At 55.9% G+C, this 48904-nt stretch carries 49 protein-coding genes and 1 pseudogene; 36 read left to right on the top strand and 14 right to left on the bottom strand.

Translation table 11 applies throughout. From position 1 onward, the window contains the following. The 9 genes from ACZAHD_RS05995 to yjiA all read left to right on the top strand — a co-directional run. Positions 1-552 (top strand): fumarylacetoacetate hydrolase family protein (locus ACZAHD_RS05995; protein WP_462455962.1); only part of this gene is annotated, 552 nt, incomplete at its 5' end. Positions 553-562: 10 nt separating this feature from the next. Continuing rightward, positions 563-1360 (top strand): 4-hydroxy-2-oxoheptanedioate aldolase, encoded by a 798-nt coding sequence (hpaI, locus tag ACZAHD_RS05990; RefSeq protein ID WP_462455963.1) that lies wholly within the window; start codon positions 563-565, stop codon positions 1358-1360. Positions 1361-1381: 21 nt separating this feature from the next. Then, complete coding sequence (hpaX, locus tag ACZAHD_RS05985; protein WP_462455961.1) at positions 1382-2740, top strand: 4-hydroxyphenylacetate permease; 1359 nt, start codon at positions 1382-1384, stop codon at positions 2738-2740. Positions 2741-2749: 9 nt separating this feature from the next. Then, positions 2750-3640 (top strand): 4-hydroxyphenylacetate catabolism regulatory protein HpaA, encoded by an 891-nt coding sequence (gene hpaA / locus ACZAHD_RS05980; RefSeq protein ID WP_462455960.1) that lies wholly within the window; start codon positions 2750-2752, stop codon positions 3638-3640. A gap of 386 nt (positions 3641-4026) precedes the next feature. After that, complete coding sequence (gene hpaB / locus ACZAHD_RS05975; RefSeq protein WP_462455959.1) at positions 4027-5589, top strand: 4-hydroxyphenylacetate 3-monooxygenase, oxygenase component; 1563 nt, start codon at positions 4027-4029, stop codon at positions 5587-5589. 19 nt (positions 5590-5608) lie between these two features. Beyond that, a complete protein-coding gene (locus ACZAHD_RS05970; RefSeq protein ID WP_462455958.1) occupies positions 5609-6121 on the top strand; it encodes a 4-hydroxyphenylacetate 3-monooxygenase reductase subunit in 513 nt (170 codons plus the stop codon). Between the two features lie 334 nt (positions 6122-6455). Further along, positions 6456-8606, top strand: coding sequence for a carbon starvation CstA family protein (locus tag ACZAHD_RS05965; RefSeq protein WP_462455957.1), 2151 nt, complete (start codon positions 6456-6458; stop codon positions 8604-8606). 98 nt (positions 8607-8704) lie between these two features. After that, complete coding sequence (locus tag ACZAHD_RS05960) at positions 8705-8908, top strand: YbdD/YjiX family protein (protein ID WP_462455956.1); 204 nt, start codon at positions 8705-8707, stop codon at positions 8906-8908. A gap of 11 nt (positions 8909-8919) precedes the next feature. Next, positions 8920-9876 (top strand): GTPase, encoded by a 957-nt coding sequence (gene yjiA, locus ACZAHD_RS05955; protein ID WP_462455955.1) that lies wholly within the window; start codon positions 8920-8922, stop codon positions 9874-9876. A gap of 49 nt (positions 9877-9925) precedes the next feature. Here the strand turns inward: yjiA and ACZAHD_RS05950 are convergent, their stop codons facing one another. Next, positions 9926-10408: an Hcp family type VI secretion system effector gene (locus ACZAHD_RS05950; protein ID WP_462455954.1), complete on the bottom strand. Its 483-nt coding sequence runs from the start codon at positions 10406-10408 to the stop codon at positions 9926-9928. Between the two features lie 239 nt (positions 10409-10647). Then, entirely contained in the window at positions 10648-11340 is a 693-nt protein-coding gene (locus tag ACZAHD_RS05945; protein ID WP_462455953.1) for a hypothetical protein, read from the bottom strand. A 569-nt stretch (positions 11341-11909) separates the two neighbouring features. On the opposite strand from ACZAHD_RS05945, the gene ACZAHD_RS05940 reads away from it, so the two are divergent. After that, a complete protein-coding gene (locus ACZAHD_RS05940; protein WP_462455952.1) occupies positions 11910-12455 on the top strand; it encodes a YfaZ family outer membrane protein in 546 nt (181 codons plus the stop codon). 65 nt (positions 12456-12520) lie between these two features. Here the strand turns inward: ACZAHD_RS05940 and ACZAHD_RS05935 are convergent, their stop codons facing one another. Continuing rightward, on the bottom strand, positions 12521-13891 hold the full coding sequence (locus ACZAHD_RS05935; protein WP_462455951.1) for an NAD-dependent succinate-semialdehyde dehydrogenase: 1371 nt from the start codon (positions 13889-13891) through the stop codon (positions 12521-12523). Positions 13892-14093: 202 nt separating this feature from the next. Between ACZAHD_RS05935 and ACZAHD_RS05930 the strand changes: the two genes are divergently transcribed. From ACZAHD_RS05930 to ACZAHD_RS05895, 8 genes are all read left to right on the top strand, one after another. Continuing rightward, positions 14094-14909, top strand: coding sequence for an AraC family transcriptional regulator (locus ACZAHD_RS05930; RefSeq protein WP_462455950.1), 816 nt, complete (start codon positions 14094-14096; stop codon positions 14907-14909). A gap of 46 nt (positions 14910-14955) precedes the next feature. Beyond that, on the top strand, positions 14956-15618 hold the full coding sequence (locus ACZAHD_RS05925) for a LysE family translocator (protein WP_462455949.1): 663 nt from the start codon (positions 14956-14958) through the stop codon (positions 15616-15618). Next, positions 15611-16903 (top strand): DUF445 domain-containing protein, encoded by a 1293-nt coding sequence (locus tag ACZAHD_RS05920; RefSeq protein ID WP_462455948.1) that lies wholly within the window; start codon positions 15611-15613, stop codon positions 16901-16903. Before ACZAHD_RS05925 ends, ACZAHD_RS05920 begins: the two co-directional genes overlap by 8 nt. A gap of 56 nt (positions 16904-16959) precedes the next feature. Then, on the top strand, positions 16960-18204 hold the full coding sequence (mdtM, locus tag ACZAHD_RS05915) for a multidrug efflux MFS transporter MdtM (RefSeq protein WP_462455947.1): 1245 nt from the start codon (positions 16960-16962) through the stop codon (positions 18202-18204). A gap of 37 nt (positions 18205-18241) precedes the next feature. Beyond that, positions 18242-18481, top strand: coding sequence for a DUF2164 domain-containing protein (locus ACZAHD_RS05910; RefSeq protein WP_462455946.1), 240 nt, complete (start codon positions 18242-18244; stop codon positions 18479-18481). Positions 18482-18575: 94 nt separating this feature from the next. Beyond that, positions 18576-19727, top strand: a complete 1152-nt coding sequence (locus tag ACZAHD_RS05905; RefSeq protein WP_462455945.1) for a double-cubane-cluster-containing anaerobic reductase — start codon at positions 18576-18578, stop codon at positions 19725-19727. Between the two features lie 9 nt (positions 19728-19736). Continuing rightward, entirely contained in the window at positions 19737-20504 is a 768-nt protein-coding gene (gene yjiL, locus ACZAHD_RS05900) for a putative 2-hydroxyacyl-CoA dehydratase activator YjiL (protein WP_462455944.1), read from the top strand. Further along, positions 20501-20755, top strand: coding sequence for a DUF3343 domain-containing protein (locus tag ACZAHD_RS05895; protein WP_462455943.1), 255 nt, complete (start codon positions 20501-20503; stop codon positions 20753-20755). Before yjiL ends, ACZAHD_RS05895 begins: the two co-directional genes overlap by 4 nt. 59 nt (positions 20756-20814) lie before the next feature. Here ACZAHD_RS05895 and ACZAHD_RS05890 read toward each other — a convergent pair whose 3' ends face one another. From ACZAHD_RS05890 to ACZAHD_RS05880, 3 genes are read right to left on the bottom strand one after another with little or no spacing between them, the layout of a single operon-like run. Beyond that, positions 20815-21918 (bottom strand): M20 peptidase aminoacylase family protein, encoded by a 1104-nt coding sequence (locus tag ACZAHD_RS05890; RefSeq protein ID WP_462455942.1) that lies wholly within the window; start codon positions 21916-21918, stop codon positions 20815-20817. 20 nt (positions 21919-21938) lie between these two features. Further along, positions 21939-22406, bottom strand: coding sequence for a YjiG family protein (locus ACZAHD_RS05885; protein ID WP_004128539.1), 468 nt, complete (start codon positions 22404-22406; stop codon positions 21939-21941). After that, entirely contained in the window at positions 22399-23082 is a 684-nt protein-coding gene (locus ACZAHD_RS05880; RefSeq protein WP_462455941.1) for a nucleoside recognition domain-containing protein, read from the bottom strand. The genes ACZAHD_RS05885 and ACZAHD_RS05880 overlap by 8 nt, the downstream gene beginning before the upstream one ends. Before the next feature lie 312 nt (positions 23083-23394). On the opposite strand from ACZAHD_RS05880, the gene ACZAHD_RS05875 reads away from it, so the two are divergent. Beyond that, complete coding sequence (locus tag ACZAHD_RS05875) at positions 23395-24309, top strand: LysR family transcriptional regulator (RefSeq protein WP_462455940.1); 915 nt, start codon at positions 23395-23397, stop codon at positions 24307-24309. Positions 24310-24311: 2 nt separating this feature from the next. On the opposite strand, the gene ACZAHD_RS05870 is transcribed toward ACZAHD_RS05875, so the two are convergent. The 4 genes from ACZAHD_RS05870 to ACZAHD_RS05855 form a co-directional block, all read right to left on the bottom strand. After that, positions 24312-25376, bottom strand: coding sequence for a DUF2955 domain-containing protein (locus tag ACZAHD_RS05870; RefSeq protein ID WP_462455939.1), 1065 nt, complete (start codon positions 25374-25376; stop codon positions 24312-24314). After that, entirely contained in the window at positions 25366-26433 is a 1068-nt protein-coding gene (locus tag ACZAHD_RS05865; protein WP_462455938.1) for an HlyD family secretion protein, read from the bottom strand. The genes ACZAHD_RS05870 and ACZAHD_RS05865 overlap by 11 nt, the downstream gene beginning before the upstream one ends. Before the next feature lie 4 nt (positions 26434-26437). Beyond that, positions 26438-26902, bottom strand: a complete 465-nt coding sequence (locus tag ACZAHD_RS05860) for a MarR family transcriptional regulator (protein ID WP_462455937.1) — start codon at positions 26900-26902, stop codon at positions 26438-26440. Positions 26903-27325: 423 nt separating this feature from the next. Next, positions 27326-27490, bottom strand: coding sequence for a DUF1127 domain-containing protein (locus ACZAHD_RS05855; protein ID WP_462455936.1), 165 nt, complete (start codon positions 27488-27490; stop codon positions 27326-27328). A gap of 177 nt (positions 27491-27667) precedes the next feature. On the opposite strand from ACZAHD_RS05855, the gene ACZAHD_RS05850 reads away from it, so the two are divergent. The 5 genes and pseudogenes from ACZAHD_RS05850 to symE all read left to right on the top strand — a co-directional run bounded on the left by ACZAHD_RS05850 (position 27668) and on the right by symE (position 35078). Continuing rightward, on the top strand, positions 27668-29080 hold the full coding sequence (locus ACZAHD_RS05850; RefSeq protein ID WP_462455935.1) for an aminotransferase-like domain-containing protein: 1413 nt from the start codon (positions 27668-27670) through the stop codon (positions 29078-29080). An 862-nt stretch (positions 29081-29942) separates the two neighbouring features. Beyond that, positions 29943-32372 carry an EcoAI/FtnUII family type I restriction enzme subunit R gene (gene hsdR, locus ACZAHD_RS05845; RefSeq protein WP_462455934.1) on the top strand — a complete coding sequence of 810 codons (2430 nt, stop codon included), beginning with the start codon at positions 29943-29945 and terminating at the stop codon, positions 32370-32372. Positions 32373-32446: 74 nt separating this feature from the next. Beyond that, positions 32447-32788, top strand: a pseudogene (locus ACZAHD_RS05840) (type I restriction-modification system subunit M N-terminal domain-containing protein); the annotation flags it as partial. 38 nt (positions 32789-32826) lie between these two features. Then, on the top strand, positions 32827-34527 hold the full coding sequence (locus tag ACZAHD_RS05835) for a restriction endonuclease subunit S (protein ID WP_462455933.1): 1701 nt from the start codon (positions 32827-32829) through the stop codon (positions 34525-34527). 215 nt (positions 34528-34742) lie between these two features. Then, positions 34743-35078: an endoribonuclease SymE gene (gene symE / locus ACZAHD_RS05830; RefSeq protein WP_046878037.1), complete on the top strand. Its 336-nt coding sequence runs from the start codon at positions 34743-34745 to the stop codon at positions 35076-35078. 115 nt (positions 35079-35193) lie between these two features. On the opposite strand, the gene ACZAHD_RS05825 is transcribed toward symE, so the two are convergent. The 4 genes from ACZAHD_RS05825 to ACZAHD_RS05810 form a co-directional block, all read right to left on the bottom strand. Continuing rightward, positions 35194-35496 carry a BrnA antitoxin family protein gene (locus ACZAHD_RS05825; RefSeq protein WP_014227757.1) on the bottom strand — a complete coding sequence of 101 codons (303 nt, stop codon included), beginning with the start codon at positions 35494-35496 and terminating at the stop codon, positions 35194-35196. Further along, positions 35483-35770 (bottom strand): BrnT family toxin, encoded by a 288-nt coding sequence (locus tag ACZAHD_RS05820; RefSeq protein WP_046878034.1) that lies wholly within the window; start codon positions 35768-35770, stop codon positions 35483-35485. Before ACZAHD_RS05820 ends, ACZAHD_RS05825 begins: the two co-directional genes overlap by 14 nt. Positions 35771-36030: 260 nt before the next feature. Next, complete coding sequence (locus tag ACZAHD_RS05815) at positions 36031-36474, bottom strand: FosA family fosfomycin resistance glutathione transferase (protein ID WP_462455932.1); 444 nt, start codon at positions 36472-36474, stop codon at positions 36031-36033. Beyond that, entirely contained in the window at positions 36468-37376 is a 909-nt protein-coding gene (locus tag ACZAHD_RS05810; RefSeq protein WP_462455931.1) for a LysR family transcriptional regulator, read from the bottom strand. The genes ACZAHD_RS05815 and ACZAHD_RS05810 overlap by 7 nt, the downstream gene beginning before the upstream one ends. 87 nt (positions 37377-37463) lie before the next feature. Here ACZAHD_RS05810 and ACZAHD_RS05805 point away from each other — a divergent pair, with 87 nt between their 5' ends. The 12 genes from ACZAHD_RS05805 to ACZAHD_RS05750 all read left to right on the top strand — a co-directional run. Beyond that, positions 37464-38246 (top strand): NAD(P)H-dependent oxidoreductase, encoded by a 783-nt coding sequence (locus tag ACZAHD_RS05805; protein WP_462455930.1) that lies wholly within the window; start codon positions 37464-37466, stop codon positions 38244-38246. Positions 38247-38393: 147 nt separating this feature from the next. Next, positions 38394-38972 carry a TetR/AcrR family transcriptional regulator gene (locus ACZAHD_RS05800; RefSeq protein ID WP_462455929.1) on the top strand — a complete coding sequence of 193 codons (579 nt, stop codon included), beginning with the start codon at positions 38394-38396 and terminating at the stop codon, positions 38970-38972. A gap of 133 nt (positions 38973-39105) precedes the next feature. Further along, complete coding sequence (locus ACZAHD_RS05795; RefSeq protein WP_462455928.1) at positions 39106-39918, top strand: winged helix-turn-helix domain-containing protein; 813 nt, start codon at positions 39106-39108, stop codon at positions 39916-39918. After that, the gene (locus ACZAHD_RS05790) at positions 39915-40433 is read left to right on the top strand and encodes a FidL-like protein (protein ID WP_462455927.1); all 519 of its coding nucleotides are present in this window, start codon (positions 39915-39917) and stop codon (positions 40431-40433) included. The genes ACZAHD_RS05795 and ACZAHD_RS05790 overlap by 4 nt, the downstream gene beginning before the upstream one ends. A 406-nt stretch (positions 40434-40839) precedes the next feature. Beyond that, on the top strand, positions 40840-41118 hold the full coding sequence (locus ACZAHD_RS05785) for a BMC domain-containing protein (RefSeq protein ID WP_010634659.1): 279 nt from the start codon (positions 40840-40842) through the stop codon (positions 41116-41118). Between the two features lie 16 nt (positions 41119-41134). Next, positions 41135-41419 carry a BMC domain-containing protein gene (locus ACZAHD_RS05780; protein WP_004857488.1) on the top strand — a complete coding sequence of 95 codons (285 nt, stop codon included), beginning with the start codon at positions 41135-41137 and terminating at the stop codon, positions 41417-41419. Positions 41420-41433: 14 nt separating this feature from the next. Next, the gene (locus ACZAHD_RS05775) at positions 41434-41712 is read left to right on the top strand and encodes a BMC domain-containing protein (protein WP_015585230.1); all 279 of its coding nucleotides are present in this window, start codon (positions 41434-41436) and stop codon (positions 41710-41712) included. Positions 41713-41765: 53 nt separating this feature from the next. Beyond that, positions 41766-43370 (top strand): acetaldehyde dehydrogenase (acetylating), encoded by a 1605-nt coding sequence (locus tag ACZAHD_RS05770; RefSeq protein WP_462455926.1) that lies wholly within the window; start codon positions 41766-41768, stop codon positions 43368-43370. 26 nt (positions 43371-43396) lie between these two features. Then, positions 43397-43654 (top strand): EutN/CcmL family microcompartment protein, encoded by a 258-nt coding sequence (locus tag ACZAHD_RS05765; RefSeq protein ID WP_462455925.1) that lies wholly within the window; start codon positions 43397-43399, stop codon positions 43652-43654. A gap of 15 nt (positions 43655-43669) precedes the next feature. Continuing rightward, positions 43670-44812: a 1-propanol dehydrogenase PduQ gene (locus ACZAHD_RS05760; RefSeq protein WP_462455924.1), complete on the top strand. Its 1143-nt coding sequence runs from the start codon at positions 43670-43672 to the stop codon at positions 44810-44812. Between the two features lie 134 nt (positions 44813-44946). Further along, complete coding sequence (gene cutC, locus ACZAHD_RS05755) at positions 44947-48333, top strand: choline trimethylamine-lyase (RefSeq protein ID WP_462455923.1); 3387 nt, start codon at positions 44947-44949, stop codon at positions 48331-48333. Between the two features lie 56 nt (positions 48334-48389). Continuing rightward, positions 48390-48904 (top strand): glycyl-radical enzyme activating protein (locus tag ACZAHD_RS05750; protein WP_462455922.1); only part of this gene is annotated, 515 nt, incomplete at its 3' end.

Here is a 48904-nt window from a genome sequence, read left to right as displayed (position 1 = left end):
GATGATATGTTTTTTCACGATGGTAGCGACATTCCGACCGACCGTTTTATCGTGCCGCGGATTGAAGTCGAGCTGGCTTTCGTGCTGGCAAAACCGCTGCGTGGCCCAAACAGCACCCTGTTCGACGTCTATAACGCCACCGACTATGTGATCCCGGCGCTGGAGTTGATCGACGCCCGTTGCCACAACGTCGATCCGCAAACCCAGCTTCCGCGCAAAGTCTTCGACACCATCTCCGATAATGCCGCCAACGCCGGGGTGATCCTCGGTGGGCGCCCGATTAAGCCCGACAATCTGGATCTGCGCTGGATCTCCGCCCTGCTGTACCGCAACGGAGTGATCGAAGAGACCGGTGTTGCCGCTGGGGTACTGAACCACCCGGCGAACGGCGTCGCCTGGCTGGCGAATAAACTGGCGCCTTACGACGTCCAGCTGGAAGCTGGGCAGATCATCCTCGGCGGCTCATTTACCCGCCCGGTCCCGGCGCGCAAGGGCGACACCTTCCACGTCGATTACGACAACATGGGCGCGATCAGTTGCCGGTTTGTCTAGGAGGAACATGATGAATAACACCTTTAAAGACGCCTTAAAAGCGGGCCGCCCGCAGATCGGCCTGTGGCTGGGGCTTACCAGCAGCTACAGCGCCGAACTGCTGGCCGGTGCCGGGTTTGACTGGCTGCTGATCGACGGCGAACACGCGCCGAATAATGTACAAACGGTGCTGACCCAACTGCAGGCGATCGCCCCCTACCCCAGTCAACCGGTGGTTCGCCCGTCGTGGAACGACCCGGTGCAGATTAAGCAATTGCTGGATATCGGCGCACAGACGTTGCTGGTGCCGATGGTGCAAAACGCCGATGAAGCACGGCTGGCGGTGAAAGCCACCCGCTATCCTCCGGCCGGTATTCGCGGCGTCGGCAGCGCCCTCGCCCGCGCCTCGCGCTGGAATCGCGTCACGGATTATCTCCATCAGGCTAACGATGCCATGTGCGTGCTGGTACAGATTGAAACCCGCGAGGCGTTGCAAAACCTGCCGCAGATTCTCGCGGTAGAAGGCGTCAACGGTGTGTTTATCGGCCCGGCGGATCTGAGCGCGGATATGGGCTTCGGCGGTAATCCGCAGCATCCAGAGGTGCAGGCGGCCATTGAAAGCGCCATCATCCTGATTCGCGAGGCGGGTAAAGCCCCGGGTATTCTGATGGCCAATGAACAACTGGCGAAACGCTACCTTGAAATGGGGGCGCTGTTCGTCGCCGTCGGCGTTGACACCACTCTGCTGGCCCGCAGCGCAGAAGCGCTGGCAACACGTTTTACCGACGCAATCATCACCACAACTGATAACAATAAAACCGTCTACTGAACGGATAATGTGGAGCGCATCATGACAACCTCTACCCTGCAACCTAATGAAAACAAAGTCGTTGAAGTAGAAAACCGGGTGATCAAAAAGCTGTTCCGCCGACTCATCACCTTCCTGTTCGTGCTGTTTGTTTTCTCGTTTCTGGACCGCATTAATATCGGCTTCGCCGGGCTGACGATGGGCAAAGATCTCGGTCTGACCTCCACCATGTTTGGTCTGGCGGCGACGCTGTTTTACGTCACCTACGTGCTGTGCGGGATCCCCAGCAATATCATGCTGGCGAAGATCGGCGCCCGCCGCTGGATCGCCGGGATCATGGTGGTGTGGGGGATCGCGTCAACCTGTACGATGTTTGCCACCAATCCGCATACGCTGTATCTCCTGCGCATGCTGGTCGGTATCGCTGAAGCCGGCTTCCTGCCAGGGATCCTGGTCTACCTGACCTGGTGGTTCCCGGCCTATCACCGCGCCCGTGCCAACGCCCTGTTTATGATAGCGATGCCGGTGACCATGATGCTCGGGTCCATTCTCTCCGGTTATATTCTGGCGCTTGACGGCCTGTGGAACCTGAAGGGCTGGCAGTGGCTGTTCCTGCTGGAAGGCCTGCCGTCAGTGGCGCTCGGCGTGGTGACCTGGTTCTTCCTCAACGATACCCCGGATCAGGCCAGTTGGCTGGATAAAGAAGAGAAGCTGGCGCTGAAATCAATGATTGACCGCGAGCGCGAAAACGCCACCGTCCTCCCGACCTCCGGACGTTCTACTCTGCGGGAAGTGCTGACGCCGGCGGTGCTGATGTATACGCTCGCCTACTTCTGTCTGACCAATACCCTGAGCGCGATTAATATCTGGACTCCGCAGATCCTGCAAAGCTTCAACACCGGCAGTAGCAACATTGTGATTGGAATGCTGGCGGCGATTCCGCAGTTCTGTACGATTTTCGGGATGATCTGGTGGAGCCGGCGATCCGACCGGCGTAAAGAGCGCAAGATGCATACCATCCTGCCCTATCTGTTCGCTGCTGGCGGATGGCTGCTGGCCTCCGCCACCCACCACGGCCTGATCCAGCTGATCGGTATCATCATGGCCTCCGTGGGCTCCTTTACCGCAATGGCGATTTTCTGGACCACCCCGGATCGGGTGATCAGCCTGCAATCGCGGGCGGTCGCACTGGCGGTTATCAACGCTATCGGCAACGTCGGATCCGCCGTCAGCCCCCTGCTGATCGGAATTCTGCGCGATACCACCGGCAGTTTTAGCTCCGGACTGTGGTTTGTCGCCGCACTGCTGATCGTCGGCGCGCTGGTACTGAGCAGAATTCCGATGAGTCCGCGGGAAGACGCCGCTGCAGAGGCAGGACTCGCCGTACAGAAAAGTCATTAAGGAGTGCCCATGTGTCAGCCCTCAATCGTCAATATCGATATCAACAAAGATTACGATGAGAGTCTGGGGACCGAGGATGTGCACTATCAGTCGTTTGCCCGCATGGCGGCCTTTTTTGGCCGCGACATGCAGGCGCATCGACACGACCAGTATTTTCAGATGCACTTTCTCGATACCGGGCAGATTGAACTGCAGCTCGACGATCACCGCTACTCGGTGCAAGCGCCGCTGTTTGTCCTGACGCCACCGTCGGTACCGCACGCGTTTATTACCGAATCCGACAGCGACGGGCACGTGCTGACGGTGCGCGAAGATCTGATTTGGCCGCTGCTGGAGGTTCTCTATCCCGGGACACGAGAAGCGTTCGGGCTGCCGGGAATGTGTTTGTCGCTGGCGGATAAACCCGATGAACTGGCGGCGCTGGCGCATTACTGGCAGCTGATTGAACGCGAATCAACCGCCCGGCGGCCAGGGCGAGAACATACCCTGACGCTGCTGGCGCAGGCGGTGTTCACTCTGCTGTTACGTAACGCCAGGCTCGACGATCATGCTGCCAACGGGATGCGCGGCGAGTTGAAGCTGTTTCAGCGCTTTAACCAGATGATCGACAGCCACTACCACCAGCACTGGGCGGTACCAGACTATGCCAGCGAGCTGCACATTACCGAATCACGGTTGACCGACATCTGCCGGCGCTTTGCCAACCGGCCGCCAAAGCGGCTGATCTTCGACCGACAGCTACGCGAGGCTAAACGGCTGCTGCTGTTTTCCGACAGCGCGGTCAATGAGATAGCCTGGCAATTGGGGTTTAAAGATCCCGCCTATTTTGCACGATTTTTTAATCGGTTAGTCGGCTGCTCGCCGAGCACATTCAGAACGCAAAAAGTGCCGGTATCGTAATTTCCCGGCATTTGCCTACAACACCGAACTTCCCCCGGTCGCGCTGCGCTTACCGGGGCTACGGCCTGCTCCGGTAGCCCGGGTCAGGCGTCAGCCGCCACCCGCCGAAAAACCGACAGTAACGTCGCCCGCCCAGCGTCGCACCGCCGGGAAAAGGCTGGCTCCTGCAGCGAAAACACCACCTCGATCGCAGAACCACACGCCACCTGAAAAGTACCTACCGTTGTCGCAAACGTCCCTTCACCAATAGCGCAATAACCGCTTCAATCAAACAACAAAAACAAAACATAAATTTAACATCAATACCCGAAATCATTCGCAGGCAGCCACCAGACAGGCAGCCGGAAGCAGGACGGGATATTTCGATAAATACTGAAGAGGCCCCTATGAAACCTGAAAATTTCCGCGCAGACGCGAAACGTCCGTTAACCGGTGAAGAGTACCTGAAAAGCCTGCAGGATGGCCGCGAAATTTACATCTACGGCGAGCGTGTCAAAGACGTCACCACACATCCGGCCTTCCGCAACGCCGCCGCCTCCGTCGCTCAGTTGTACGATGCGCTGCACAAACCGGAAATGCAGGACACCCTGTGCTGGAACACCGATACCGGCAGCGGCGGCTATACCCATAAATTCTTCCGCGTGGCAAAAAGCGCCGACGACCTGCGCCAGCAGCGCGACGCGATTGCCGAGTGGTCACGCCTGAGCTACGGCTGGATGGGCCGCACCCCGGATTACAAAGCCGCCTTTGGCTGCGCGCTGGGCGCCAACCCGGCCTTCTACGGCCAGTTCGAACAGAACGCCCGCAGCTGGTACACCCGCATTCAGGAAACCGGCCTGTACTTTAACCACGCTATCGTCAACCCGCCGATTGACCGTCATAAACCGGCCGACGAAGTGAAAGACGTCTACATCAAGCTGGAAAAAGAGACCGACGCCGGGATCATCGTCAGCGGCGCGAAAGTGGTCGCCACCAACTCGGCGCTGACCCACTACAACATGATCGGTTTTGGTTCTGCGCAGGTGATGGGGGAAAACCCGGACTTCGCCCTGATGTTCATCGCCCCTATGGATGCCGAAGGCGTCAAACTGATCTCCCGCGCCTCCTATGAGATGGTTGCCGGGGTCACCGGCTCGCCGTACGACTATCCGCTCTCCAGCCGCTTTGACGAAAACGATGCGATCCTGGTGATGGATAATGTGCTGATTCCGTGGGAAAACGTGCTGATCTATCGCGATTTCGACCGCTGCCGTCGCTGGACGATGGAAGGCGGCTTTGCGCGCATGTATCCGCTGCAGGCCTGTGTACGCCTGGCGGTCAAACTCGACTTTATCACCGCCCTGCTCAAGCGCTCGCTGGAATGTACCGGTACCATGGAGTTCCGCGGCGTGCAGGCCGATCTCGGCGAAGTGGTCGCCTGGCGCAATATGTTCTGGGCGCTGAGCGACTCCATGTGTTCCGAAGCAACACCGTGGGTGAATGGCGCCTGGCTGCCGGATCACGCCGCGCTGCAAACCTACCGCGTCATGGCGCCGATGGCCTACGCCAGGATCAAAAATATTATCGAACGTAACGTGACCAGTGGCCTGATCTACCTGCCTTCCAGCGCACGCGATTTGAACAATCCGCAGATCGACCACTATCTGGCCAAATACGTTCGCGGCTCCAACGGCATGGACCACGTCGAGCGAATCAAGATCCTCAAGCTGATGTGGGACGCCATCGGCAGCGAATTCGGCGGCCGCCACGAGCTGTATGAAATCAACTATTCCGGGAGCCAGGACGAAATCCGCCTGCAGTGTCTGCGTCAGGCACAAAGCTCCGGCAACATGGACAAAATGATGGCGATGGTCGACCGCTGCCTGTCCGAGTACGACCAGAACGGCTGGACGGTACCACACCTGCACAACAACTCTGATATCAATATGTTGGATAAGCTGCTGAAGTAATTCGCAGCGGGAGGTCACAATGCAATTAGATGAACAACGTCTGCGTTTTCGCGATGCCATGTCCAGCCTGTCGGCTGCGGTCAACGTCATTACCACCGAGGGCGACGCTGGCTGCTGCGGCATTACCGCCACCGCCGTGTGCTCAGTAACCGATACGCCGCCGTCGGTCATGGTGTGCATCAATGCCAACAGCGCAATGAACCCGGTATTCCAGGGCAACGGCAAACTGTGCGTTAACGTGCTGAATCATGAACAGGAAGTGATGGCCCGCCATTTCGCTGGCATGACCGGGATGGCCATGGAAGAGCGCTTTAGCCTCTCCTGCTGGCAAAAGGGGGGGCTGGGACAACCGGTTCTGCAAGGGGCGCTGGCCAGCCTCGAAGGACAAATAAGCCAGGTGCAGACCATCGGTAGCCACCTGGTTTATCTGGTCGAGATCAAGAACATCACTTTGAGCCAGGAAGGCCATGGGCTGATTTATTTTAAGCGCCGTTTCCATCCGGTGATGATGGAAATGGAGATCGCGGTATAGCGTTCTGCCACCTTCGCTTCTGACATTCTCTTTTCTCTGTCTTTTTCTCTCTCCTCACCTCTTTTTCCTCCTCCCATTGGGGAGGGAAAAGAGGTGAAAAAAAATCTTGTGATCTCAATCACATGTTTACCCACTGCTCATTTCCTGCCCAACCGCTTATCCTGCCTGGTAACCGCTTAACCCTGCATATAACCACTCGCAGATTTACCCAACTTTACGCGCGCGGAGTTCTGGCAAGATCGTCTCCAGCATAGCTAACCAATACCTCACCAACCCTAACTCAAAACCAAACGGCTTCGGCCCATTATTCATCTTATTAACGCCAGGTTTTACTATGGATACTAAAAAGTTATTCAAGCACATACCCTGGGTGATTCTTGGAATCATCGGGGCATTTTGCCTCTCAGTCGTCGCTCTGCGCCGCGGTGAGCACGTCAGTGCACTGTGGATCGTGGTGGCGTCGGTTTCCGTCTACCTTGTCGCCTACCGCTATTACAGCCTGTATATCGCGCAAAAGGTGATGAAGCTCGACCCTACACGTTCTACACCTGCGGTCATTAACAACGATGGTCTGAACTACGTCCCGACCAACCGCTACGTGCTGTTCGGCCACCACTTTGCCGCGATCGCTGGCGCCGGTCCGCTGGTAGGCCCGGTGCTCGCCGCGCAAATGGGCTACCTGCCGGGTACTCTGTGGCTGCTGGCGGGGGTGGTGCTGGCCGGGGCAGTACAGGACTTTATGGTGCTGTTTATCTCCTCGCGCCGTAACGGTGCTTCGCTGGGTGAGATGATCAAGCAAGAGATGGGGCCAGTTCCGGGTTCGATTGCGCTGTTCGGCTGCTTCCTGATTATGATCATCATCCTCGCGGTACTGGCGCTGATCGTGGTGAAAGCGCTGGCAGAAAGCCCGTGGGGCGTCTTCACCGTCTGCTCGACCGTACCGATTGCCCTGTTTATGGGGATCTATATGCGCTTCCTGCGCCCGGGTCGCGTGGGTGAAGTGTCGGTGATTGGTATCGTCCTGCTGGTTGCGTCCATTTACTTCGGCGGCCTCATTGCCCACGACCCGTACTGGGGTCCGGCACTGACCTTTAAAGACACCACCATTACCTTTACCCTGATCGGCTACGCGTTTATCTCCGCGCTGCTGCCGGTGTGGCTGATTCTGGCGCCGCGTGATTACCTCGCAACCTTCCTGAAAATCGGCGTTATCGTCGGCCTGGCGCTGGGCATCATGATCCTCAACCCGGATCTGAAAATGCCGGCAGTGACCCAGTACATCGATGGCACCGGCCCGCTGTGGAAAGGTGCGCTGTTCCCGTTCCTGTTTATCACTATCGCCTGTGGCGCGGTGTCTGGCTTCCACGCGCTGATCGCCTCCGGCACTACGCCGAAGCTGCTGGCTAACGAAACCGACGCCCGCTTTATCGGCTACGGCGCGATGCTGATGGAGTCCTTTGTGGCGGTAATGGCGCTGGTTGCGGCGTCGATCATTGAGCCGGGCCTCTACTTCGCGATGAACACCCCGCCAGCGGGCCTCGGCATCACCATGCCGAACCTGCACGAAATGGGCGGTGAAAACGCCGCGTTGATTGCCGCACAGTTGAAGGATGTGACCGCGCACGCAGCGGCGACCGTCAGTTCCTGGGGCTTTGTGATTTCGCCTGAGCAAATCCTGCAGACGGCGAAAGATATCGGCGAACCATCGGTACTGAACCGTGCGGGCGGCGCGCCGACCCTGGCCGTCGGTATCGCTCACGTGTTCCACAAAATTATGCCGATGGCGGATATGGGCTTCTGGTACCACTTCGGTATTCTGTTTGAAGCGCTGTTCATCCTTACCGCGCTGGATGCCGGTACTCGCGCAGGCCGCTTTATGCTGCAGGATCTGCTGGGCAACTTCGTCCCATTCCTGAAGAAAACCGACTCGCTGGTCGCGGGTGTGATTGGTACCGCGGGCTGCGTCGGGCTGTGGGGCTATCTGCTGTATCAGGGCGTGGTCGACCCGCTGGGCGGCGTGAAGAGCCTGTGGCCGCTGTTCGGTATCTCGAACCAAATGCTGGCCGCCGTTGCACTGGTGCTTGGCACCGTGGTACTGGTCAAAATGCAGCGTACCAAATACATCTGGGTTACCGTGATCCCGGCCGCATGGCTGCTGCTGTGCACCACCTGGGCACTGGGTCTGAAATTGTTCAGCACCAACCCGCAGATGGAAGGCTTCTTCTTCATGGCGCAGCAGTATAAAGAGAAGATTGCTTCCGGCGGCGAGCTGACCGCACAGCAGATTGCTAACATGAACCATATCGTGGTGAACAACTACACTAACGCCGGTCTGAGTATTCTGTTCCTGGTGGTGGTTTACAGCATCATCTTCTACGGCATCAAAACGTGGCTCAATGTACGTAACAATACAGTGCGTACCGACAAAGAGACCCCGTACGTACCTGTTCCGGAAGGTGGCGTGAAAACCTCTTCCCATCACTAAGCCTTAATGCCGGATAGCGCTACGTTTATCCGGTCTACAAAGGTCCTGTAGGCCCGGTCAGCGTAGCGCCACCGGGCTTTTTCTATCTGGAACTCACGATGTTTGGTAACTTAGACGAAGCAAAAAAATACCTCGGTCAGGCAGCCAAAATGCTGATTGGCATTCCGGATTACGGCAATTACGTCGAGCATATGCAGGCCAACCATCCGGATAAGCCTTACATGACCTATAACGAATTCTTTCGCGAACGCCAGCAGGCCCGCTACGGCGGCGACGGCAAAGGCGGCGTACGCTGCTGTTAATGGAGGCAAACATGGCACCGATTGCAGTCACCCTGTTGACCGGTTTTCTTGGCGCGGGTAAAACCACCCTGCTACGCCATATTCTTAACGAACAACACGGCTTTAAAATCGCTGTTATCGAAAACGAATTTGGCGAAGTCGCCGTTGACGATCAGCTGATTGGCGACCGCGCCACCCAGATCAAAACCCTGACCAACGGCTGCATCTGCTGCACCCGTTCCAACGAGCTGGAAGACGCGCTGCTCGACCTGCTCGACAGCCGCGATCGCGGCGACATTGCTTTTGACCGGCTGGTGATTGAGTGCACCGGCATGGCCGACCCCGGCCCGATTATTCAGACCTTCTTCTCCCATGAGCTTCTCTGCGAACGCTATCTGCTTGACGGCGTAATTGCGCTGGTGGATGCGGCCCATGCCGACCAGCAGATGAACCAGTTCACCATCGCCCAGTCGCAGGTGGGCTACGCCGATCGTATCCTGCTGACGAAAACGGACGTGGCGGGCGACAGCGACAAGCTGCGCGAACGGCTGGCGCGGATCAACGCCCGGGCGCCGGTTTATACCGTAGTCCACGGTGATATCGACCTGAGCCAGCTGTTTAATACCAGCGGCTTTATGCTGGAAGAGAATGTCGTGAGCAGCGTGCCGCGCTTCCACTTTATCGCCGATAAGCAAAACGACGTCGCGTCTATCGTGGTCGAGCTGGATTACCCGGTCGATATCAGCGAAGTGTCGCGGGTGATGGAAAACCTGCTGCTCTCTTTCGCCGAACAGTTGATGCGTTACAAAGGGATGCTGTGGATTGACGGCGAGCCAAATCGCCTGCTGTTCCAGGGCGTCCAGCGCTTATACAGCGCCGACTGGGATCGCCCGTGGGGCGATGAAGCGCCTCACAGCACGCTGGTGTTTATCGGCATTAATTTGCCGGAAGAGGAGATTCGCGCGGCGTTTGCCGGCTTGCGCAAATAACGGTTCGGACTTCTCCCTCTCCCGGAGGGAGGAGGTCAGCATGAAGGCATCAGGCGGTACAGAATTCATTCCAGGTATCACGATAAATAATGTTCCCTTCGGTGTACTTCCAGACGATGGCCTCATAACGCAATTCGAGTGTTTCAAGGTGCGTGCTGCTCAGACCGGTGGGTGACAGGTACGGTGCAATCGTGGTGATTTTGACGTTGTCGAGGACGATATTGAAATACTCGGCTTCAAGGCCTGATGCCATAATACGGTACATCTTGATCGTCGCTTTTTTCAGGGTACGACCTCGCACACCGCGCGATACAGAACGGGTGTCGTCTGGTCGAACTCTTTCTTTCACTATGGCGATCGGACGATGAACGCGCGTACCGGTAAGTTTGCCCCAGTGCGGATCAACGGGAATGGTGATGCCGTGCGAGAATGATTTTAATTCGATAGAACCTGCACGCAGGGGCATTAAACAGCCGCCAACAATCGGCGAACCGTTTTCATCCTCAAGCCACAGGTGTGCGGGAGTAGACATATATAACTTCCTTATAAATAAATGTAACAAACCGTTTTTTTCTGGCGTTTACCATTTCACATAACGTGCAAATATATATATTATGAATATAGCGAACACCCCCACAGGCCAGAGGGGACCAGAGGGGAAAAAATAAATAAATGCCATTGCGAATAACAAAGTCAGCAATCCAGGCCCATGGAGCGAAACCAAGGACCTAAATATCCTACAGAAAATCCTTTTAATAATATTCATGACAATTATCGAATCATCCTGGTAATAATTTCTGCAATATCACTATCCGATGCCCATTGTGCCTTAAGCGCCCCCGCTCTCTCAAACAGTGGTTCTATCAGGAAATACATCATTTCCAGTCCTTGAGCATAGAGTGCGGAGTAAAAAGTCGGCCAGGTAAACTGAAGTCGACAGGCGCTATCTGCTGCCTTCTGGACGATCCCATATATGCCAGAGAGCGTTACCGCCATACCCGCCGCGCGCGCCGTTAAGATCCTCATATCAAGGCTTAGATTCATACCAACTGTAACCGAGGTGGTGACTGCTAATATGAAACCGTGACCACTAAGGGAACTCGCCGCAATGTGTATATTAACCGCCATGAGCATTTTCTTGATGTACTCTATTTGAGCGGATGTTTTGTATTTAAATATTTCCTCAAAATATACTTTGAGCATTTCATAAACAACATCGCCATGTTGAAAAAGGCGAATGACCGCGAGAGTAAATCGTACATCCTCAGTTTTTTGCCGCTGACAAACATCCTGATATTCATCAGTAAAGCAGGAGGCGTAATACAACGCGCGTTTTGCGCCAGCACCGGTCAATGCAATCTGATCTGCCACCGCGTTTTCAACGCCCGCCAACGCATGATCAAGTTTCAATGCGAGAATGTTATTGGATTGCAAATAACTAATGATTTCATTTCTGTAGTACATCGCCGCTCCTGGCCATTATGGATTCCGTGAAAGGACGTCGGAAGGCTATATTGACAAGAAATGCACACCAGAAGATATATTCAATCTCAAGATTTTATTTTAATTCAAAAAAAATCAGTTAAATTCATTAAACATTAGAGAACTGTCACCTCACTTCTCGGCATATCACACCGTCATGCGCTGATAGAAGTCGGGGGCATAATCTTTCACCTGACTCAGCGATACCGCGTTGAACATGAACGGCCTTACGCTCAATTCATCAGCAAAAATGTAAATTAAAATTTTTATCAGTTACGATTGAAATATTTTCAAAATAATAACGGAGGTAGACTATTTTATCTGCAACTCATTTTCCCCGTGTGTTCAATTCAGGTTTAGCCAAACAGCTAAACTGACTCTAAACGGCAAAACATTAATGATTGACGCCGCGAAAAAGCAACTAATACACAACACCGATAGTGCATTTAAATAACAAAAATAGCATAAAAAATTGAAAATGGTCATATTTGCAGTTGTAAAAATTGTTTGATAGGGTGTCCGCAGATTAGTTTTACGACGAGGCCTCTACCATGAAAACGCTCAATATCCTTATTCTTTCCGCGCTGACTGCAGTTTCCGGCTCCGCCATGGCGATGGGCTTTACCGTTGAGCAGGGTAAAAACTTTACCAACCTTAATATGGAACTGGGTAAATCCTCCTCCGGTCTCTATGCTGAAAGCAACTGGCTGAAAAATACCGATGACGGTACCCAGACCGGCGGTGTTGGCGCAGGTTACAACCTCGAACTTGGCCCGGTGATGCTAAATGCCGGCGCCAAAGCCATCTATATGGGCCCGAAAAAAGGCGATAACGGCGTGGCGTTCCCCATAGGGGGCGGTGTTAACGTTGCGCTGACCGACAGCATCCACCTCTTCGGCGAAGGTTATGCCGCGCCGGAAGGGCTGAATAACAGCGCGAAAAACTACGTTGAAGCCAACGGCGGCGTAAGCTGGACCCCCATTACCCCGGTGACGCTGAAAGCAGGTTACCGCCATGTGAGCGTTGACGGGAAAGACGGTCGTCCGAACCACACCCTGATTGATGGTGCCTATGTTGGCGGCGGCATCACCTTCTGACCCGCCGATAACAGCAAAAAACCTGCCGTCCGGCAGGTTTTTTATTCACAGCTCCTCACGCCTGATTATCGGCGTACCACCACCAGTTTCTGGTTCACAAACTCTTTAATGCCCAGATCAGACAGCTCGCGGCCAAAGCCAGAGCGTTTCACGCCGCCGAACGGCAGCTCCGGCGCAGTATCGGTTAGCCAGTTGATATAGACCATCCCGGTTTCGATCCGCGACGCCATCCGTTTCGCCCGTTCGATATCCTGGCTGAATACGGCACCACCCAGACCATAGTGTGAATCGTTCGCCAGCTTCACCGCTTCGTCGTCGTCCTTCACCACGTAGATTTGCGCCACCGGGCCGAAAAACTCTTCGAAGTACGCCGGATTATCACGGGTAATGCCGGTCAGAATGGTGGGTTCGAAAAAGTTGCCTTCCCGCGCCACCGGTTTGCCGCCCAGATGCAGTCTGGCGCCGTTTTTCACCGCCTCATCCACCTGCCTGGTCAGCGTTTCCAGCGCCTCTTTCGAGGAGAGCGGACCCAGTGTCGTACTCTCGTCCAGCGGATCGCCGATCTTCACCTGGCGGAAGGCTTCAGTAAATTGACTCAAGAACTGGTTAGCAATTTTTTCGTGCAGGATAAAACGTTTCGCCGCGGTGCACACCTGGCCGGCGTTGTTGAGTCGTGCCTGTACGCCAGTCTTCACCGCCTTCTCCAGACTGGCGTCGTCCAGTACCACAAACACATCGTTGCCGCCCAACTCAAGGGTCGCCTTTTTGATGTATTTTGCCGCCTGGGATGCCACCACGCTGCCGGCCTTTTCCGAACCGGTCAGCGCCGCCCCCTGAACGCGATCGTCGGCGATGATTTTCGCCACCTGATCCTGGGAGATAAAGAGGTTGGTCCACGCGCCATCCGGCGCTCCCGCCTCGCGCACCAGATGGGCGAAAGTCTCCGCACAATGCGGAACGATGCTGGCATGTTTGGCGATAACCGGGTTCCCCGCCGCCAGATTTGGCGCCAGTACCCGCATCAACTGGTAATACGGGAAGTTCCAGGGTTCTACGGCCATCAGCACGCCGATGGGATGGTGTTCAACCCAGGCCTCGCCAGTGTCGGAGGGATATTTCACCGGAGCCAGAAACGATTTCGCATTATCGGCATAGTAGCGGGCGATTTGCGCGCAGAGCGCCACCTCCCCACGGCTTTGCGCAATCAGTTTCCCCATCTCCTGGCTGGCAATTTTCGCCAGCTCTTCAACCCGACTGTCGATCAGATCCGCCAGCCTGTGCAAAACGGGTAAACGCTGGTCAATATCCCCCTTCGACCACGCGGAATGGTAGAGCGCATCCGCCTTTTGCAGCGCCGCTTCGACATCCGCATCGCTGTGTGCAGCGTACTGTTTAATCAGCTGATTATTTGCAGGATTCGCCGTCTGATAAGCCATATCGTATGTCTCCTTGTTTCGCGATTTACGTAGCCATAAAAACTACCCAAGGTATTAAGGGTAGTAGAGATAGCTAACCGCGCGGGTAAAGTTAGGTATATCCGGAAGATTCTGCACCGCCAATGACGCGAGCGTCACGCCCGCAGACAGCCCCGGACGAACGTGCTATAACCCCCCTGTCCCCTCAGCTAAGGAGCCTCCCGTGAGCCATACGCGCGATATCCAGCAAACCTTCTGGCGCGACGAACACCTGCCCTGGCTGGAACTGCGCAGCACCCGGGACAGCCGCCAGGCTTATAAACGGCACCGCCATTCGCAGCTCTCTATAGGGGCGATTATCGAAGGGGAAACGTGCTGTCTGTGCAACGGGCGGGAATATCTGCTGCGTCCTGGCGATCTGATCATTATCCCCGCCCAAGCGCCGCACAGCTGTAACCCGCGCGACGGCCGGCCGCGCAGTTACCATATGCTGTACCTCGACATAACGTGGTGTCGGCAACAGCTGTCGCTTCTCCCGAGCCAGGCGCAGGTGCACGCGCCGCATCCCGTGATCCGTGATCCTCTGTTTTTTGCACGATATCAGCAGATCGTGACGCTGATAGATCGGCAGCAAACGGCCACGCTACCCGAACAGGTCGCGCAACTGCTCCGGGCGCTCCCGTTGTGCGCCACCCCGCCACGACCGCTGCGCGCTATCAGTGTGCAGCTCTTCCGTCGCCTGGCGGCCGATCTACAGGCACCGCCCTCTCTTGATGCTCTGGCCCACGAGTTCGCCCTGCGCAAAGAAACGCTGATTCGAACCTTTAAGCAGGACACTGGCCTGACGCCCGTCAGCTTTATGAATATGGCACGCATCGAATTCGCCAAAACGCGCCTGCGCGCCGGGGATGAGATCGCCGACGTCAGCTACCAGGTCGGGTTTGCCGACCAGAGCCATTTCCACAAAACTTTTGTCAGCTATACCGCTGCCACGCCGCGCCAGTACGCGCTTGGCCGATCAATATCGGACAATAATTAGCGCCCCGCTTGCCATAAGCTGATCTCAGGTTCTTTCTGAGGTCGCTATGGACATGTTTACATCATTTTTCCCGCCCGCGTTTCCCGCGCTGGCGCTCTCCCACTTCGTAGCTCTGCTTAGCCCGGGGCCAGATTTCTTTTTACTGATGGGCTACGCCATCCGCCATCGTCTTCACGGCAGCGTCGGCCTGTGCGTCGGTATCGCTGCCGGAAACGGGCTGTACATTGTACTGGCGATTATCGGCTGGGGCGTGCTGCGTCAGGTGCCGCTGCTGTTTACCGTCGTCGAGTTGCTGGGCGCCGCCTGGCTGCTGTGGATTGGCAGCCTGCTATTGAGAAGCCGCCCGACGGCGCTGGCTCCCGACAGCGCCTCAGCTTCACGCCCGTCACTGGCAAAACAGCTTCTTCTGGGACTGGGTTCTTCGTTGCTCAATCCCAAAAACGCCCTGTTTTATCTTGCATTGATGACCTCGCTGCTGGGTCCGAACGTCACCCTGGTGCAACAGGCCGTCAGCGGAGTCTGGATGACCAGTATCGTGCTGCTGTGGGATCTGTCGCTGGTGACGCTGATTGCCCTACCAACGGTGCAACGTCGCCTTTCCGCCGTAGTCTGGCGCGTTGAGCGAATGGCCGGCGGCATACTGATGGCTTTTGGCAGCTGGATTATGTGGCAGTTTTTGCACGAGTACGCCGTCAGGCTATATGCTTAAGCCTATGGAAAAAATAGCTGAACTGAAACGCGCCAAACTGCTGGCGCTGTCGCTACTGCTGATTGCGGTCGCCATTTTTATCACTACGTTGCTGCTGCCGCCCACACCGTGGGTCAGCGCGCTAAAGGCCATCTCCGAAGCGGCGATGGTCGGGGCGCTGGCCGACTGGTTCGCGGTGGTGGCTCTGTTTCGCCGTATCCCGCTGCCCTTTATCTCCCGACATACGGCGATTATTCCCCGCAATAAGGACAGAATCGCCGATAATCTTGGCTATTTCGTACAGGAAAAATTTCTCGATACCCCCTCGCTGGTCGCGCTCATCCGTCGCTATGAACCTGCCCTGATGCTCGGCAACTGGTTCAGTCAGCCGGAAAACGCCCGGCGAGTGGGCCATCATCTGCTGAAGGTGATGAGCGGTTTTCTGGAACTGACCGACGATGCCCGTATCCAGCGCCTGCTGCGCCGGGCGGTACATAAGGCGATTGATAAGGTTGATCTGACGCAAACCAGCGCCATGATGCTGGAGGGATTAACCCGCAACCATCGCCATCAGAAGCTGCTGGACTCGCTCATTACCCAGCTCATTGCGTTGCTACAGCGCGACAGCTCGCGCGCGTTTATTGCCCGTGGCATTGTTCACTGGCTGGAGACCGAGCATCCGCTGAAGGCCAAAATTCTGCCCACCGAATGGCTGGGTGAGCACAGCGCCGACATGGTGACCGACGCGGTCAATACCCTGCTCGACGAAGTCACCCAGGATCGCAGTCATCAGATCCGCCAGGCATTCGATCGCGCCACCTTAAAACTGATCGATAACCTGAAAACCGATCCGCTGCTGGCGGAAAAAGCGGAGGGCATAAAGGCGTACCTGAAAAATGATGAGACCTTTAACCGCTACCTCAGCGAGGTATGGGCCGATCTGCGGGCGTGGATCAAAAACGATGTCACCCGCGAAGACTCGCGGATGCAACAGCGGATTGCTGATGCCGGGCAGTGGTTTGGTGAAACGCTGCTCCACGACGACGCGCTGCGCGAGTCGCTAAACGAACACCTGGAGCAGGCGGCCCATCGGGTGGCGCCAGAGTTTGCCGCCTTCCTGACCCGTCACATAAGCGATACGGTCAAAAGCTGGGATGCGCGGGATATGTCGCGGCAAATTGAACTGAATATCGGCAAAGATCTGCAGTTTATCCGCATCAACGGTACTCTGGTCGGCGGCGCTATCGGCCTGCTGCTGTGGCTGTTTTCGCAGATCCCGACGCTGCTGCATCTTAATATTGGCTGAAAATGGTAGCATCACCCCGCTTCCGACGATAACCACCCGATAAGGAGGGGCAGGCTATGTTATGGATATCGCGACTATTTGCGGGTCATTCCGCTACGCTTGTCTTTCCTATGGCGTTAATTCTCTATGATTTTTCCGCCTATCTGACCACCGACCTTATCCAGCCCGGGATCATCCATGTGGTGCGTGATTTCAACGCCGACGTGGCGCTGGCACCGGCTTCGGTCAGCTTGTATATGGCCGGCGGCATGGCCCTGCAGTGGCTGCTGGGGCCGCTCTCAGACCGTGTCGGCCGTCGACCGGTGCTGCTCGCCGGGGCGCTGATCTTCACCCTTGCCTGCCTCGCGACGATGTTTACCACCTCCATGACGCAGTTCCTCGTCGCGCGCTTCGTTCAGGGCACCAGCATCTGTTTTATCGCCACGGTCGGCTACGTCACCGTGCAGGAGGCCTTTGACGAGAAAAGATCGATTAAGCTGATGGCGGTGATCACCTCGATCGTGCTGGTAGCGCCGCTCGTCGGCCCGCTTTCCGGCGCGGCGCTGATGCACTTCGTCCACTGGAAAACGCTGTTCGGAATTATCGCCGCGATGGGGTTTATTGCCTGGTTGGGGCTACTGCTGAACATGCCGGAAACGGTGCGCCGCGGCGACGTGCCCTTCAGCGCCGGTAGCGTGGTTCGTGACTTCCGTGACGTCTTCCGCAATCGGATCTTTTTGTCCGGCGCCGCCACGCTCTCCCTGAGCTATATCCCGCTAATGAGCTGGGTCGCCGTCTCGCCGGTGATCTTAATGGACGACGGCGGGCTCAGCAGCGGCGAATTCGCCTGGGTACAGGTGCCGGTCTTTAGCGCGGTGATTATCGCCAACCTGTCGGTGGCGCGCTGGGTACAAGACCCTACGCGCCCGCGTTTTGTCCTGAGCGCGGTACCCATCCAGGCCATCGGGCTGGTGCTGCTGATTTTCGGCAACCTGGCATGGCCACACATCTGGTTATGGTCGGTGTTGGGGACCTGCTTCTACGCCTTCGGCATCGGGCTGATTTTCCCGACGCTGTTCCGCTTTACCCTGTTTTCCAACGATCTACCGAAAGGCACCGTCTCCGCGTCGCTGAATATCGTGATCCTTAGCGTTAGCGCGCTTTCCATTGAGGGAGCGCGCTGGCTATGGTTTCACGGCGGCAGATTGCCGTTCCACATGTTGGCAGTGGTCGCCGGGATTGCGGCTTCCTGCTGCCTGGCCGGGTTACTGTACAACCTGCGCCAACGTTCAGCAGCGGCCATCGAAGCCCGGCAATCCTGATAATCCCAGCACATAATCACACGGAGAAAGAGCAAAGATGAGCGATATTGAACTCAGCCCGGCGCAGCGCGACCTGTTATGCGAAAAGCTAAGAAAATACTGTGAAACCCATTTCGACCTCGATCTGGAGCAGTTCGACGCCGAGTTTTTTGTCGACTTTATCGCCAAAGAGCTGGGGCCACTGTTTTACAATGCCGGCATCGAGGAGGCCATCCAGACCCATCTCGCCTGGAACGAGCGGATTCAGGAAGAGATGGATCTGAAAAAGGTCTATTAGACCGATCAACGCGCGCGGAGATCAATAAACACACTATTGACAAGGTTATAATACGGGTTCTTTCATCATCTCCCGTGTACGGGGAAGGAAAACCATGTCGCTTATCATCGATCTACCCGCTATTTTCGAACAGTTCTCCGAAGCCCGCCAGAAGGGTTTCCTCGCCGTGATGGAACTTAAAGAGCGTAATATTCCGCTGGTGGGCACCTACTGTACTTTTATGCCACAGGAGCTTGCCATGGCGGCGGGCGCGGTGGTCGTCTCGCTGTGTTCCACCTCCGATGAAACCATTGATCAGGCAGAAAAAGATCTGCCGCGCAACCTTTGTCCGTTGATTAAAAGCAGCTACGGCTTTGGCAAAACGGACAAATGCCCCTACTTCTACTTTTCCGACCTGGTGGTCGGCGAAACCACCTGCGACGGCAAAAAGAAAATGTACGAGTACATGGCAGAGTTTAAAGCGGTCCACGTGATGCAGCTGCCGAACAGTGTCAGCGGTGCCGCCTCACGCGCGCTGTGGAAAGCGGAGATTCTGCGTTTGCAGCAGGCGCTGGAAGCACGTTTCGCGACGCCGATCGGTGAAGCGGCGCTGCGCGAAGCGATCGTGCTGAAAAACCGCGAGCGCCGGGCGCTGGCCAGTTTCTATCGTGTGGGCCAACTGAATCCTCCCGCGCTCAGCGGCAGCGACATCTTAAAAGTGATCTACGGCGCGACCTTCCGTTTTGACAAAGAAGCGCTGATCGCCGAGCTGAACGAGATGGCCGAGCGCGTACGTCATGAATGGCAGGCGGGCACGCGTCTGGCGGCACGCACGCGCATTCTGATCACCGGCTGCCCGATTGGCGGTGCTGCGGAAAAGGTCGTTCGCGCCATTGAAGAGAATGGCGGCTGGGTGGTGGGCTTTGAAAACTGCACCGGCGCGAAAGCCACTGAACGCTGCGTGGCAGAGAGCGGCGACGTCTACGACGCCTTGACCGACAAATACCTTGCCATCGGCTGTTCCTGCATCTCGCCGAACGACCAGCGTTTAACCCTGCTGAGCCAGATGGTCGAAGAGTACCAGGCGGATGGAGTGGTGGATGTGATTTTACAGGCTTGCCATACCTATGCGTTGGAGTCGCTGGCGATTAAGCGCCACGTCCGCCAGCACCATCACATCCCCTATATGGCGATTGAAACCGACTATTCGACGACCGATATCGGTCAGCTCAGCACCCGCGTCGCGGCGTTTATTGAAATGCTGTAAGGAAGAATCGTGGTGTTTACGCTAGGTATTGATTCAGGTTCCACGGCGACGAAGGGCATCCTGTTCGCGGATGGCATCATTCAGCGTCGCTTTCTGTGCCCAACGCCGTTTCGCCCCGCCGACGCGATTATTGAAGCCTGGGAAACCCTCAGCGCCGGGCTGGCATGCCGACCGTTTTTGACCTTAACCGGATATGGCCGTCAGTTGGTGGATTTTGCCGATAAACAGGTGACGGAGATTTCTTGCCACGGGCTTGGTGCCCGTCTGCTGGCTCCGGCAGCCCGCACGGTGATTGATATCGGCGGCCAGGACAGCAAGGTGATCCAGCTCGATGAGTACGGCAATCTCAGTGACTTCCTGATGAACGACAAATGCGCGGCGGGCACCGGACGCTTTCTCGAGGTGATTTCGCGCACGCTCGGCGCCAGTGTCGAGCGACTGGATACCCTCACCGAGGGCGTTGCGCCACACGCCATTACCAGCATGTGCACCGTTTTCGCCGAATCCGAAGTGATCAGCCTGCGATCGGCGGGGGTACCGCCAGAGGCCATTCTGGCCGGGGTGATTAACGCCATGGCCCGGCGTAGCGCCCACTTCATTGGCCGGCTGCCGACACAGGGTCCGCTGCTGTTTACCGGCGGCGTCAGCCACTGCGAGACTTTCGCCGCGCTGCTTGAGCGTCACCTCGGCATGACGGTGCACAGGCACCCGGACGCCCAGTTTGCCGGGGCGATCGGCGCGGCGCTGATCGGCTTACGTCAGAGGAGCCGCCGGTGACGGAATATCTGTTTTTATTTCACTCAACGGTGGGGGTAGTGCGGATGCGCAAAGCCCTGCAGGCGGCGGGAGCGTCCTTCCGGGTGAAGGACATTCCGCGCCAGCTGCGCGGCGGCTGCGGGCTTTGCATTTATCTGAGCTGTGCGCCGGGCGAAGAACAGAAGTGGATTCTCCCCGGCCAAACGGCAACCCTGTTTCGCGTCGCCGGGGATGATTATCAGCTGCTGGCTCAGTTTCCGCCGCAGGCGTAACCAGCGCGCGAATCATCGCCCGGCGGCGTACAGCGAGCACAATATCCGGGTTTGTTCCCTCAGCCCAGCAGCTGGCGAACGCAGGATTTAAACACCCGCACGCCATCCGCCAGCGCGGCGCGGTCGAAGCGCATCTCCGGATGATGCAGCCCCGGGAGCAGGTCGCAGCCCAGCCCCCAGAACCCGCCCTTCACCTGTGGACGCAGGCGCAGGTAGTGGAAAAAGTCCTCGCTGCCTGGCGTACTCTTCGCTGCCGTTAAGCCGGCTTCGCCAAACGTTTCGCGAATCGCCTGGCTGACGATAGCCGTAGCCTGTTCGTCGATAATCGCGGCGGGCATCTCCTTGACGATCTGGATATCGACGGTGGTGCCGTAAGCCGCCGCGCTGCTCTCTATCGCCCGCACCACCCGCTCTTTCAACGTCGCCATGCCGTCATTTTCCGCGCTGCGCAGATCCCAGCACACGTGCGCTTTCGCCGGCACCGAGTTGGTCACTCCCGCATCGCACAGAAAGCGCGTCGCTTTAGCGCTCCAGGTCAGCGAAGGCGCCAGATGAATCCCGTTTACCGCCTGCACCGCGTGCGACGCGGCATCCAGCGCGTTAACGCCCAGATGAGGCCGGGCGGCATGCGCGGCTTTGCCGTGGAAATCGACCATCACCGTCGCCGAGGCGGAGTAGTACATCGCCGGGACCGCCTTGCCCTTCGGACACTCCTCCAGCGGCCTGAGGTGGAAGCCGAACAGCATCTCTACGTCGTCCAGCACGCCCGCTTCCGTCAGCGCGATCGCCCCGGTGCCCAGCTCTTCAGCGGGCTGAAAGAGTATTTTCAGCTTCCCGCGCTTTACCAGCCCTTCGGCGAGGATCTCTTCCGCGGCGGTCAACACCACCGAAGAGTGACCGTCATGACCACAGGTATGGCGAGCCTCTAAGCGGCCATCGATGATATGGCCCAGCGCATCCATATCCGCCCGCAGCGCCACGACCGGCCCCGGCTTTCCGCTATCCAGCAGCGCAACAATGCCGGTGGTGCCGCCGACGTTGCGCTGAACCTGAAACCCCGCGGCTTCTAATGCATCGCCGATGTATGCCGACGTTTTGTGCTCCTCAAAGCCCAGTTCAGGGATTTGGTGCAGATAATTGAAATGCTCTAAAGTTCGCGACACGTCTTACTCCTTGCCTTCTATTATGCAATCACGCGCATGACCAGCATGGCGATGACGGCATTGATAATGCTCACCGCCATCAGCAGCGGCCAATATTTTTTCGGGACATCCGCCACGCCGAGCAGGCGCCCCATATACTGAAGCTGCGAACCCATGAGGAAAATCGCCGGGATCAGAATCGTGATATCCGCCACGTTGAGGGTGCCTTTGCTCAACAGGCTCACCGCCACGCCGGTCCCCGCAGAGGCGGAAAGCCAGGAGGTCAGCAATACGGTAATGGCTTCGCCCGGCAGGCCAAACAGGCCCATCAGCGGCGCGCAGACGTGGCCGATGATCTGCATCACGCCGAGCAAATTGAGCATTTCAGCGATCACGTAGGCCATTAATACATTCGGCATCAGATTGTTGATGGCGATATTAAATCCTTTGCGCGCGCCGATAACGAAAATATCGAACGGGTTACTGCCGACTTTTGCCGAATTATTCATTTTCAAAATCCCTTCTATAAGCGGTATTCAGAACCAGACGCGTGATTGCCGCGCCGACAAATTTCAGCACAAACATTAAAAGCAGCGGAATAATGATAGGAATGGTTAACGAAGCGAACAGCGCTGAGCCAATCGAGAAGTAGTTATTAATCAGACCGGCGCCGGAATATTGCCAGGCGCCCATAATAACCAGATCCTTACGATTTATTTTGTCGCTGTCATACAGCTCTTTGGTCAGCGCCGCACCGGCATCGGTACTCTGTAAATCGGTAATCAGCGCCAGGCCGGTATAACCCGGGATCCCAAGCAGTGGGCGAAGCAGCGGGGTCAGCAGCTTATGCGCCGCGCGGATCGCCCCGTAGTGGGTAAATATTTCCAGCAGCCCCAGCGCCAGCATCACCGTCGGCACCAGCGACAGGGCAAACAGGAAGCCGGCCTTGGCGCTGATGCCGCCGCTGCCGATAAAGGTGTTGGTTTCCGGCGTTTTCATGGTGCCGAACGCGCCGCCGAGGGTGGTAAAGTCAAACGCCCCCAGCCAGGCCATGCCTTCAACCTTAAACAGTAATCCGGAGAAAACTAACAATACGATGATCAGTGAAATCCAGGCGCCGGGCCCGACTTTCCACTCATTTGTCGTTTCGTCGGAGGAACATTCCAACGTTTTATTTTCACTCATACCCCGTCCTCTCACATAATGAAATGTTAGTGCGATTGTTTGCAATTTGAAATTATGTCAATTTATTGTTATTCGAATTTATTATTTTCACTGATAGGCTTTTCCATATTCCCTTAATCAGCATCATCACCATTTCTTATTCTTTAACTCCCCGAGCCTTACCACCTTAATAGCACGCCGGGAATAAGCGATGAGAATTTTCCTCCCTTTCAGTTTTTGTCCGAATTACGATTATCTATAACTTGCCGGGATGATAAATACCTGTGAAAGGGTGTTATTGTTGACTACAGGTCAACAAAGGAGCGAGAAACGATGTTGCATGAGAGGCCAATGAGCTATCTGTATGAAGTCGGGATTCAGGGAGGCATTCGCCGGGCCGCCGATATGCTGGGCATCAACCCGTCAGTCATCAGCCGCCAGATAGCGCAGCTGGAACGGGCGCTGGAGCTGCCGCTGCTGGAACGGCAGGGGCGAAACGTGGTGCTGACCGAAGCAGGGCGCCTGCTGGCGGAGGACTACTTCGAAAGCCGCCAGCGCCGGGAAAAGCTGGAAAGTCACCTGAAGGATTTACGCCATATGCGTGGCGGGACAATTTCAGTGAGGATTGGCGGCGGGCTGGTCACCACCTTTATTGAATCGGTGATGAGCACCTTTGCGCAGTCCTGGCCTAACGTATTCGTGGATATTATTGTCGGCAGCATGCAGGAGATGCTCAACGATATCGCCAGCGGCGAAGCGGATATGGCGGTCGCCTTCGGCCCCATCGGCAACCCGGAGCTTAAACGCCACAGCTTTCAGTGGGGCCCTATCTGCGCCATGGTCTCTCCTGCGCATCCCATCGCTGCCCTGCCCGCCGTCACCATCGATGAGCTTACGCAATATCGCCTGATCGCGCTCACCGACAGCTTTGGCCTGCAGCGTCATATGAACGCCATGTTCAAAACCGCTGGACGGCAGTTTCATCCGGCCTATCGCTGCAACCTCTTTTCCACCGCCATGAGCCTGAGCCAGGCGGGATTGGGAATCTCTTTTATGACCGCATACGCCGCCCGGGAAGCGATCGCCCACGGTATTCTGACCGCAGTCCCCATCGACCATCCTATCGCCAGCAGCGCCCAGTGCCACCTGCTACGCAACTCCGACCGCCGCTTTTCCCCGGCGGCGCATCATATGTGGCGGCTGCTGCACAACGCTTTTCGCGACGCGCAGCGGGCGCTGGCGGCCTGAGCTTATTCGGTCACCACAAACCGCGTTGGCGCAAAACAGTTCAGCAGCCGATGCATAAGGAAGACCATGGTCAGCGTGACGATCAGCGCCACGGTGACGGAAGTGATGCGGTACAGATCGCTGAACACCAGATCCTGGTCCGGGTGCAGGTTCTGGCCGAACATAATCCCGATGGTGGTGATGCTGGCAAAACCGACTCCGGCGCCAACCTTTTCCATGACGTGCAGGCGGGCGCTAAAGGCCAGACCCAGGCCAATCAGCGGCATCATCAATACCATATGATTACTGAAATCATAGATAAGCAGCTGCACCACCAGAATATACAGGCAGGACAATACCACACCCACGACGCGCCACACCGAGCTTATCACCGCGCCGCGATAGTGCATCGGGAACAGGATCAGGATCCCCGCCATTAGCGCCGAAAGAGAATCGCTGAGATCGCAGATCTGGAAGACCACGAAAATCAGGGTGGCGACGGTGCCGGAGAGCAGCGATTCATGGCGCACCCGAGCAGCGTCTTTTTCGATTCGCGGCGGTGGCTTACGCGGTTCGACGTCCGGAATCAGATAATGCATTAATGCGCTGAGCGCCACCGCCATCACGCAGGCTTCCATATTAGAGAACAGCAACGTGTGCCAGTTGCTGGTGGGATAGCTCATAAAGTTGAGCATCGTGCTCTGACAGACGACCCCCATCGACCCCAGCAGAAACAGCGGCCCCTGGCTCATAAAGCGAAAACGCATCACGTAGAGGGCAAAAACCACCAGCGTCATCACAATCGGCCATTGCGACAGATAGCCGACGATCAGCACCATTTCAACGCAATTTACCGCCGCACTAAACATAAACTGCCTGGCGACGTGACGATTAAAGACCGGCACCAGCGAAAGCAGCATCAGCGGATAGACCACAAAGAAGACGCCGTACTGCACGTCGTAAAAGGTCGAGATACTCAGCGCGATCATCCCGGCAAAGGCGATCCGCAGCGTCTGACGGAAGTCATTCGCCGTGTAAACGATATTACCGTGCGGTGTGAAAACGCGCACCAGGGTATTAATAGACATAGTGCAGCAGGCTCACCAGATGGATCTGCAGACCGGCAAAGGTGCGGGCGAACGGACCGTCGCTGTTATAGAGCTGAACCGTGGCACGGGCACCGGTCGGTAGCGGTTTGTCCAGCGGTTCATCAAGGGCGACGTGGATACGCATACGCTGAGCATCGCGCACCCAGCGGGTAGACAGCTCCGGTTGCGACAACTGGCCGTTTACCTCTTCCTGACCGGCTAAAATCCCGGCATCGCTGCTGGTGATGTGGGCCGGAAAAACTTTCCCCGGCAGGGCATCGAAGACCACCGCGGCATCGGTATTCACCCCGGCGTGGCGCAGGCTCTTCTCACGAAAATCAGCGACGATATCGGTATGGTTGCTAACCAGCGCCAGCAACGGCGTGGCGGCGGTGGCATACAGACCCGGATTGAGCTGCAGGTTGCTCACCATTCCGTCCGTTTCGGCGTAGACTTTGCTCCAGCCAAGGTTGAGCTGCGCCTCTTCCAGCGCGTTGCGGTATTTTTGCAGCGTCACGTTACGGTTATCGTCGCGCTCCCCACGCTGAATGAGTAGATTCTGAATGCTGGCATTGAGCGCGCTTACCGATTGTTCACTGGTCTGCCAGGTGGTGCGCACCTTATCGAGATCCGATTGCGAAACGTTCTGCATGGTGCTCAGCCGCTGGTAGCGATCCAGGGTCACTTTATCATTGCGGGCGGTGAACTGCGCGGTACGCAGATTAGCGCGCGCGGCGGCAAGCTGAGCATCAAGCTGCTGGTTGCTGAGCTTCGCCTGTTCAAGGGCGATCTGCGCCGCTTCCACTTTATTGATAAACGGCGTCGGATCCAGCTCATAGAGCAGGTCTCCTTTCTTCACCTGACTATTATTGTGCACATAGACCTGCGACACATAGCCAGAGACGCGTGGTGCAATGGGTGTCACCACTCGCATGACGGTTGAGTCCGGCGTCAACGGGATCCAGATATCGGCAACGATAAACCAGGCGAATATCACCAGAAATGCGGCAATACTTACCCTTACCCAGCGGGCAAATTTTTGTTCAGGGGTCATCATAGTTTTAGATCTTGTTATCTTCTTCGCGGATGGTCCGCAAATTGCAGGCGATGTGATTTAAGGTAGCGCTGAAGGCGGCGAGATCGTCCCGCGGAATAGTCCGGGTGACGCGGGATTGATAGGTTTCAATCACGCGATTCAGCTCTTCCAGTATCGACCGACCTTCCGCCGTCAGCGTCAGAAGGCGTATGCGTTTGTCATATGGCGATGTTGAACGCACCAGATAGCCTTGGTTTTCGAGCTGCGTGAGGGTGCGCATCAGCGGCGGCAGTTCAATTCCCTGCACCTCCGCCAGCTCGCTGACCGAGACGTTATCCCCCAACTGATGCAACTGCACCAGCACCGTCCAGCTTGACTGGGTCAGACCGGTATCGGTGATAGCAGAGTCGATGGTCGCACGCCACTGGCGTACCACCATCGCCATCCGCATCCCCATCGGGCGGCGGGCGAACAGTTCGTCTTCGGTCATGTTTCTTTCCTCAGTTAGCTGAGAAGAAAATAATACTTATCATGGTAAGTATCAAGAAACAAAGAGTGGAGAAGCATGTATTGATAAATTTGGTGAATGCATTATCCCCGGTCGCGCTAACGCTTACCGGGGCTACGGCGCCGTGCGATTTTGTAGCCCACACAAGTACGCAGCACCGCCTCCGGGGAAACACCGCCTGCGCTATCCCTTCGCGGAGCTACGGCGCCGTGCGATTTTGTAGCCCGCACAGGTGCGCAGCACCGCCTCCGGGGAAAACACTGCCTGCACTATCCCTTCGCGGAGCTACGGCGCCGTGCGATTTTGTAGCCCGCACAGGTGCGCAGCACCGCCTCCGGGGAAAACACCGCCTGCGCTATCCCTTCGCGGAGCTACGGACAAGCGCCGGGTAAAAGAGGGTACTTTTTAATTGATCTGATCGCGGCTAAGCCCGACATCTTTCAGCTGCTCATCGCTCATTTGTTGCAAAATCCGTCGCGTTTGATGCCGAAGCCACCATTTTCTTATCATTCTGCCCAGTAATATGAAGCCGATAAACGGCTGTCTTGCCCGATTCTCATGAAATTCCATACTCCACCTCCTCACCTTGCCAGAAGCTTTATCTTCGCGGATCGGAGGCCTGACAATACAGATGCACAAAACACTTTTCTTTAACATACAGATTGGCTAAAACAGTATCTGCGTGGCTTTTTTTTCATCCATCTGTACCGGTTTATCTATCTGTATGGCGGCAATAAGGGATACAGCATGACGCGTTACCAACATCTGGCCAGTCTGCTGGCAGAACGTATTGAGCAAGGACTGTATCGCGACGGCGAAAAACTGCCGTCGGTACGCAGCCTGAGTCAGGAACACGGTGTCAGCATCAGTACCGTCCAGCAGGCCTATCAGACGCTGGAACAGCAGCGGCTGATCACCCCGCAGCCGCGTTCCGGTTATTTTGTCGCTCCGCGTAAAGCGCAGCCGCCGGTTCCGCCCATGTCGCGCCCGGTTCAGCGCCCGGTGGAGATCACTCAGTGGGATCAGGTGCTAACCATGCTCGACGCCCGCAATGACAAAAGCATTATCCCCTTCGGCGGCGGTTCGCCGGACGTCACTCAACCCAGCCTGAGGCCGCTGTGGCGTGAGCTGAGCCGGGTGATCCAGCATAATCTCAGCGAGGTACTGAACTACGACGAGCTGGCCGGGCGCCGTGAATTGCGTGAACAAATAGCTCGCCTGATGCTCGACGGCGGTTCTGTGGTGAATGCTGATGATTTAGTGATCACCAGTGGCTGCCATAGCGCCCTGTCGCTGGCCCTGCTCTCGGTGTGCCAGCCCGGCGATATCGTCGCCGTCGAATCTCCGTCCTATTACGGCACCATGCAGTTGCTGCGTGGCCTGGGGATCAAAGCCATTGAGATCCCGACCGATCCGGACAGCGGGATCAGTATTGAAGCGCTGGAGCTGGCGCTGGAGCAGTGGCCGATCAAAGGCGTTATCCTGGTGCCGAACTGCAATAATCCGCAGGGCTTTATCATGCCGGACGCCCGCAAACGCGCAGTGCTGACTCTCGCCCAGCGCCACGATATCGTCATTTTCGAAGACGATATCTACGGCGAGCTGGCCACCGACTACCCGCGCCCGCGTACCATTCACTCGTGGGATATCGACGGCCGGGTGATGCTGTGTAGTTCTTTTACCAAAACTATCGCTCCCGGTCTGCGTATCGGCTGGATTGCGCCGGGACGCTACTACGACCGGCTATTGCAGATGAAATATGCCGCCAGCGGTACCAACGTTCCCTCTACGCAGCTGGCGGCGTCGATATTTATTCGTGAAGGCCATTACCATCGCCATGTGCGGCGTATGCGTCAGCTCTACCAGCGCAATATGGAAATCTATACCTGCTGGCTGCGGGAGTATTTTCCCTGTGGGATCTGCGTCACCCGGCCAAAAGGCGGCTATATGCTGTGGGTTGAACTACCGGAGCACGTCGATATGGTCTGCGTCGCGAAGCAACTGTGCCGCCTGAAAATCCAGGTCGCTCCGGGTTCGCTGTTTTCGGCATCCGGGAAATACCGCAACTGCGTCAGGATCAACTGCGCCCTGCCGCCGATCGAGAAACACCGGGAGGTGATGGTGATGCTGGGCGATGCGGTGAAGGTGGCGATGGAGTGATTAATCATCTTAACTAATGGAAAATATATGGAAAGCAACTTAAAAAAATTTTCGACCAATGCATTAAAAATTATTCCAGGATATGATTTCCTCTCGGAAATGTATATATTCATTAAACACCCGGAAATATATGACGGCACCCATGAATATGCTCCCTTGGTAAATTCTGGCGCTAATTTATTAAAATCAATACTAATTGTAGGCTCATTGATAGCTGCATTCAGTTTTCTTTCAATAAAATTAGCTCCCATAACTAGCTTTAAATTAATATTCAATCAACTATATTGGTACATTCTTTTGTTAATCCAACCTATAAAGTTTGGAGTCTTTTTCTGGCTGTGCATGTCTACAGCAACTCGATTTAAAAAAAATGTGTGTCATAGTGTTTATTTTTTTCAGGTGCTTCAAACCTACGCGGTTATTAATGTAATAACATTCTTCTTGTTTTGCATAGCAATCAACAGAATTTTCCTTACTGGAGATTTTAACAGACCATCTGGCAACATTGATCTAATGATAGGTTTTATATTGGCATTGCTTGTTCTTACACTTACATTCAGACTATTAATAGCTCCATCATTTCGTTACTTGTCGATGTATTACAAAAAACCATCCAGTGCAATTATCCTTCTCTTATCAATTAGCATCTCTTATTATTCAGCTAATCAAATAAAATTAGTAGACGGAAGGGGAATGGTGAACAAGAAAGAATTCTGCGAATTATCTTATGATTTAAAAATAAATCCCTCACACATTAATAAAATCGATAAAAACCTATACCTGAATGAGTGTATAAATATCTTCTCCCAGAATTGATAATTATGTAAAATCAGAAGGTTCCTGTTCACGTAAAGAGAGAACTATGGCTGACCTGAACCTGAGTACCCTGACGGAAGCAGACATCATCACCAAACGCGTTATGCCCGCCATCCTCGATGCTGGCTGGGACAACACAACGCAAATCAGACAAGAGGTCAAACTCCGGGACGGTAAGGTCATCGTGCGCGGCAAAGTCGCGGCGCGAAGAACGGTGAAATCCGCTGATATCGTGCTGTATCACAAGCCGGGGATTCCACTGGCGGTCATTGAAGCCAAAGCCAACAAACACGAAATCGGCAAAGGGATGCAGCAGGGCATCGAGTACGCGCGACTACTGGACGTTCCTTTCGTCTTCGCCACCAATGGCGACGGTTTTATTTTCCGCGATGCCACGGCAGCCGAAGGCGAGTTGCTCGAAAAAAGTATTACCCTCGACGAATTTCCATCCCCAGCCGAACTCTGGCACAAGCTCTGCGTCTGGAAAGGCTACACCGAAGCCCAACTTCCGGTAATTACCCAGGACTATTACGACGACGGCAGCGGCAAAACGCCGCGTTATTACCAGCTACAGGCTATCAATAAAACGATTGAAGCCGTTTCCGCCGGGCAGAACCGCGTTCTGCTGGTGATGGCAACCGGCACCGGCAAAACCTATACCACCTTCCAGATTATCTGGCGCTTATGGAAAGCGAAAAGTAAGAAGCGGATCCTGTTCCTCGCCGATCGCAATATTCTGGTCGATCAGACCAAAAACAACGACTTCCTGCCGTTTGGCACGGCGATGACCAAGGTCACCGGGCGCACCATCGACCCGGCCTTTGAAATCCACCTCGCGCTGTACCAGGCCATCACCGGCCCGGAAGAAGAACAAAAAGCCTTTAAACAGGTAGCGCCGGATTTCTTTGACCTGATTGTGATCGACGAATGTCATCGCGGCAGCGCTTCGGAAGACAGCGCGTGGCGCGAAATCCTCGACTATTTCAGAGCCGCCACGCAAGTTGGCTTAACCGCCACGCCGAAAGAGACTCATGAAGTCTCCAGCACCGATTACTTCGGCGACCCCGTGTATATCTACTCGCTGAAAGAAGGTATCGAAGACGGCTTCCTTGCTCCCTATAAAGTGGTGCGCGTCGACATCGACGTCGATCTCCAGGGCTGGCGCCCGACCAAAGGTCAGACGGATAAAAACGGTGAGCTGATCGACGACCGTATCTACAACCAGAAAGATTTTGACCGCACGATGGTGATCGATGAGCGCACCGAACTGGTAGCGAAAACCATTACCGATTACCTCAAGCGCACCAACCCGATGGATAAAACCATCATCTTCTGTAACGACATCGATCACGCGGAGCGCATGCGCCGCGCACTGGTCAATCTCAACCCGGAACAGGTCAAAAAGAACGATAAGTACGTGATGAAAATCACCGGCGATGACGACATCGGTAAAGCCCAGCTGGATAACTTTATTAACCCCAAAAAAGCCTATCCGGTTATCGCCACCACCTCCGAGCTGATGACCACCGGCGTCGACGCCAAAACCTGCAAACTGGTGGTGCTGGACCAAAATATTCAGTCGATGACCAAATTCAAGCAGATCATCGGCCGCGGCACCCGCATCGATGAACGCTACGGCAAGCTATGGTTCACCATCCTCGACTTCAAAAAGGCCACCGAACTGTTCGCCGACGAACGCTTCGACGGCATCCCGGAAAAAGTGATGGACACCACGCCGCAAGATATCGCCGACCCGGATTCTGATTTTGAAGAGCAGTTCGACGAGCACGAAGAAGAGACCGAAGACGACATCACCGGTGTCGATGAAGATCCCGCCCCGTATACCGTCACTGATTCCGGCGATGTCGGCCCGCTGCCGGAAGAGGACGAGAACAAAGTGCGCAAGTTTCACGTCAACGGCGTGGCCGTCGGCGTCATTGCCCAGCGCGTGCAGTATTACGACGCCGACGGCAAGCTGGTCACCGAATCCTTCAAAGATTACACCCGCAAAACGCTGCTCAAAGAGTACGCCTCGCTGGATGATTTCACCCGCAAATGGCAGGGCGTCGGGCGCAAAGAAGCCATTATCAAGGAACTGGAACAGCAGGGGATTATCTGGGAAGTGCTGGCGGAAGAGGTCGGTAAAGAGCTCGACCCGTTCGACATGCTGTGCCACGTGGTGTATGGTCAGCCGCCGTTAACCCGCAAAGAGCGGGCGGAGAACGTGCGCAAGCGCAACTACTTCACCAAATACTCCGACGCCGCGCAGGCGGTGCTGAACACGCTGCTGGATAAATACGCCGACGCGGGCGTGCAGGAAATAGAGAGTATTCAGGTGCTGAAGCTCAAGCCGTTCGACAGCATGGGTACGCTGCCGGAGATCATTAAAAGCGGATTCGGCGACCGTAACGGGTATAATCAGGCCATCAGCGAGCTGGAGAGCGAAATCTATCAATTACCGCCCCGCTCCGCGTAACCATTCCCCTTTTGCGCCTTCTGCTGCCACCGCGTAGCAGAAGGCCTTATTGTTAATGAAGCATGGAACACATCATGTCAATCAGCTCGGTTATCAAATCCTTACAGGACATTATGCGCAAAGACGCCGGCGTGGACGGCGATGCGCAGCGCCTCGGCCAGCTCTCCTGGCTGCTGTTTCTGAAAATCTTCGACGCCCAGGAAGAGGCGCTGGAACTGGAGCAGGATAACTATCAGTACCCGATCCCGCAGCGCTACCTGTGGCGCACCTGGGCGGCGAACGCCGAGGGCATTACCGGTGATTCCCTGCTGGAGTTCGTCAACGATGACCTGTTCCCGGCGCTGAAAAACCTCACCGCGCCTATCGACAAGAACCCGCGCGGCTTTGTGGTCAGGCAGGCGTTCAGCGATGCCTATATCCTCGGCGCGGCGCTCTCCGGTAAGGAGGCCAACTGATGGCGGTGGAAAAACTGATTGTCGACCATATCGATACCTGGACCACGGCGCTGCAAACCCGCTCCACGGCGGGGCGCGGCAGCTCGGGGAAGATTGACCTGTATGGCATCAAGAAGCTGCGCGAGCTGATTCTGGAGCTGGCGGTGCGCGGCAAGCTGGTGCCGCAGGATCCGAACGACGAGCCAGCGTCGGTGCTGCTGAAACGTATTGCGGCGGAAAAGGCCGAGCTGGTGAAGCAGGGGAAAATTAAAAAGCAGAAGCCGCTGCCGGAGATTAGCGAGGAGGAGAAACCGTTTGAGCTGCTGATTGGGTGGGAGTGGGTAAGATTACCACAAATATACATCCCTCAGTCAGAATCATCACATAAAGTTAAGTCATCTGATATTATAGATGAAGGCCGTCACCCTGTTATTGAACAAAATGCTGAATTTATATCTGGTTACTCTAACAACTCAGAGCTATTAATTAATATTAACAATCCCGTTATAATATTTGGCGATCATACCAGAAATATAAAATATATTGATTTTGATTTTATCGTAGGTGCTGATGGTGTGAAAATACTTTCCCCCGTCATTATTAACGAAAAATATTTTTACTGGCAGCTTAAGTCTTTTAAAATTGAATCAAGGGGGTATTCTAGACATTATAAAATGTTAAATGAGAAATTATTTTCTCTACCACCTTTATGTGAACAAATCCGAATAGTAACTAAGGTCGAAGAGCTAATGTCCCTCTGCGACCAACTGGAGCAGCACTCCCTGACCAGTCTGGACGCCCACCAACAGCTGGTTGAAACCCTGCTAACCACGCTAACCGACAGCCAGAACGCCGATGAACTGACCGAAAACTGGGCGCGTATCAGCGAACATTTCGACACGCTGTTTACCACCGAAGCCAGCATTGACGCCTTAAAACAGACCATTCTGCAACTGGCGGTAATGGGCAAACTGGTACCGCAGGATCCCAACGATGAACCGGCCTCTGAACTGCTCAAACGTATTGCGCAGGAGAAAGCGCAACTGGTGAAAGACAGGAAAATGAAAAAGCAAAAACCGTTGCCGCCGATTAGTGATGAGGAAAAACCGTTTGAACTGCCAAATGGGTGGGAATGGTGCTGTATTGATGACTTAACGTTTGTTTCCGGCGGAATACAAAAACAACCCAAAAGACGACCTGTTAAGAACCATTTTCCTTATTTACGGGTTGCTAATGTCCAAAGAGGTGATATTAATATTGATGAGCTTGAGAGATTCGAACTAGAACCTCATGAGTTAACTTTTTGGTCGTTAGAAAAAAATGATATTCTAATTGTTGAAGGTAATGGTAGTGCTGATGAAATTGGTCGTTGTGCTATTTGGCAGGCTCCAATAGAAAAATGTGTTTATCAAAATCATTTGATAAGAGTCCGAGGAATAATAGAAGGATATCAAGAATTTATTGCATTATATCTTAACTCTCCATCTGGTATTAAAGAAATGCAACGGCTCGCTGTTACCACCAGCGGTCTATATAATCTCAGTGTAGGTAAGATCAGAGGTATAACAATTCCATTACCACCTCTTAATCAACAAAACTTGATTTTGTCAAAAATAAGAGAATATATCTTTATTTGTGATAACTTAAAAATATCTATCCAATCCGCTCAACAAACCCAGCTCCACCTGGCAGACGCCCTCACCGACGCCGCCATAAATTAACCACCCTTCATAAACCAATAAAGCGGCTAAATAGCCGCTTTACTCTCATCACCAGAAATAATCCATCCCCGCATCCACACCGTTATTTTCATTCATTTTCAGCTGGACTTTCCGTCTATTCCCTGATGATATGTACAGGTATTTTTCGCAAGACGCCCGTGCTGCAACACGAGCGCCTTGCTAATCACAATCACTATTTCAGGAGAATAGCCATCATGACTACCCCGCATTCTATTGCAGAATTCACCGATCCAGAAGTCTCCCCGGAAAATAACCGTAAAGGCACCGTCAGTTACGCGAGCCGCTTTGAAGATCGCCAGCGTATCCCGGCGATTATCATGAAAGGCCAGTGGCTGGAAGCTGCCGGTTTTGCCACCGGCGCCAAAATCGATATCAAAGTAATGGAAGGCTGTATCGTGATTACCGCGAAGCAGCCGGAGCCGGAACTGGTAGAGTCTCTGCGCCAGCTGCATAAGCTGTCGGCGCGCAAGCAGAAGCAGGTGCAGGCGTTAATCGGCGCGATCGCCGGGCAGAAACGTAAGCTGGCCTAAGCTAAATTCCCCGGCGGCGCTGCGCTGACCGGGGCTACCGGTTCCCCACCGTCTGCGGGCCGGTCGCCCGGACAAGGCGCGTCAAGCGCCCCCTCCGGGGTAATCATGAGGCAGGCTATTTCTTGTTAAGATCGCGAATCATCGCTTCTCTTAAGATCGCATTCAGTCGCGTTTGATAACCTTTCCCGGGACGTTTAAGCCACTCCATAATATCGGCATCAATACGGACAGAAGCCTGAGTTTTTAGCGGTCGGTAAAATTTACCGCGTACGGCATCTGACCACTGTGCGTCGTCTGTGGCGGGAATATCGCTATAATCGATTTCATCATCCGTTTTGTTGGCCAGCGCTTTAAGCTCATCGTCTCGCTTAGCCGTAAGCGTATCCGGATTGTCACGTTTATGTTTAACCATGTTCATAACGATTTCTCTCTTTGCTGTCCGCCTTCCGGGCGCTGATAATACGAATGACCTCTGTTCCACTTTCAAAACGGACCGAATGCGCAACCATGATAACAATGATCCCATGAACGAGGCCGATAGTTTGCCAGCGATATTCACCATTCTCATAACGATCCTGTCGGGAAAGATGCCGGGGATCGTCAAAGACGAGCACCGCTTCTTCAAACCGGATTCCATGTTTTCTTAGATTACTTATTGCCTTGTTCGCATCCCATTCAAACTCCATTGGCATCATATTCATCCTGATTGTATATACAAAAAAGTATAGACAATTATCCAAGGATAATACTCTCAACATTGGAAAAAACTTCACATTTTTAAAGCAGGAATTGTAAAGGATGCCCCCAGCTCGCGCTGTGCTTAGCCGGGCTACAGGTTACCCAGCCGTCTGCGGGCCGGTAGCCCGGACAAGGCGCGTCAAGCGCCGCCTCCGGGAAACCGCGCGCAATGCCGCTTCAGACTGTTTTCCCGGCGGAGCTGCGCTTAGCCGGGCTACGGGTTCCCGGCCGTCTGTTCGTCCTCGCCAAAAAACACCATACCTTTATAGGGCTTCGCCCGGCACGCCGCCAGGCGCTGGGCGAGACTGCCGACATGCAGCTCCAGCTTGTGGCCGTCCGGGTCGAGGAAATAGTGCGACGCGCCTTCGCTTTTGTTGGTTTTCCAAACAGGAACGCCAGCCGCATTCAGACGCCCGACAACAAGCGCGAAATCCTCTTCCGCAATGCTGAACGCGTAGTGGGTGTAGTCGCTCTCCTCCGGCGAAATGACGCGCCGCTGCGGGTCCAGCGACAGGCACAGCCAGAGGTCGCCGCAGGAAAAATATGCGCCGTTATCCCAGCGGGCGTGCAGCGTCATCCCCGGAAGCTGCTGATAAAACGCCACGCTCGGCACCAGCTGGCTGACCGCCAGGGTCAGATGGTTTAATCCGCTTAACATGGCTCCTCCTCTAATGACATCACGATTTGCTGACGCAGCCACCGGTGCGCCGGGTCGCGGTGCCAGCGCTCGTGCCACAGCATCAGCATCTCAAACCCGGCGACCGCCAGCGGCGGTTCAACCACCATCAGCCCCTCAGCTCCGCGCACCAGCCGCTCCGGCAGCACCGCCACCAGCTCGCTATTGCGCAGCGTCTCCAGCATAAACAGGAAATGTGGCACGGAAAGGACAACCCGCCGCGCCAGCCCGAGATTTGCCAGCGCGCTATCGGTCGCGGCGCTGAATCCTCCGCCATCAGGCGAGACAATCACCTGCTCCAGCTGGCAGAACTGCGCCAGGCTTAACGCCGACCGCAGCGCCGGGTGCCCCGCTCTACCCGCCAGCACGTAGCGTTCGCGGAACAGCAAACGCTGATGCAGCCCGAGTGGCGCGCCGTCGCGCGTGTGAAAAAACAGATCGACCTCATCACGATCCGCCTGCTGAACCAGCCGCGCGGGCTGTAGCTCAAACAGCGCCAGGCGGCTGGCTGGAGAGGCGATGCGCAGGGTATTGAGTACCGGCAGCAAAATCGCCGACGCCATATAGTCCGTCGCCGCCACCCGCCAGGTCTGCGCCGCCGTGGCCGGGTCGAAGGGCTGAACCGGCGCTACCGCCAGCTCCAGCGCCAGCAGCGCATCGCGCAGCGGCCCGCGCAGTTCATCAGCGCGGGCGGTGGGCTGCATTCCGCGCGGCCCCGGTAGCAGCAGCGGGTCGGCGAAAATCTCCCGTAGTCTTGCCAACTGCACGCTGACCGAAGGCTGCGACAGGTTGAGGCGCTTCGCCGCGCGGGTGACGTTATTTTCGCTGAGCAGGACGTTCAGCGTGCGCAGCAAATTGAGATCCAGCCCCTGGAGATTAATCATTACTATACCTGTCATTGAAGCAATTCATTTCTACTATAGCATCGTCGACTCTACTCTGCAGCTCTCCATTGCTCAGAGGTGATTTCAATGAAAATATTACTGGTTTACGCCCATCCGGAACCGCGTTCGCTTAACGGCGCGCTGAAAGATTTTGCCGTGCAGCATCTGCAAAACGCCGGTCATGACGTGCAGGTGTCCGATCTCTACGCCATGCGCTGGAAGGCGGGATTTGATGCCGATGACAGCAGCGCCCCGCCGGTCGGTGAAAGCTGGCGGGCAACGCGGGATTCGCAGTATGCCTTCGCTAACGACACGCAAAGCGCGGATATCATGGGCGAACAAGAGAAGCTGCTGTGGGCCGATACGGTGATTTTTCAGTTCCCGCTGTGGTGGTTTTCGCTGCCCGCCATCATGAAGGGCTGGATTGACCGGGTCTACGCTTACGGGTTTGCCTACGGCGTCGGCGAGCACAGCGAAACCCACTGGGGCGATCGCTACGGCGAAGGTACGTTCGCGGGGAAACGGGCGATGCTGATCGTTACCGCCGGCGGATGGGCGGAACACTACGCGCCGCGCGGAATTAACGGGTCTATCGACGATATCCTGTTCCCCATTCAGCACGGGATGCTGTTCTATCCCGGCTTTGACGTCCTGCCGCCGGTGGTGTTCTACCGCACCGACAAACTCGATGCACAGCGCTTCGCCGCGCTGCGCGATGCGCTGGCCCGGCGACTGGATACTCTCTCTGAAACGCCGCCCATTCCCTTCCGTCGTCAGAACTACGGCGACTATCTGATCCCCTCTCTGAACCTGCGCCCGGAGCTGGCGCCAGGCGAAAACGGCCTCGCTATCCACGTGAAGCCGATGTGAATCTCGGTGGGTGATATTCGCGGCTCGGCGAATATCACCACAATTCATAAGGTGAACTGTGAGCCTCCGCGCAATAACAACATTCCACCGCTGTACACCCCCTCTCACATTGATAGCGATCAAGAATAATCATACCGTCTGGTCGGTATGATTCGGGCCATGAATACAGAAGCCCAGCACCGCAAAAAAGATCCTGCACGCCTGCATCAACAGTTGCTGGAGTCGGCGGCAATGATTGCCGGACGGGATGGCATCGCGTCGCTCTCGTTGAATGCCGTCGCGCGTGAGGCAGGCGTCAGTAAAGGTGGATTGCTGCACCATTTCCCCAGCAAGCAGGCGCTCATTTTTGCGCTATTCGCCCGTCTGCTGGCGATTATGGAAGAGGCTATTTCGGGACTGATGGCGGCCGATAATGTCTCTTATGGCCGTTTTACCCGCGCCTACCTGCACTATCTCTCTGACCTGACGGATACCCACGAAAGCCGCCAACTGATGGTGTTGTCCCTGGCGATGCCGGATGAGCCGGTACTGAGAAAATGCTGGCGAGACTGGATGTTGGGGCATCTGGCACAGGGCGATGCGCTGGATAATAGCCACACCGGCACCCTGGTGCGCTATGCCGCGGACGGTATCTGGCTGTCGGAACTGACGGAGGGGCGCACCATGAGCGCCGACCACCGGCAATCGCTGGTGCGCGATCTGACGCGGATGACGCTTCCGGCATAATGCCGAAAAAGCCTGCCCGGTCAGGCGTAATGGATGGTTGCAGGCCGTCTGGAGCCCCCGGATATAACATGAACTCCCAGGACCAGACTGACAAATAAAATAGCCTCATGTAGGCTCTTAGATTGAGGCCGCGATGCGCTACAACATCAATGCCCGTCTCATTTATGATGCAACGGACGGCACACTCACCCTACCGGGAAGCAGCGAACCGGACAGCCAGCTGTCTATCACCGCCAGCGCGCTGCTCTACTATTTCCTGCGCCATACCAATGTTATCAGCCGCGATGAGGTACTGAAAAAAGTCTGGGACGACAATGGGCTAACCTCATCCAACAGCAACCTCAACCAGTATCTGAGCATGCTGCGCAAAACCTTCCGTCATTACGATATCGAGAATATTATTGTCACGGTGTCGCGCGGCATGCTGCAGCTCAACCCCGAATTAACCATCGCCATCATTGACGACCTACCGGAGGCAACGCCCGCCCCCGAGACGAAAGTCGCGCCGGGGCAGGAGTCCGTGCCCCCGCAAGATATCACCGAGGGGCCCCCCGCCCCCTCCGGGCATACACGGGGTAGTTGCTGGTATATGGCCGGCGCCAGCCTGCTGGCCATCGCTCTGCTGCTGCTGGCATTTACTTTCGTCGGCGGCCGCGAATCCCGTCCCATTACCCTAACGAAGATGACCCACAGCCAGTGCGAACTGCTGGCCAGTGACGAGATGCTGCGCTCGGTCTCCGCCACCGCCTACGGTAAGCATTTTGATGAGGTACGCCAGCGGCTGAAGCTAATGTGTAAACCCGGCGAGCGCTTCGTCTTCTTCTATGGCGACAGGCTGGAAACCAACGGGCTGGGCCGGGTGTTCCTCGCCCACTGCGCCATGCATGAAGATAACCCGTTCAGCTACTGCGATAACTATTTCTACTACTCATGGAAGCCGCAATGAGACTCGCACCTCGCCCCTTCTTCGTCCTCTCTACGCTGGTATTTATCGTCGCGGCCGGGGTCAGCGCCTGGAAACTGCTGCCCGTTGAAAAAGAGGGGGTGATGAGTTGCTCGACCAAAGCCATCATGCGTTTTGAAAACATGGAGAAAGAGAACGTCAACGGCAATATTCATTTTAATTTTGCCGCCAACGGCAAAGGCTCCATGGTCGTCGAGGGCTATACCGACTCTGCGGCTGGCTGGCTCTATCTGCAGCGCTACGTCAAGTTTAACTGGACCAGCCAACGCATCTCATCTACCGAACGCCACTACCGCATCAACAAGTGGGAATCCAGCGCCTCGTCAATCGATGAGTCCCCGGACATTATTTTTGCCTACTTTATGCGTGAAATGTCCGACAGCCACGATGGCCTGTTTCTCAACGCCCAGAAGCTTAACGAGAAAGCGATTCTGCTGAGTTCCATCAACTCCCCGCTCTATGTCTGCACCCTGAAATCCGGTAGTCAGTTCGATTAACCCCATTCCCCCGCTTTCCAGGTATCACCCTCGCCGAGAAACCGCACTTTTTGCATTTATCTGGCGGCCAAAAACATGACAAAACCCACACTTAACAGATGGATATATTACCCCGTATCCGCAATAAATTAGCACCCCGTTAACATTCCTCCCTGCGCGTCTCAACGCGCTAAAAACCGCCCGCGGCAACGCCAAATTCAGCACGGCCACCCAGCACAAACCGATAAATCATTGGCTATAAAAGACTAAATTACAGAGTAAAAATCTAAAAACAAAACTCTCACGGATTTAAATTTCACTCCATCTTCATTTCCCTATAGTGGATTTCGAACGCCGCTGCCGCGTGTTGACGCCGTTACGCGGACGGTTTTCCCGAATCATAAAACCTGTTCTGGAGGAGATCACAATGGGTGATGCATTGGGGCTTATTGAAACCAAAGGCCTGGTGGCCTGCATTGAAGCAGCGGATGCGATGTGCAAATCCGCCAACGTCGAGCTCATTAGCTATGAAAACATCGGCTCCGGGCTGGTGACCGTCATGGTGAAGGGCGATGTCGGCGCAGTGAAAGCGGCGGTGGATTCCGGTGTGGAATCGGCGCAGCGCATTGGGGAAGTGGTGACCTCGCTGGTTATCGCCCGTCCGCATAACGACATCAACAAAATCGTCATTAAACACAAGGCTTAAGGCCGGGAGAACGCAAATGGGTGATGCATTAGGTCTGATTGAAACCAAAGGGCTGGTGGCTTGTATCGAAGCGGCGGATGCGATGTGTAAAGCCGCCAACGTCGAGCTGATTGGCTATGAAAACGTTGGCTCCGGCCTCGTCACCGCAATGGTGAAAGGTGACGTCGGCGCAGTGAAAGCGGCGGTGGATTCCGGTGTGGAATCGGCGCAACGCATTGGGGAAGTGGTGACCTCGCTGGTTATCGCCCGTCCGCATAACGACATCAACAAGATCGTCGCACATTACAAAGTGACGGAATAACGGGAGACAACATGATGAAAGAAGCGCTAGGGCTTATCGAAACCAAAGGGCTGGTGGCCTGTATTGAAGCTGCCGATGCGATGTGTAAAGCCGCCAACGTCGAGCTGATTGGCTATGAAAACGTCGGCTCGGGGCTGGTCACCGCGATGGTGAAAGGCGACGTCGGCGCGGTCAATGCGGCCGTTGACTCCGGCGTGGAAGCGGCAAAACGCATCGGGGAAGTAGTGACCTCTCGCGTCATTGCGCGTCCGCATAACGATATCGAAAAAATCGCGTCGCAGCATAAAGCCTGACCTGACAGGGCGCGCCCCGTCGCCACTCTTTTAGTCTGATGAAGGATAGACTCATGATTGAACTGGATAACGATTTGCAGTCCCGCCAGAACGCGCGGGAACTGGTGCGTAGCGCCAAAAAGGCCCAGGCGATTCTGGCCACCTTTTCGCAGCAACAAATCGACGCCATCGTGAAAAACGTGGCCCAGGAAGCCGCGCACCACGCCGAAGCGCTGGCGAAAATGGCTGCGGAAGAGACCGGATTTGGCAACTGGCAGGATAAAGTGCTAAAGAACCGTTTCGCTTCGCTGCGCGTTTACGACGCCATCAAAGATATGAAGACCGTCGGCATCATTCATGACGATCCGCTAAAAAAAGTGATGGACGTGGGCGTGCCGCTGGGCGTGATTTGTGCGCTGGTCCCGTCGACCAATCCCACCTCTACCGTGATCTACAAAACGCTGATTGCCCTGAAAGCCGGTAACGCGATTATCTTCTCCCCGCATCCGGGCGCGCGTCAATGTAGCTGGAAGGCGATTGAGATCGTCAAGCGCGCCGCCGAAGCAGCAGGCGCACCGGCGGGCAGCGTCGATGCCATTAGACAACTGACCCTCGAAGCCACTTCAGAACTGATGCACAGCAAAGACGTCTCGCTGATTCTGGCGACCGGCGGCGAAGGTATGGTTCGCGCAGCCTACGCTTCCGGCACGCCGACCATTAGCGGCGGCCCGGGAAACGGACCGGCCTTTATCGAGCGCAGCGCCGATATTCATCACGCGGTGAAAGATATTATCACCAGCAAAACCTTCGATAATGGCGTGATCTGCGCCTCCGAGCAGTCAATCATCGTCGAACGCTGCATTTATAACGATGTGCATCGTGAACTCGAAGCCCAGGGCGCCTACTTCATGAATGAAGGTGAGGCGGCCAAAATGGCGGCTCTGCTGCTGCGCCCGAACGGCACCATCAACCCGAAAGTGGTGGGTAAAACCGCGCTGTATCTCAGCCAGCTTGCCGGTTTCAGCGTTCCGGCCAGCACCAAAGTGCTGATCGCCGAGCAAACCACCGTCTCTCACCAGAACCCTTACTCCCGCGAAAAACTGTGCCCGGTGCTCGGCCTGTATGTCGAGGAGGACTGGAAAGCCGCCTGCCATCGTGTGATGGAGCTGCTGACTAACGAAGGCCTCGGCCATACGCTGGTGATCCATACCCGTAATCAGGATGTCATTCGCCAGTTTTGCCTCGAAAAACCGGTTAACCGCATTTTGATTAACACTCCGGCGGCGCTGGGCGGCATCGGCGCAACCACTAATATTACCCCGGCGCTGACGCTCGGTTGCGGCGCGGTTGGCGGCGGTTCCAGCTCCGATAACGTCGGCCCAATGAACCTGCTCAACATCCGCCGGGTTGGCTACGGCGTACGTTCTATTGATCAGCTGCGTACCCCGGGCAGTCGCCCTGAACCGCAGCCGACCATTGTCACGCCCGCAGATAACCCGCAGCGCAGCATTCTTGAGGACGTGCGCTTCACCGCGCCAGGCTCCGCTTCCAGCGTCCCCGCCAGCGGCGGCGCTGGAGCAGATAACCGCTTTGCGGTCGCCGCCGAAGCGGAAGGCGAGCTCAACGAGCAAAATGTGGAACGCATCATCCGCCAGGTGATTGAGCGCTTAGGCCAGTAATGCATTGAAATAAGGCGATAAAAACGATGATTCTCGCAAAGGTAGTCGGACATGTCGTCGCCACGCAGAAATGCGCTGAGCTACGCGGCAGTAACCTGCTGCTGATCGTCAAACTGGACGATAACCAGCACCCCATGAAGGACCAGACCTGGGTCGCCGTCGATAGCGTCGGCGCCGGCATGCACGACATCGTCCTGGCTGAAGAGTATTTCGCGCTCAACGCCGAGCGCTACAAAGCCATGTCGGTGGTCGCCATTGTTGAGAACGTGTTTCGGGACGCTTAAGGAGTGAATAACCCAATGAGTGAATTTTTGCTGAAACCCCGGATCCGCTTTGGTCAGGACGCGCTAGCGGTTCTGGGCGAGCTTCCCGCCCGTAACGTCCTGCTGGTGACCGACAAGGCGATGGTCAAATTTGGTCTCGCCGAACGGGTTACTGGCCCGTGGCGCCAGCACGGGATCGCCTTCCAGGTCTGGGATGACGTGGTGGCGGATCCGGATATCGCCACTATCGTACGCGGGATGAAGGTGATGGATGCCTGCTATCCGGATCTGGTGGTGGCGCTGGGCGGCGGCTCGGTCATTGACGCGGCCAAAGCGGTTATTTTCGCCCTGGCGCAGACCCGTCCACAGGCCGGGCGCCCGCGTCCCTGCTTCGTGGCGATCCCGACCACCAGCGGTACCGGTTCCGAAGTGACCGCCTTTTCGGTGGTCAAGGCGCATGCCGAAAAACTGGTGCTGGTGGATCCGACGCTGCTGCCGGATATCGCCATTCTCGACCCGGCGCTGGTGGCCTCGGTACCGCCGGCGATCACTGCCGATACCGGAATGGACGTGCTGTGTCATGCGCTGGAGGCCTATGTATCCCGCGCCGCCAGCGACTTTTCCGATGCGCTGGCTGAAAAAGTCGTGCAGCAGGTTTTCCGCTATCTGCCCACCTGCTGGCGCAGCGGCGACAATCTGCTGGCTCGTGAAAAGATGCACAACGCCTCCTGCATGTCGGGCATGGCCTTCACCAACGCCTCCCTCGGCATCACCCACAGTCTGGCCCATGCGCTTGGCGGCGTGTTTCGCGTCCCCCACGGCCGCGCGAACGCCCTGCTGATGGCGGAAGTTGTAGCCTGGAACGCCGACGTCCATGGCCAGTGCGACAACCACGCTGCGCAGAAATATGCCCGTCTGGCGCATCTGCTGGATCTCCCTGCCGCCACGCCGCGCCAGGGCGTCGCCAGCCTGCTGGTCGCCATCCAGACCTTAAAAGAAGAGATAAGCATGCCGACCGGCATTCGCGACACCGGCATTGAAGCGCCTGAATTCGAGCGTCGTTTGCCGGAGATGGTCGGCCAGGCGCTGCGCGACAGCTGTACCCCAACCAACCCGCGCACGCCGGACACCAACGCTTTGACCGAGCTTTATCGCCGCGCCTGGAGCGGCAGCCGGTAATTGCCCGGCTGCACTTACGCGGGCCGACAAGGGGCCGAATGGTGGGCCGAGCCGCCACCCGGCAGAAACACAGACACAGGACTCACCGCAGGGTTGCTCTCAGCCGCGGAAAAAGAACATCTGGAGAATACTACATGGCACACTACAGCTTAACGCCGCGCGTCAACGTGCTGGCTAAACGTTTACTCTCACAAAAAAGCACCCTGTGCAGCGAACATGCCGCCACGTTGAACGCCCTTGATGGCGATATCGCGGGCATTCCCACCGCCGTCAAACCGGCGCGCCGTTTCTATGAACTGATGCGCCAGCTACCGCTGTGCATCAGCCCCGATGAGCTCATTGTCGGTGACCAGACCCGCAAACCACACGGGGCAATCTTTCACGATGACAGCGCCGCGCATCGTCCATCGGCGTTCCGCTTTCTGAATCTCAGCAACGAGCTGGACTCCCCGGATTACCGACTGATCGTCGAGAAAGGCGTGCTGGCGCTTAAACACCAGTTGGAAGAGAAAACCCGCAGCCTGGGTAGTGCCGTCAGCCGCAGTGGTATGGATGAAGTCAACGGCTGCCGAGCCGCCATTTACGCCTGCGACGCCCTCCTCGCCCTGGCACAGAATCTGGCCACCAGCGCCGAAACGCTCGCGGCGGCAGAAACCAACCCGCACCGCCAGGCCGAACTGCGGGAGAGCGCGGCGATTCTGCATCACGTTCCGGCCCACCCGGCACGTAACTTCAAAGAGGCCTGCCAGGCATTTTATCTGTTTCAGCTGGCGCTGCAGTTGGACAACGGCAGCTACGCGGTAAACCCGGAAGGTGCTGATAAGGCTCTGCTGCCGTGGTATCAGTGCGACATCGCCAACGGCACCCTGACGCCGCAACAGGCCTATGACATCGTTGAGTGCCTGTGGTTCAAGCTGGCACAGCTGAGCGAAGTCCGCGCTACCTACGCTGTCGATGGTTATCCGATGTTTGACGCCCTGCTGCACGGAGCCAGCCTTGAGAACGCGCGTATTAACGAACTCTCCGCCATGTTCCTCAGCGCGCAGCAAAACCTGAGCGCGCTCAATCTACCGGTACGTCTGTTCCGTGGCGAACAAAAGGTCTCCGCCATGCCGTTTGCCGCCTGTAGCGAAACGCCCCCGGCAGAAGGGCTGACCCCGCGCATGCAGCGCCTGCGCGACCACTACCTGACGGTGCGCCCGAGCGTCTCTATCTACCGCGCGCTGGCCTTTACCGAAGTCGTGAAAGCGAATCCGGGTATGCCGACAATTCTGCTGCGCGCCAAGGCCTTCCGCCACGCCTGTGAAACCGCGCCGATTCTGATTCAGGACGATGAACTGATCGTCGGCCATCCGTGCGGTAAGCCACGTGCAGGGGCCTTCTCGCCCGATATCGCCTGGCGCTGGGTGCGCGACGAGCTCGATACCATGAGCACCCGTCCACAGGATCCGTTTGAGATCAGCGAAGAAGATAAGCAAACCATCCGCGAAGAGATCGTGCCGTTCTGGGAAGGCCGCTCGCTGGATGAGATCTGTGAAGCCCAGTACCGCGAAGCGGGCGTGTGGGCGTTCAGCGGCGAAACCTTCGTCAGCGACCTCTCCTACCACCAGATCAACGGCGGCGGCGACACCTGCCCGGGCTACGACGTGCTGCTGTTTACCAAAGGGATGAACGGCATTAAAGCCGACGCCGAGGCGCACCTTGCCAGCCTGAGCATGGAAAACCCGCAAGATATCGACCGTATTTACTACTACAAGGCGGCGATTGAAACCTGCGAAGGGGTGATTAACTACGCGCATCGCATCGCCGCGCGCGCCCGTGAACTGGCCGCTATTGAGCAAAACGCCCAGCGTCGCACTGAACTGCTGACTATCGCCGAAGTGAACCAGAACGTCCCGGCGAACCCACCGAAAACCCTGCAGGAAGCGTTGCAAAGCATCTGGACCGTGGAATCGCTGTTTGAAATCGAAGAGAACCAGACTGGCCTGTCGCTGGGGCGCGTGGACCAGTACTGCTACCCGATGTTCGAAGCCGATATTCGCGAAGGCCGCCTGACTCACGAAGCCGCCCTGGAGCTGCTGCAGGCGTTTATCATCAAGTGCGCCGAGCTGATGTGGATGTCCAGCGAGCTGGGGGCGAAATACTTCGCCGGTTATCAGCCGTTTATCAATCTGACCGTCGGCGGTCAGAAGCGCTCCGGCGGCGACGCCTGTAACGATCTGACCTATCTGATTATGGACGCCGTACGCTTTGTGAAAGTTTACCAACCGTCGCTGGCCTGCCGTATTCACAACCAGTCGCCGCAGAAGTATATGGAAAAAATCGTCGATGTGGTGAAAGCGGGAATGGGCTTCCCGGCCTGCCACTTCGATGACTCCCATATCAAGATGATGCTGCGTAAGGGCTTCGATTTCGAAGACGCCCGTGACTACTGCTTGATGGGCTGCGTCGAACCGCAGAAATCCGGCCGCATCTATCAGTGGACCTCCACCGGCTACACCCAGTGGCCGATTGCCATTGAGTTCGTCTTAAACCGCGGCCGGATGGTGCTGTTTGACAGCTACCAGGGGCTGGATACCGGCGATCTGCGCGATCTGCACACCTTCGAAGCGTTTGACGCGGCGGTGAAAAAACAGATTGCCCATATCGTACGTCTGTCGGCGATTGGCACGGTGATCAGCCAGCGCGTGCACCGTGACGTGGCGCCGAAACCGTTGATGTCGCTGCTGGTGGAAGGCTGCATGGAGAGCGGCAAAGACGTCGCCGCCGGCGGCGCGATGATCAACCATGGACCGGGGCTGATCTTCTCCGGTCTGGCGACCTATGTCGATTCAATGGCGGCGATTCGTAAGCTGGTGTTCGAAGATAAGAAATACACCCTCGAGCAGATACGCGACGCAATGCTGGCGAACTTTGAAGGCTTTGAGGCCCTACGCCGCGACTGCCTGAACGCGCCGAAATACGGTAACGACGATAACTACGTTGACCAGTATGCGCTGGATATCACTGAGTGGACCGAGCGCGAGTGCCGCAAGTACAAAATGCTCTACTCCACGCTGAGCCACGGCACTCTCTCTATCTCTAACAACACGCCGATTGGCGAGCTGACCAACGCCACGCCGAACGGCCGTCTGGCGTGGATGCCGCTCTCCGACGGTATCAGCCCGACGCAGGGGGCAGATAAGCAGGGTCCAACCGCTATCATCAAGTCGGTGAGCAAGATGAACGTGGAGACCATGAATATCGGCATGGTGCATAACTTCAAGTTCCTCAAAGGGTTGCTGGACACGCCTGAGGGGCGCCATGGTCTGATTACCCTGCTGCGCACGGCGTCGATTCTCGGCAACGGCCAGATGCAGTTTAGCTACGTCGATAACGAAGTACTGAAAAAAGCCCAGCAGGAACCGGAAAAATATCGCGACCTGATCGTCCGCGTCGCCGGCTACAGCGCCTACTTCGTTGAGCTGTGCAAAGAAGTACAGGACGAAATTATCAGCCGTACGGTGATTGAGAAGTTCTGATAAAGACACGGACGTTTTTGGACACGGATGTCCCGATCGTTTTACTGGAGGTATGTGTGAGCGCAAAACAAGAATTAACCGGCCGAATCTTCAATATTCAGAAATATTCGATCTACGACGGCGACGGGATTCGCACGCTGGTTTTTTTCAAAGGCTGCAATATACGCTGCCCATGGTGCGCGAACCCGGAGGGGTTGAATAGCCAGTTCCAGGTGATGTTCTCGCACGACAAATGCATTAACTGCGGCGACTGCGTCAACGTCTGCCCGGCGGGTATTCACTATCGCGCGGAAGAGAACGGCGAAATGAAGCACTTCGTCAACCGCAACAAAGACTGTATCGGCTGCCGCAAGTGCGAAGAAATCTGTACTCAGAACGCGCTGGATATTATGGGCAAAGATGTCACCGTCGGCGAGCTGATGGAGATCATCATGCAAGATTATGACTTCTACATCGCTTCCGGCGGCGGCGTAACCATCGGCGGCGGCGAAATGAGCCTGCAGACCGATTTCGCCGTGGCGCTGTTCAGCGAATGCAAAAAGATGATGCTCAATACCGCCATCGAAACCCA

The sequence above is a fragment of the Raoultella sp. genome (genome assembly GCF_039594335.1).
Lineage (GTDB): Bacteria > Pseudomonadota > Gammaproteobacteria > Enterobacterales > Enterobacteriaceae > Klebsiella.
The sequence above is the reverse complement of the archived record's forward strand: the minus strand, read 5'-3'. Positions and strand labels throughout refer to the sequence as shown.

Excerpts from the sequence above, each read along its gene's own strand:
- hpaI (WP_462455963.1), top strand. The coding sequence starts at position 563 with ATGAATAACACCTTTAAAGACGCCTTAAAAGCGGGCCGCCCGCAGATC.
- hpaX (WP_462455961.1), top strand. The coding sequence starts at position 1,382 with ATGACAACCTCTACCCTGCAACCTAATGAAAACAAAGTCGTTGAAGTA.
- hpaA (WP_462455960.1), top strand. The coding sequence starts at position 2,750 with ATGTGTCAGCCCTCAATCGTCAATATCGATATCAACAAAGATTACGAT.
- hpaB (WP_462455959.1), top strand. The coding sequence starts at position 4,027 with ATGAAACCTGAAAATTTCCGCGCAGACGCGAAACGTCCGTTAACCGGT.
- ACZAHD_RS05970 (WP_462455958.1), top strand. The coding sequence starts at position 5,609 with ATGCAATTAGATGAACAACGTCTGCGTTTTCGCGATGCCATGTCCAGC.
- ACZAHD_RS05965 (WP_462455957.1), top strand. The coding sequence starts at position 6,456 with ATGGATACTAAAAAGTTATTCAAGCACATACCCTGGGTGATTCTTGGA.
- ACZAHD_RS05960 (WP_462455956.1), top strand. The coding sequence starts at position 8,705 with ATGTTTGGTAACTTAGACGAAGCAAAAAAATACCTCGGTCAGGCAGCC.
- yjiA (WP_462455955.1), top strand. The coding sequence starts at position 8,920 with ATGGCACCGATTGCAGTCACCCTGTTGACCGGTTTTCTTGGCGCGGGT.
- ACZAHD_RS05950 (WP_462455954.1), bottom strand. The coding sequence starts at position 10,408 with ATGTCTACTCCCGCACACCTGTGGCTTGAGGATGAAAACGGTTCGCCG.
- ACZAHD_RS05945 (WP_462455953.1), bottom strand. The coding sequence starts at position 11,340 with ATGTACTACAGAAATGAAATCATTAGTTATTTGCAATCCAATAACATT.
- ACZAHD_RS05940 (WP_462455952.1), top strand. The coding sequence starts at position 11,910 with ATGAAAACGCTCAATATCCTTATTCTTTCCGCGCTGACTGCAGTTTCC.
- ACZAHD_RS05935 (WP_462455951.1), bottom strand. The coding sequence starts at position 13,891 with ATGGCTTATCAGACGGCGAATCCTGCAAATAATCAGCTGATTAAACAG.
- ACZAHD_RS05925 (WP_462455949.1), top strand. The coding sequence starts at position 14,956 with ATGGACATGTTTACATCATTTTTCCCGCCCGCGTTTCCCGCGCTGGCG.
- ACZAHD_RS05920 (WP_462455948.1), top strand. The coding sequence starts at position 15,611 with ATGCTTAAGCCTATGGAAAAAATAGCTGAACTGAAACGCGCCAAACTG.
- mdtM (WP_462455947.1), top strand. The coding sequence starts at position 16,960 with ATGTTATGGATATCGCGACTATTTGCGGGTCATTCCGCTACGCTTGTC.
- ACZAHD_RS05910 (WP_462455946.1), top strand. The coding sequence starts at position 18,242 with ATGAGCGATATTGAACTCAGCCCGGCGCAGCGCGACCTGTTATGCGAA.
- ACZAHD_RS05905 (WP_462455945.1), top strand. The coding sequence starts at position 18,576 with ATGTCGCTTATCATCGATCTACCCGCTATTTTCGAACAGTTCTCCGAA.
- ACZAHD_RS05885 (WP_004128539.1), bottom strand. The coding sequence starts at position 22,406 with ATGAATAATTCGGCAAAAGTCGGCAGTAACCCGTTCGATATTTTCGTT.
- ACZAHD_RS05880 (WP_462455941.1), bottom strand. The coding sequence starts at position 23,082 with ATGAGTGAAAATAAAACGTTGGAATGTTCCTCCGACGAAACGACAAAT.
- ACZAHD_RS05875 (WP_462455940.1), top strand. The coding sequence starts at position 23,395 with ATGTTGCATGAGAGGCCAATGAGCTATCTGTATGAAGTCGGGATTCAG.
- ACZAHD_RS05870 (WP_462455939.1), bottom strand. The coding sequence starts at position 25,376 with ATGTCTATTAATACCCTGGTGCGCGTTTTCACACCGCACGGTAATATC.
- ACZAHD_RS05865 (WP_462455938.1), bottom strand. The coding sequence starts at position 26,433 with ATGATGACCCCTGAACAAAAATTTGCCCGCTGGGTAAGGGTAAGTATT.
- ACZAHD_RS05860 (WP_462455937.1), bottom strand. The coding sequence starts at position 26,902 with ATGACCGAAGACGAACTGTTCGCCCGCCGCCCGATGGGGATGCGGATG.
- ACZAHD_RS05855 (WP_462455936.1), bottom strand. The coding sequence starts at position 27,490 with ATGGAATTTCATGAGAATCGGGCAAGACAGCCGTTTATCGGCTTCATA.
- ACZAHD_RS05850 (WP_462455935.1), top strand. The coding sequence starts at position 27,668 with ATGACGCGTTACCAACATCTGGCCAGTCTGCTGGCAGAACGTATTGAG.
- hsdR (WP_462455934.1), top strand. The coding sequence starts at position 29,943 with ATGGCTGACCTGAACCTGAGTACCCTGACGGAAGCAGACATCATCACC.
- ACZAHD_RS05835 (WP_462455933.1), top strand. The coding sequence starts at position 32,827 with ATGGCGGTGGAAAAACTGATTGTCGACCATATCGATACCTGGACCACG.
- symE (WP_046878037.1), top strand. The coding sequence starts at position 34,743 with ATGACTACCCCGCATTCTATTGCAGAATTCACCGATCCAGAAGTCTCC.
- ACZAHD_RS05825 (WP_014227757.1), bottom strand. The coding sequence starts at position 35,496 with ATGAACATGGTTAAACATAAACGTGACAATCCGGATACGCTTACGGCT.
- ACZAHD_RS05820 (WP_046878034.1), bottom strand. The coding sequence starts at position 35,770 with ATGCCAATGGAGTTTGAATGGGATGCGAACAAGGCAATAAGTAATCTA.
- ACZAHD_RS05815 (WP_462455932.1), bottom strand. The coding sequence starts at position 36,474 with ATGTTAAGCGGATTAAACCATCTGACCCTGGCGGTCAGCCAGCTGGTG.
- ACZAHD_RS05810 (WP_462455931.1), bottom strand. The coding sequence starts at position 37,376 with ATGATTAATCTCCAGGGGCTGGATCTCAATTTGCTGCGCACGCTGAAC.
- ACZAHD_RS05805 (WP_462455930.1), top strand. The coding sequence starts at position 37,464 with ATGAAAATATTACTGGTTTACGCCCATCCGGAACCGCGTTCGCTTAAC.
- ACZAHD_RS05800 (WP_462455929.1), top strand. The coding sequence starts at position 38,394 with ATGATTCGGGCCATGAATACAGAAGCCCAGCACCGCAAAAAAGATCCT.
- ACZAHD_RS05795 (WP_462455928.1), top strand. The coding sequence starts at position 39,106 with ATGCGCTACAACATCAATGCCCGTCTCATTTATGATGCAACGGACGGC.
- ACZAHD_RS05790 (WP_462455927.1), top strand. The coding sequence starts at position 39,915 with ATGAGACTCGCACCTCGCCCCTTCTTCGTCCTCTCTACGCTGGTATTT.
- ACZAHD_RS05785 (WP_010634659.1), top strand. The coding sequence starts at position 40,840 with ATGGGTGATGCATTGGGGCTTATTGAAACCAAAGGCCTGGTGGCCTGC.
- ACZAHD_RS05780 (WP_004857488.1), top strand. The coding sequence starts at position 41,135 with ATGGGTGATGCATTAGGTCTGATTGAAACCAAAGGGCTGGTGGCTTGT.
- ACZAHD_RS05775 (WP_015585230.1), top strand. The coding sequence starts at position 41,434 with ATGAAAGAAGCGCTAGGGCTTATCGAAACCAAAGGGCTGGTGGCCTGT.
- ACZAHD_RS05770 (WP_462455926.1), top strand. The coding sequence starts at position 41,766 with ATGATTGAACTGGATAACGATTTGCAGTCCCGCCAGAACGCGCGGGAA.
- ACZAHD_RS05765 (WP_462455925.1), top strand. The coding sequence starts at position 43,397 with ATGATTCTCGCAAAGGTAGTCGGACATGTCGTCGCCACGCAGAAATGC.
- ACZAHD_RS05760 (WP_462455924.1), top strand. The coding sequence starts at position 43,670 with ATGAGTGAATTTTTGCTGAAACCCCGGATCCGCTTTGGTCAGGACGCG.
- cutC (WP_462455923.1), top strand. The coding sequence starts at position 44,947 with ATGGCACACTACAGCTTAACGCCGCGCGTCAACGTGCTGGCTAAACGT.